The organism is Wujia chipingensis (assembly GCF_014337155.1).
GTDB classification, from domain to species: Bacteria; Bacillota; Clostridia; order Lachnospirales; family Lachnospiraceae; genus Coprococcus_C; species Coprococcus_C hominis.
In genome coordinates this window covers 230686-288356 of sequence record NZ_CP060632.1, presented here as the reverse complement: position 1 = coordinate 288356, position 57671 = coordinate 230686, and the positions used below count along the sequence as shown (strand labels likewise).

The window sequence follows — 57671 nt, the reverse complement described above, 5'->3', positions numbered from 1 at the left end:
GTCTCATCTTCCAGAAGCTCCGTCAGCACATCCAGCCGCCGAAGGCTGTTAAACAACTCCACCCGCAGACCGACCTTTTCCTTCAAAGGGACATATTGATCCTTTGTCTCTTCGAGGATGCACCGGTCGATCATCCGCGCAATCTCTGCATCCTCCACATCCCTTGTCAGATCCAGTTCTGCCGCCACACGCATTTTCAGTCGTTCCCGCAAAGATCGTAGTTCCATTCCATTACCTCACATACATGTCTGCTATCTGATCCACATCCTGTCCTTCTAACTGGACATATTGCAGATTCTCTGTTTTTTCATATTCCTGACGCAACATTTGCTCGAATACCTTCTGTTTTTTCTGAGAAACTGTATCTCGAAGCGTCGGTATCAAGATCCGGTCAAATGCGCCAAATACTGCATAACTTGCCAATGCCATACCTCCAATATCAAACACTACACCCGCATACTGTCCGCGTCTTTGAATCGCTTCCCGGAACCATCGAAGATCCTCAATCTCGATCTGCCGGATATCCCGGAAACATTCCGGTGGCGGCAGACTCGCAACCGCATTTGCCTGCAAATACTCCAGACATTCCTCATTTCTGCTTTTCATGCAATAGAGCATCCAGCTTCCAATCCCTTTTTCATCTAAGCATTCCGAAATGCCTTCCCAATTCACATATAGGCTGTTCCCAATCCGCTCACACAGTTTTTTGGCAAACGTCGTTTTTCCGCATCGCCCCAGCGGGGAATACACGGCATAAAACATGCCTGTTTCTGTCACACAGGGCTGATTCGCTCCAATCATCTGAAGCATCGTTTCAACCAGATGTTCCACACTCTGGTACCGAAAAAAATACTGCGTCCGCCCGATATATTCGCGGTTTATCGTGAGCACCAGAACCGGGCAGTCCTCCGCGTCCTTCCAGTCCGCATAGCAGTCTCCAACCAGTATCAGCTCCGGTTTCTCCCGCTCCCGAAAAGCGGCATACACCGCAGGATTCGAAAATACATAAAGCTGGATCGGAATTGTTGCCCGCAAATTCAGATATTCCATTAACGCCCTTTGATATGCTGGATCAGAATCCAGCAGACACACCTTATATGCCAATCGACACACCCCCTGTCACATACGCAATATAGCCAAGCAGAATTGGTACCGACATGTGCATCCGCACACCCTCCGTCCGTTCTGCTTCTGACAAAAACGGCATTTTTCTTCGTTTCGCCAGTATAACCGCCAGCTTTCCAACTGCCAGTCCACCTGCAAATATGCAGGTATATAGAAGCACATTCCACACTTCTTTTCCCATAAATGCGCCGATCGCGCAAAACAACTTTACGTCCCCGGCACCCAATACCCGAATCCAGAACAGCCCATACAGGGTTGCAAACCCAATCAGCATGCCTTGTCCACCTGCCAAAAGTCCTTCCACGCCATGTGCATACCCCTGCAGCAGGAAACCGCAGCCAATCATACATAGGCAAAACCGGTTCGGAATTTTATACGTTCTAAGGTCCACTACGACCGCACCCAATAACCATATACCAAGTATAACGTTCCAGATTGCGCACCTCCTTTTCTGTGCATAAACACGGTTCCAATCATGCAGTTTTCCAAATTATTCGTTCACATAGCTTATAAAATTCCTAAAAAAGGCAGAGCTTAACACACGCATAGTTATTCACAAACTCTGCAAATTCTTTGTTGGGTAATTCCATTGAAATTCGTAAAACAAATAATTGGAAAACGTTATGATTGTTACTTTTTCGACTGTGACCGAACTACGCCAGAACAACGATTCTCGACCACGAGCTGACTATACCACGGCTGGATAGATTTTGTAAAGCGTAAGTTTGGAACATTTGCGGGAGCCCGCATAAATACTAGAAAAATGGGCAAAACTTTTTTTATTTTGCCCATGTACCCTGTTCTCTTTTTTCGATTTTCATCTTCTGGTGAAGGGTGTTTAACACCTGTCGTTTGTTCCCCGACCAGAGCGGCGCGACTAAAATATTTTTCGGTCCATCGCCAGTGACACGATGAATCACAATATCCTCCGGAATCACTTCCAGACATTTGATAACAAGCTCAATATATTCATCCTGTGACAGCACTTCAAAGCTGCCTGCCTCATAATCCCCGCACAGATCCGTGCCTCGCAGCACATGCAGCAGCTGCAGCTTGATTCCAAAAGGTTTTGCCTGCTGTCCACACACATACCGCACCGTCGCAAGCATATCATCTTCCGTCTCGCCCGGCAGCCCTAAGATCACATGCGTGATATATGGGATATGGTTGTCTGCAAGTGCCTGAATCGCTGTTTCATAGGTAGAGAGCAGATATCCCCGGCGGATATATTCTGCTGTTGCTTCATGCATCGTCTGCAGTCCAAGTTCAATCCAGATGAATTTGCCACTCTCGGCATACTCCTTTTGCAATCTTCCGAGTATCGAAATAACTGTCTCTGCATTTCCGGACTGGTTCTCCACTGCAGCCATCTCCGCTTTTTTTACAGCTACCGATACTCCCGGAATCCCCAGACAATCCGGTCTTGTCGCAATACTGATTCCAACGACCGACTCCTCTTCTAATGCTTCCCGCCAGATGCGTTCCAAGTATGCCGGATCTCCATAGGTGTTCGTGTATGCCTGAAAATAAATGACGAACTTCTCTCCGACCTTCTTATGGAACTTCGCCATGCCACGTTCCATCTGCCGTTTGATATCAAGCGTTTTCCGCTCCACATCGACGCAGCTTCCCCGGCGCTCATATTCCTTATGATAAACCTCTGTCGATGCCCCGCGCGAATCCCGTTTCGACCGATGCTCGTACACACGGCCATTCGCCGAAGCACCAACCACGCTCTGTCCATCCTGCCTGCCACCACCTGCGATTGGCACTGCGAAATCGCCGCTTCCGCCGGCACTACAAAAAATACACCCACGTTCGCCAAGTGTACCATCACGGTTCGGGCAGGTAAGCCCTGCGTCGACCGCAATCTTGTACACCTTCTGTCCATAGGTGTATTTCATATATGCATCCAATGAATAATACGGCTTATCCAGCCATTTTTCCTGTCTCATAATCTCTACCACTGATAATGATGCAACTGTCCTTCTGTCTCTAATCCCGGGAAATCCAACTGTCTTAACGCCTCGTACAGTACGATACCAACCGAGTTCGATAAGTTCAGGGAACGTTCGCCCGGCATCATCGGAATTCGCACACAGGTTTCCTTATTCTGAAGCAGAATCTCCTCTGGAATCCCTCTGCTCTCGGCACCAAACATAATAAAGCAGTCATCCTCATATTTCACATCGGTGTATTTCTGCTTTGATTTTGTCGTTGCCATATAAACCTTCGCGCCCGGATTCTTCGCCAGAAAATCGTTGTAATCGTCATAGCGTGTCACATCCAGACGATCCCAGTAATCCAGTCCCGCGCGCTTCACCATCTTGTCATTTAATAAAAATCCAAGTGGCTCGATCAGATGCAGACGCACCCCCGTTGCCACGCAGGTACGTCCGATATTTCCTGTATTTGCCGGCATTTCCGGCTCATGTAATACGATGTTTAACATGTCTTTTGCTCTCTTAATCGTCCAATAAATCTCTCTAATCTTCCCATCGCCTCTTTGAGCTGCTCGATTGAGTATGCATACGAGATACGCAGGAATCCTTCGCCGCAGTCACCAAATGCCGTACCCGGCACAACTGCAAGTTCCTCTTCACGAAGCAGTCTCGTTGCGAATTCGTCACTCGTGATGCCAAACTCCTTGATGCATGGGAACACATAAAATGCGCCATGCGGCTCAAAGCACGGAAGTCCGATCTCCTCGAATTTCTTCAGCAGGAACCGGCGTCTTTGGTCATACGACTTGCACATCTTCTCGATATCTGCATCGCCATTTTTGATTGCTTCGATAGCTGCATACTGGCTCGTGGTCGGTGCACACATAATTGCAAACTGATGGATCTTCGTCATCTGATGTGCGATTACCTCCGGGGCAAGCGCATAACCAAGTCTCCATCCGGTCATCGCATATGCCTTGGAGAAACCGTTGATAACGATTGTCCGCTCCTTCATGCCCGGCAGGGATGAAATCGAACAATGCTTCTGACCGCCATATGTAAGTTCGGAATAAATCTCATCGGAGATCACGTAAATATCCTTCTCCTGACAGATCTTTGCGATTGGCTCCAAATCTTCCTTCGTCATAACCGCACCTGTCGGGTTGCTTGGAAATGCAAGAATCAGAATCTTCGTCTTATCCGTAATCGCTGCAAGCAGCTCCTCCGATGTCAGACGGAACTGGTTCTCATTTTTCAACTCGATTGTAACCGGCACAGCACCGATCAACTGTACACAAGGTACATACGATACATAGCAAGGCTCCGGGATAATAACCTCATCGCCCGGATCAAGCATGGCACGGAGTGCCACATCGATACCCTCACTGCCACCGACGGTCAGCAGTGCTTCGGTCTTATAATCATACAATACGTTATATTTTCTCTGATACCATTTACAGATTTCCTGACGCAGTTCAATCAATCCGGAATTCGATGTATAAAATGTCCGTCCTTTTTCCAGCGAACGGATACCCTCTGATCGAACATGCCATGGTGTATCAAAATCCGGCTCACCAACACCAAGTGAGATTGCATGTGGCATCTCACTTACAATGTCAAAGAACTTCCGGATTCCAGATGGCTTAATCTGTTCTATCGTTTTTGACAATGGATTTCTCACGGTGCGATTACCAACCTTTCGTCCTGACTTGGTGTCTGGAAAATAACACCATGGTCTTTATATTTTTTCAGTACAAAATTCGTGGATGTTGCAATGACATCCTCGATGATTGCCAGCTTCTCGGATACAAAATGAGAGATTTCCCGCAATGTCTTTCCCTGAATAACAACCATAAAGTCATACGCACCTGCGATCAGGTAGACGGAATGTACTTCATCGAAATTTCTGACACGATCCGCGATCTGGTCAAATCCCGCTTCTCTCTGTGGTGTAACCTTGACCTCGATCATGGCTGTTACCATCTCCTCGCCAACCTTATCCCAGTCGATCATAGTATGGTATCCACAGATGATGCTCTCGTCTTCCATTGCCTTGATATCCGCTTCCACCGCGGCTTCATCCGCGCCGATCATCGCGGCGATATCCTTCACTGTCAGTCTGCTGTCGGTTTCGAGCAGCTTCAAAATTTCATTTCTCATCACATCTACCTCCTAATATTTAGTCGCAACCTTGAATTTACATCCCGTCCATGATACATTGATGAAAAGATGCATTTAGATTGCAGAAACAAGCAATCCAACGACCATGGCAAATACCAGTACGCCGCAGATGATTGCTGCGATTCTCTTTGTCTTCTTTTTGTTACTGAAATCAAATAACATGAATTTTTACCTCCCGAAAGGATTATTTTTATGCATTATATTACGATTATCATTTGTTGTTCTTTTCTAGCTTTATGCTTTGTTGTCTCGCGAAATGTCTCCCGGTTTAAGAAAACACACGGGCAGAGCCGCGAGAGTCTTCTCGAACGCGAATCTGAAGCAAATTCCGTACGGAAGGCGGATATCTCCACCCTTCCCTATATCGAAATCCCTCTGGATACGCTTCCAGTTGATACACTCTCCGCATGCGGTCATTCCGGGCTTGCGGACGAACTGTATGCACTGGCGGGCAAAAAAATCTTAAATCTCTCTATGTATACGAATACGGATTTAAAGATGACGTATGGTCCTGCCAACTTAGATACGTTGTCTGCCTGCGATGACGCCTACGCCGATCTGATCCTGCTTCTGAACAAGATCGGCAAAACATTACTCGAAGCAAATGACGTTTCCAGCGCCGAGCAGTTTCTATCTTATGCAGTCTCTATCGGCTCTGACATTACCGCCAGCTACACGATGCTTGCAACCATCTATGCGGACAAACACGACACAGACCATCTGGATGAACTAATCCGTAAAGCAGAGTCCATCACCTCTCTGTCCGGCAAGACAATTCAAATTAAGCTTCATTCTATCAAATCCGGGCTAAAATAGCAATCATGCTTTTCCTAACAGATAATTCATGAACTGCTGTGCCGTACGACCGGATACACCGCCATGGGAAAGTTCCCATTTGTTTGCTTCTGCTAAGAGCTCCTGCTCGGTCAGTCTGATCTCCGGATGCTTCTTTGCCAGTCCAAGCACGATATCGTTAAACTCATTTCTCGATGGACGGGAGTAACTGATCGTCACGCCGAAACGATTGACGAGAGAAAGCTTCTCCTGCATCGTATCGGAACGATGCATACCGTTATCTGTCTCCACATCATCACGGTCATTCCATGTCTCTTTAATCAAATGTCTACGATTTGAGGTTGCATAGATCAGTACATTATCCGGCTTTGTCTCAAGTCCACCCTCAATGACCGCTTTCAGATATTTATACTCAATCTCAAATTCCTCAAAGGAAAGATCATCCATATAAATGATAAACTTATAATTCCGGTTCTTCACATGCGAGATCACAGCAGATAAGTCCTTAAACTGATGCTTGTAAATCTCAATCATACGCAGTCCCTGCTCATAATACTGGTTAATGATTGCCTTGATACTTGTGGATTTACCGGTACCACTGTCGCCAAACAACAGACAGTTATTCGCTTTCTTTCCAAGCACAAACGCCTCTGTATTATCTACAAGCTTTTTCTTCTGGATCTCATAACCAATCAGATCATCCAGCATTACCTTATCTGTATTCGTGATTGGGATAAATTCCAGTTCCTTACCCTCATCATGGCGGATACGAAATGCCTTGTTCAGACCAAACATGCCAACACCATACTGCTTGTAAAAAGCGGTCATGATAGCAAAGATCTCATCGACACTTTCCGCCTCGCTGACACGGTCGCTGATATCACGCACCTTCTCACTGACATTCTGGTTATACATCTGTTCCTTCTTCGGCAGTGACTTGTAATTCGTGATTGTTGTGAAACAGTCAATGCCAAGATCCTTCTCGATCGGTGCAAAATCAAAATGGAACAACCGCTTGAAGATTGCATAATCATTTTTTGCAAATGCATTGACTGAGCCATCTCCTGCGCCAACCTTCTCGCAGGTAAGCGTAAATGAATTCTCATTTGTGATCAGCAAAAACGCCAGATAATCCTGCCACAGATTCCGGTTGAAGCCATAGCTTGTTGCCACATCCAGAATCCGCTTGATCTGCTGGTAAATCCGTGTGACCAATTCCTCCTTGGTACTCGTCTTCTTCTCCCATGCCTCAAAAATATCCGCCATGCAATATAAGATACTGTCTTGCCCTAAATCACGATATAAAACGAGTCCCGGTACTTCTTTGTACATGTTGTTACATCTCCTTGTTTTGTTTTTTACTGTCCGTTTTTTCGACTTTTGATTTCATTGCAAACAGCCGCCTGCCTGCCGATTCAAGTGGGACTACATCGTCCGGCACCTGTTTGTCATCAACATTAATCTCCCGTTTTTTTATTCTCCGGTACACGATTGACCGGAAATATGCATAAAGCACAGACACAAGCGGAATGAAGATAAACATTCCGACCACACCCATCAGGTCTCCGCCGGCAATCACAGCCAGAAGCACCCAGATCGCGGGCAGATTAATGTCTCCGCCGACAAGCTTCGGATAGATAAAATAATTCTCTATAAACTGTAAAATAAAGAACAATAACACAAACCACAGCACCTGCTTCGGGTCAACAACCAGAAGCAGAAAGCATCCGATAAAAAGTCCGATAAATGCACCAAACACCGGTATCAATGCCGTAAATGCAATCAGAACGCCAATCGTAAGCGGATATTGTATGCCCGCGATTGCCATCGCAATCATGAACATGATTCCGAGGATGATACCCTCCCGGAACTGTCCGGTAAAAAACTTGGAGAATGTCGTACTTGCTATCTTACCGAACACCATCAGCTCATCTGCCGTCTTTTCCTTGAACAACGCATAGATGACAAGCTTCGTCTGCCTGCCGAGCTTCTCTTTCTGTGCCAGAATATATGCGGAAAAAATAATCCCGATAAATATATTTATGACGGTTCCAATGATAGATGAGAAGATAGAAACCGTCGCCGACATGATCTCTCCGCCGTTATCATTGAAGAACGAGAATATCTGGTCAAAATCCGGTTCAATGCCGGCAATCTTCTCCGATATTGCCGGAACATTCTTCGTATATGCAAGTGCAAGCTCCTTCGCCCGGTTTACAAATCCGGGCAGAAGCTCTTTCACCTTTCCAACCGTATCCGCAACCTCCGGTACAACTACAAACAGCACAAGCGCTATAAAAAGCAGTGCCGCGATATACGTAAGCACCATGCTGATCGGGCGCCGGAACCGGTACAGGCGTTTTTTTTCATTCTTGAAGATTCCCTGTTCGATTCCGCGCATCGGAATATTCAACACAAACGCAATCCCGCATCCGATCAAAAATGGAAGCAGCACAGAAAAAACCATACCGAAAAATCCACTTATAATATGCAGATGATTGACTACAAATATCAGAAGTACCGTAAAAGTAATAATCGCAAGTATCAATTGTACCAGATGTTTTTTGTCTTTCATTCTAATCTGCTGTATCAGTCATACAGCAAGCCTCCTTCTATTCTACCGGTTGATGCAGGCTCTCGCTGTCTTTCCCGGTGCCGCAGCTCCCTTCGGTACGAGCACAATCTGGATTCCCTCCAGACGTTTCGCCAGACCGCTTGTACCACTCATCTGACCATTCTTTGCCCAATCCAACCAACCGTATGACTGCACATGTACACGATAGTAAATATCATACTGCTGTGCTGCCTGTCCAGTCAGTTCAATCTGAATTGCCTCGAGACGCTTGCCAAGCCCGCTCGTTCCACTCGTTGTTCCATTGGATACCCAATTCTGCCAGCCAAATGTCTGTACGTGTGTCTTGTAACGGACACCACCGTTTATATTTCTTCCAAGGCGAATCTGGATTGCCTCCAGACGCTTTGCCTTTCCACTTGTTCCACTCATCGTGCCATCAGCGCGCCAGTTATTCTCCCAGCCAAACGTCTGCACATGCGTTTTGTAATTGATGCTACCCGGATACGCGGATACAAACGTCTTCGACGTTGCAACGCCCGGATTTGCACCCTTTGGTACGATCACGATATTGATTGCCTCCAGACGTTTTGCCAGACCTTCGGTTCCTGCCATCTCTCCATTCTTGGACCAATCTAACCAACCATACGTCTGCGCATGCACACGATAATATACATCGTATTTATCCTTGTTGGCGCCGGTCAATTCAATGCAGATGGCTTCCAGACGTTTTGCCTCTCCCGTCGTTCCACTCATCACACCATTTTCTTTCCAGTCCTGCCAGCCATAGCTTTGCACATGCGTCTTATAACGGATACCCAGATTACTGTCCCCGGATACGCGGATTGTGATACCCTCCAGACGCTTTGCACTTCCGACAGTTCCTGCCATTTTACCATTGGATACTTCATTTTCCCAACCAAATGTCTGCACATGTGTCTTGTAAGATACCGTGATGTTCGGTGCCAGATTCTTTACCTCCGGATTGTTCTCTGCCGTATTTTCCATCCGGCTTCTGTAATGATTTCGGATAAACTGTCCCGCCTTCGTCAGATCATCAATGTTCCAGCCGCTTGTCTTTCCACAACTGCTCCTAATCAGGGCAGAACTTTCATTCTTATTACACAAACTCCAGACGCAATAGCTGACGTTGCGGTCATCACACCGCTTCATCCACTCTGCCGCCTTGTTCAGATCGACATTTCCATTTCCACTCGCCTCGGACAGTCCAAACTCGGATACAAATACCGGAAGTCCCTTGTCGATCGCAGTACCGATCTTCGCCGTCAGCCACTGATTATGGCTGGACTCAGAAGCATAGAAATGAAATGCATACATTAAATTGCTGTAGCCTCGGATTGGATCATCCGCCGGCTCATACGTATGTCCCTGATTTCCAAGCTGTGACCATGTCGGTGTTCCTACGATAATGATTGCGTCCTTGTCATATGCACGGATTGTCTGAATGACTTCTGTCGCATAGCTCTTGATATCAGACCAAGGACAGTTGCTCGGCTCGTTGCAGATCTCATAGATGACATTGTCGTAATTTTTATACTTCTGTGCCATCTCCTTGAAGAAGCTCTTCGCCTCGCTCGTATAATTCTTCGGATTCACGTTTAACAGATGCCAGTCAATAATCGCATACATGCCAAGCTCTGTTGCATACTGCACGCCATCTGTTACTTTTTTCTTCATACCGTTCCGGTCGCTGTAATAACCGCCCTCATCGACATACATCGCAAGACGGATCGCATTTGCGCCCCAGTCATCGCGCAGCGTCTGATAGGCTGCCTTGTTATTGTACTGACCAAACCACTGCAGTCCATGTGTACTCACACCATGAATCTGGAATGGCTGTCCATTCTTATCTACCAGCTGTGTACCCTTGACTGCCAGCTTTCCATGTGTCGAAACTGCGGTTGCCGCAGCCGCCTCTGCCTCCTTCGCCGGCGTAAGCACTGTCACCACACTGAGCACCAGTACGACTGTCATCAACCATGCGAGAATCCTTCTCTTCGTTTGTTTCATTGCATTTCCTCCCTTTTCCCTTCTCTTTGTAACCCTCATTTATCTTCATCCGTCGTCCGGATTATATACTTGCCGCATACACATCCCGCTTGGAAATGCCACGATCTTTCGCGACCAGCTTCATCGCTTCTTTTTTGTCGATTCCCTGATCGAGATATATCTGCAGATGTTCCTCAATGCTCATCGCTTCCCATTTTTGCTGTGCTTCCTTCTCGATTGCTTCCCGCGACAAGCCTTCAATCACCAAAATACATTCGCCCTTCGGCTCTTCCTCCGCATAGAAATCGCTCGCTTCCTGCAACGTCGTTTTCCAGAATGTCTCATGCTTCTTTGTGATTTCCCGGCAGACCGTAACCGAACGGTTTCCAAGCACGCCAAGCAGCTCCTGCAATGTCTTCTTCAAACGATGTGGTGCTTCATAGACCACCATCGTACGCGTCTCCCGCGCCAGCTCCGCAAGTACCGCCTGCCGTTCTTTTTTATCCATCGGCAAAAACGCTTCAAATGCAAATCGTCTGGTTGCCTGCCCGGACGCGATCAGTGCATTGACCGCCGCACACGCCCCCGGCACCGGAACCACTTTGATTCCTGCCTCATAGCACTGCTTCGTGATTTCCTCTCCCGGATCGGAAATTCCCGGCGTTCCGGCATCCGTAATCACTGCAATATTCATGCCTTCCAGAAGCTTGCCTACAAGCACCTGTGCTTTTTCATATTTATTATGTTCATGATAGCTAGTCATCGGCGTCTTGATGTCGAAATGATTGAGCAGCTTGATACTGTTTCTCGTGTCCTCCGCCGCGATCAGATCTACCTCTCCAAGCAGCCGCACCGCCCGGTAGGTCATATCCTCCAGATTGCCGATTGGCGTTGCAATCAAATACAATGTTCCTGCCATTTATCTGTCTCCATATCGTGTCAGCAGATCCTCGGTGTACGAACCGTCCCTGTTATATACAACAAGTGCCGGCTCTACCTTGAGCATCGTCCGACCGCCTTTATTTCCCTCAATCAAAACCATATTCGGCTCCTTGTCTGCATACGGCTGCACCATACACATACGCTTCGGTTCGATCCGGCACTCTGACATCAGACGTATGATCTCTGCCAGTCGGAATGGTTTATGTACCATCGCAAATGTACCGCCCTCACAAAGCAGATACGCCGCTGCCTTTATCACGTCCAAAAGCTCCATCAATATCTCATGCCGCGCAATGTTCTTTGGGGAATTCTCATTTTCCAGCCCATGATTACCCTTGATATAGGGCGGATTACTTGTAACCGCAGAAAAACTTCCCGGTTTGAAAAGCTCCCGCACCTGCCGCATATCGCCTTCCACAACAGAGATCTCTGTCTCCAATCCATTCATCTGCACACTACGCCTCGCCATATCCGCGCTGTACGCCTGCACCTCAAGTCCGGTAAAATGTCTGCCCTTGCCGCGCGCCTGCATCAGCATCGGGATCACGCCTGTCCCGGTCCCAAGATCGATCACGGAACCATTCGGCGCACCTGTCGCAAAATCTGCAAGCAGCACTGCATCCATGCCAAAGCAGAATACGTCCTTGTTCTGAATGATATCGTAGCCACGGCATTGCAGATCATCGATCCGCTCACCCGGTTTCAGCCACTTCTCTTTCTCATCCTTAGTCCTCATCGAGCTTTGACTTTCCTTCCTTGCGCTCCAGATTCTCCAGTTCCTTCAACTCTTTGTCGGACGAGCCATCATTGCCGCCCTTCTTACCATGGCCGCCACCTTTTTGACCGCCTTTTTTCTTCGGCCTGAAACGAAGCTCATCGACCTTGTACTCTTCTATTTCAAATGTATCATCTTCCTGTGCCACCTTCAGTTTTACCTTCTGGCGCAGGACACTAACTGCCGTTACCTCGCCGGTTTTGCCATCAAATGTCTTCACGACATCTCCAACATTTGGAAGTTTTTTATTCAAATATTCATAAGTCTCCTGCTCATGAGCCAGGCAACACATCAATCTGCCACACACACCGGAAATCTTCCCCGGATTCAACGACAGATTCTGCTCTTTTGCCATCTTGATGGAAACTGGTCCAAACTCCGACAGATGTGCATTACAGCAAAGCCGTCTGCCACAGATGCCAATGCCGCCGAGAATCTTTGTCTCATCCCGCACACCTACCTGACGCAGCTCAATACGTGTCTTGAATACCGCTGCCAGATCTTTGACCAGCTCACGAAAATCCACTCTGCCATCCGCCGTGAAATAAAACAATACCTTGCTGTTATCAAATGAATACTCCGCTCCGATCAGCTTCATTTCCAGACCGCGCTTTTCGATCTTCTCCTTGCAGATGACCATTGCTTTTTTATTTTTCTCTAAATTCTCCGCATGCTTCTTCTCATCCGCCTCGGTTGCGATCCGGATGATCGGCTTTAACTCGCCCTGCAGCTTCGTCTCATCCACTTCTCTGCGTCCGAGCACAACCTTTCCAAACTCTACGCCATGCTGTGTCTCCACAATGACATATCTGCCCGGATCAATCTTATAATTGAGCGGATTGAAAAAATATATCTTTCCATTCTCACGGAAACGAACTCCGATTACTTCTTTCATTCTTCAGCCGATGCCTCCTCTTTTAAAGTCAGAAGCAACAGTTCGATTGTCACTTCAAAATTCGCATTGGCAAGCAGTCGCTGCTCTGCCTTTGCGATCGCATCAATCTTGTCCTCGATGCTCTTAAATGTTAGCTTTCCAGCCTGTTTCTTCAAGATAGAAAACTCGTTTTTAAACAGGATTTTATCGACATTTCCGGTTACCTTCAGCATCATGGCATCCCGGTACCACATCATCATCAAATCCATGTAATCATTCATAGACATCTTAAACTGCTCGATATCCTTGACCGCTTTTCCAAGCGTCTCCACATCCATCTCGTCGATATGCGCCAGCACGCCAACAACCGAATCCACGATCGCCGCATACTCGTCATTGCCTGCGAGCTTGATTGCCTTTCCAAGATTACCCTGTGCAAAATCGAGACAGAAATATGCCTTTTCCTTTGTCAGTCCCATTACATTCGTCAGATATGCCAGCACATCGCGCTCACGGATTGGCTTCGTCTGCAGCTTCAGGCAACGGGATTTCACTGTTTCCAACAGCTTATCAAGATTTGTCGTAAGCAACAGGATCACCGCATACGCCGGTGGCTCCTCAATCGTCTTCAACATGGCATTTTGTGCCTGTACATTCAAAAGCTCCGCATCCGGGATAATGTAAATCTTATACTTTCCTTTATACGGTTTGATGTCAATTGTATTTATGAGCTGGTCACGAACCTCATCCACTGAAATCAGATTCGGCTTCTCATGCGTTACCGTGATGATATCCGGATAGTTTCCGGTTGAAACCTGTAAGCAGGACTGACAGGTTCCACAGGCTTCTGTACCGCCTGCCTCACACTCCAGTGTCTCCGCAAATGCATAGGCAAGCGCTTTTTTTCCGCTGCCGGCATCTCCGCTTATAATATACGCATGCGCAACATTTCCCGTTTCGATGCTGCTCTTAAAATGTGCAATTATGTCCTCGTGGCCCACTATTCCTTTAAATCCCATAGCGTTCCCTCACTTTCTTTTTATTCGTTTATGTTGATATATCGATCAGCAATCCGCGGATATCATCGATCTTGCCGAGGATCGCGAGATGATCTTTCTCTTCCTTCATCAGTTCCTGTGCCAGATCGTCAAGGTTTTTATCCACCTGCCGGATGATACCGTACACCCGGTGTCTGCCGCGGCGATCTAAGAAATTTTCTCTTGAAAATTCATGTGCATTTGCCGCAACCTCATTCATAAATTCTTTGATAGAGGTGCGGTATTTCTTCATATCCTTGATATCCATGTGCTTGGCAATCTTCTCGCCCTGCTCCTCAATATCCTTCATCAGTCCGGTCAGTTTTTCCTTCAGATCGGCTTTATCTATGTTGCGGATGAGAGTAAACTTGAACTCTTCGTCCGTCGCCTTCTGGCTCTTGGGGGCTTCCATCTGCGTCAATTGCTGTAATTGACTGATCTTCACATTGTTGTCCACGTACTCTCCTCCTTTCGGTATCTTTGTTGCAACTTACCTTGCGGCAAGCAGTTTCTCAACTTTGTCCACGATTGCCGCATGTATCGCGTCGATGTCCTGTGTCGCGTCAATCGTCACGATTCGCTCCGGGGCAAGTGCCGCCAGATCACGGTAGCCCTGCGCCACCTTCTCATGAAAAGCGGTGGACTGTGCCTCCATCCGGTCTAACTCTGCGCGGGATTTTGCACGGGCAAGTCCAACTTCCGCCGGCAGATCCAGATGAATCGTCAGATCCGGCCAGATTCCCTGCATCGCGAATCCATTTAGCTCATAAATCTTCTCGACGCCAAGTCCGCGTGCCATCCCCTGATAGACGGCAGAGGAATCCACGAAACGGTCACTAATCACCGCTTTTCCTGCGTCCAGTGCCGGTTTGATCACCTGCGCCACAAGCTGTGCACGTGCCGCTGCATAAAGCAATGCCTCCGTATGGTCATCCATCTCCGCATATTCCCGGTTCAGAAGAATCCCGCGAACTGCTTCACTGATCACCGTTCCACCCGGCTCTCTCGTCACAACAACTTCGTCATAGCCGTGCTGCATCAAATGCTCTTTCAATTTCAAAATCTGCGTTGTCTTGCCGGAACCATCCGGTCCCTCCATCGTCAGAAAAATTCCCTTCATTTGTCCTACCTTTTCCTTCGCATAGCTATTTATACTATACCATTATTAGAAGGATTTTACCATAGATTTTTTCTTTATTATATGTTATACTTAGTTGTGTTTTGCGAAAAGAGCGAAACAGAAGAATAAGGAGGTCTTATATTATGGCAAAACAGATTGATAAATCAATGTTAATTCACGAGATTATCGAGGTTGATCCAGGCAATGCCGCTATCCTTATGGCAGCCGGCATGCACTGTGTCGGATGTCCTTCCGCAGCTATGGAAAGCCTTGAAGAAGCATGCATGGTTCATGGCATGAATTGTGATGAAGTCATCGCTGACATCAACGCATACCTTGCTAAGAAAGAGGCAAATGCATAAATAACATGCGCGGCAAGTGGGAAACCGCCTGCCGCAGCATATTTTAAAGGAGGTAATCTTATGTCCTACAACAATGATTATAACAACGGCTATAACAATGGTTATAATAATGGCTCCAACAACGGTTATAATAATTACAATAACCAGTACAATTATCAGGACAACAACCAGTATAACTATCAATACAATAACCAGTATCAGTACAACAATGCAGGATATGATTACAACAATGGCTACAATGCCGGCTATGGCTCATCCGCAAAGATCATTTCCAGCGAGATGTACAATCTGATCATCGGCGGTGTACTGCTGTACGGCTTCATTATCAATGCGATCATGACTGCCGTCTTCGGCGATTCCATCGTCAGCTTTGTATTAACGAATCCGATTGCTTTTTATATCGGTTACTTCATTCTCGCCATCGCTGGTACATTTATGGTTCGTAAATCCGACAATCCGGTTGTCAGCTTCATCGGATACAATCTGATGGTTGTTCCAATCGGTATGGTTATTGCCGTATCCGTAACCTTGTATAGTGCGATCGGATACAACATGATAGTCGCAACCGCATTCGGTATTACAGCTGCCGTAACACTTGTGATGATGATTATTTCTTCCATCTACCCGAATTTCTTTTTAAGCATGGGAAGAACACTTGGTATCACGTTGCTTATCACCGTTGTGGTTGAAGCAATCATGCTGATCGCAGGTGCAAGCCTTGGTATCATCGACTATGTCGTTGTCGCAATCTTCTGCCTGTATGTCGGCTACGACTGGGCAAAGGCGAACGCAATTGAAAAGACCGTAGATAACGCGATTGATTCCGCTTCTGAGTTGTATTTGGATATTGTAAACCTGTTCCTGCGTATCATGAAGATCTTAGCACGTGCGAACAGAAATTAATCATACAAGAAACTTATTTAGAGGAGAGCATTGAACATGAGTAGTGCAATTGACACAAAATCCGTAAATTCCATTCGTGTGCTTGCCGCAGACGCCATCCAGAAGGCAAACTCCGGTCATCCGGGACTTCCACTTGGTTCTGCTCCTATGGCATATGAGCTGTGGGCAAACCACATGAACCACAATCCGAAAGATCCAAAATGGGAAAACCGCGACCGTTTCATTCTGTCCGGTGGACATGGCTCCGCCCTGTTATATTCCCTGCTTCACTTCTTCGGTTACGGTATCACAATTGAGGATATGAAAAACTTCCGTCAGCTTGGTTCCAAGACACCGGGACATCCGGAATATGGTCACACGGTTGGCGTAGAAGCCACCACTGGTCCACTTGGCGCCGGTATGGCAATGGCAGTTGGTATGGCAATGGCAGAAAAGCATCTTGCCGCAACTTTCAACAAAGAAAACTTCCCAGTTGTTGACCACTATACTTATGTACTTGGTGGCGATGGCTGTATGATGGAAGGTATCAGCTACGAAGCATTCTCACTCGCAGGCACACTTGGTCTGGAGAAGCTGATCGTATTATATGATTCCAACAATATTTCAATCGAAGGTGACACGAACATCGCATTCCGCGAGAATGTAAGACAGCGTTTCGAGTCCTTCGGTTTCCACACACAGCTTGTTGAGGACGGAAATGACTTAGATGCCATCGGCAAGGCAATTGAAGCAGCCAAGGCAGAAAAAGGCAGACCTTCCATGATTGAGATCAAGACGAAGATCGGTGCAGGCTGTCCTGCCAAGGAAGGCAAGGCAAGTGCACACGGCGAGCCACTCGGTGTTGAAAACGTTGCAGCCCTTCGTGCAAACCTTGGTATCGCAGACAACGGACCTTTCGTATTAGATCAGGATGTCTACGATCATTTCGCCAAGCTTGCTGAGGAGAAGGCAACGGTCGAGGATGCATGGAATGCATTATTCGCAGACTACTGCAAGACATATCCGGAGATGAAAGAGCTGTGGGACAACTACCACAACACCGACAACGCAAAATGTCTCTATGACTTGGACGAGTTCTGGAATTCTTTCGACAAGCCGGAAGCAACCAGAAATGTATCCGGAAAGCTTTTGAATATTATCAACAATGTTGTTCCTAATATGTTTGGTGGTGCAGCAGACCTTGCTCCATCAACCAAGACAAACATGAAGGATGCCGGGGACTTCTCCAAGGAGAATCCGCTTGGCAAGAACATTCACTTTGGTATCCGTGAAATCGCAATGGCAGCCATCGGAAATGGTATTGCCCTGCACGGAGGTTTACGTCCATTCGTCTCTACATTCTTCGTATTCAGCGATTATGTAAAGCCAATGGCAAGACTTTCCGCTCTGATGGGTGTTCCTCTTACTTATGTACTGACACACGACAGTATCGGCGTCGGTGAAGATGGTCCAACTCACGAGCCAATTGAGCAGCTCGCTATGCTCCGCGCTATGCCGAACTTCTATGTATACCGTCCAGCAGATGCAACGGAATGTGCAGCCGCATGGTACTTCGCAACAAATAAGAAGGATGCGCCTACTGCGCTGGTTCTCTCCAGACAGAATCTGCCACAGTTAGATGGCAGCAGCCAGGAAGCATTAAAGGGCGGTTACATCTTAGAGGATTCCACGAAGGATACACCAGATGCCATCATCATCGCAACCGGTTCGGAAGTTTCCCTTGCTGTCGAGGCAAAGAAAGAGCTTGCAGCCGAGAATATTGATGTCCGCGTTGTCAGCATGCCATGTATGGATCTGTTTGAGGATCAGCCCGATGAGTACAAGGATGCAATACTTCCAAAGAACGTCACAGCCAGAGTTGGTGTCGAAGCACTCTCCGAGTTTGGATGGGGCAAATACATCGGTATCAACGGCGAGTTCGTCGGAATGAAGTCCTTCGGTGCTTCTGCGCCAGGCAATCAGCTCTTTGAGCACTTCGGCATCACAAAGGATGCAGTTGTTGCAGCTGTGAAGAAAACTTTGAACTAACCTATTATAAATTCCATACATCATGCAGATAGAAATATCTGCATAATACACAAAAAAGATCATCGACGTCAACAATAACGTCGATGATCTTTTTTATTTCACTGTTCTTTACAGCTTCGCAAGTGTCTGCAATGCATTCGCATCAATAATCAGTTTATAATGCTCACGCATGTGACTTGGTGTAGCATACGTTGCACGTACCCGGTTACTATATTCACCCAACAGGTTACAGGTCTTCACAAACTCATTGTCTGTGTTTTTATCCTTCGTCATATACAGATAAAAACGACTGTCTCGCGGATTCTTATACAAAGAATTCTCGCTGTCATAGATACCCTTTACAAGTTTTGCAGACAAGATAACCTGATCCAGATTCTTAAATGCATAGATACGGAAGATTTCCGGCTGTTCCACCGCCTGCGGAATCTCTGTTCTGCGATCCGATGCAGATGGATTCGTCTGTGCCGGCTTTACGCCCTTACCACTCATCAGACCACTTAAGTCTTCCGCCAATCCGCCGATTGCCTTCAGCAGTCCATTCACCGGATTGTCCTCGACAATGGATTCGCCATCGGCTTCATCTGCCAATCCAAGACCACCATCCGAATCTTCATCCTCCTCATCGTCCTCATAGGAATCATCCACATCCGATGGACGTGTAAATCTGGAGAATCTTGTATCCAGTTCCTCCGGGTCATCTACTTTTGTAATAACCAGAATCAAACACTCTGGCGATACAGGTATTGCTTCTATCATAAGCGGAACATTATCCACTTCAAATCCTAATTCACTGGATGCCTGCTGCATCAGTTCCCGGAACAGTTCTTTGGCTTTGTCTGTTCCATATGCTAATTCCGTTAAATGAAGTTCCTTATCTGCCAAGTCTGACTTATAAAGTGTGCAACGTATCTGATTCTCGCTTAATCGTTCTAGCTTCATACTCGTCAACTCCTTCGCAAGTGTTTACAAAAACATTATTTTTTGTATTACTTAGTTTATCACAAAACTCCCACATGTAAAGCGATTTCTCAATATTTTCACAAAATATTACTGGAAATTCGATTCCAGAGACTTGCTTTTTTCCCAATAATATAGTATGGTAAATCTTGCATAGTTATTTACAATTCTTATTTCTTTACAGGTATTTCCTGTAGCTTTATTCCAATTATATTTACAGATGTGTCATATCATACGAAGGAATATAAAACTATCACAGAAGCTTCTTATATCTATACGGATATGATATGCGCGCAGCGAAGGAAGGTGATATCGGTCACATAAAATAATTTCCATATTGTAATATCAAGACATAAGAAAAAGAGCCTTGATTGACAATCAAGACTCTTTTTCTATATGTAATCATTTGACCGATTACTCCTCAGAGATAACACCTGTTGGGCAAGTTCCTGCACATGCTCCACATGAGATACATGCAGAAGCGTCGATTTCGTACTTGCCATCGCCTTCTGAGATTGCGCCTACAGGACAAGCGCCTGCACATGCTCCACACATAACGCATCCATCGTTGATCTGAAATGCCATGGTAATATCCTCCTTACTCTTCATTCAGTATTGATAATATCATTCTTTATTGATAATTATTATCACTGTTGACATTGTACCCCTTTTTGTCCCAGATAGCAAGTAATTTTTACAATTTCCTATAACTGGTTACTATCCTGTCCCTTTTGATAGAAATGCATCAGCAATTTCGCCATCCATTCCGGCCAGAATTTCCGATACATAGCATAATCTTCTGGACTTCGTCCATTGTTTTCTCCAATCACATGCGAGGTTTCTGATTCCTCATGTACACGATGCCCCATAATCGGCTTCTTCACATAGCAGAAAGCTCCTGGCAGCTTAGAATATCTTTCCCACGCTTCCCAATCCAAATCTGCCTTACAGCCAACTGTAAATGGTTCTTCTGGCAACCTTGCCTTCACATACGTAACGGACGGACAACATATTCCACATCCAAACGACAGAGATCGTCGACGCAGGAATATACTATTCCACGTTTTCCTTGTTGTAAATGGAAGCAACAACAGCTTCTTAATCGTCAACAACCGGTTCTTATACACCGGTTTTCCATCCCGGATCTCATAATATGCCGAATGTGCAAGAATCGGATCGTTTGCACGATTCAATGCGTCTAACATCTCTTCCAGATAATTTGGATTATAAATATCATCCTGATGTGCAATCGTTACTAATTTTGTATGTGCCTGCCGATACGCAAAATTCCAATCCGTTGCAATCCCGGATGGGGCATCATTTTCATATAAAGAAATATGATATTGTTCTGCCAAACCACGAATATACGCATTTCCTGTTGATGTTGCAATCAGAATGTGGCTTTTCACTGTCTGGTTCTCCAAGGACCGGATACAGTTTTTCAGATATTTACTTTCTTTGTATGCACAGATCACAAATGTATGATCCCTTGCCGTAAAATTATTTTTCTGTTTCATGCTCCATCTGCTCCATCTTCTTTTCCAATTCGCGCACGCGTTTTTCCAGAATTGCCTGTGTCTGCACTAATGTCCGGATTCGCTCTGATTGTCCGGACGCAATCGACGTCAATGACAGCCCAATCAGAATCAGGAAGCAAACCCCAATAAAGAATACTGCATTTGCTTCAGAATACACACCCATCAACTGTGTAAAGAACCGAATGACCTGTGGAAATATCGCGCAAATCAGCAAAATCACACCGGACAGGAACCAGATCAATGAATATTTTAAACTCATCCGTCCCTTCCGCATCAATACCAGTATAATCGCGAGGTATAACAGCACGCCGATCAACAAAATTATACGAAATATAGTTGTCATCATCTGTTTACCTCCATTTTTTTCCTGCAATCCGGTAAATCACAATTGCCAGAGTTACCTTTATCATATAATATACCGACTTCCACGGGCTAATCGAAGACACACCTGCGGTTCGTTCATTCATGATTACGGGAACCTCCTTTACCTTAAATCCACTTGCATTCACTGCAATGATTGACTCCGGTTCTGGATAATCCTGTGCATAATTATGAGCAAAAAACGTAATGACTCCCCTGGACGCTGCGCGAAATCCACTTGTCGCATCTGTTACCCGGACATGTCCGCACAACCGGAGAACTGTATTCAGAATATTGATACCTGCACGGCGCATACCCGATGTCTGAAATCCTTCTTTATTGATAAAACGTGATCCAATAACCAGATCCGCCTCTCCTTTTTCAATCGGGGCAATCAAATCAGGAATATATTCCGCATTGTGCTGTCCATCTCCATCCATCTGAATTGCAATATCATATCCATTTTCTGCTGCATACCGATATCCAGTCTGCATACCTCCGCCAATTCCCAGATTGATCGGAAGATTCAGATATGTATATCCATGCTCCTCACAGATTTTTGCTGTATCATCGCCAGAACAATCATTTACAACTACGTAATCCACGTCCGGGCATGCTGCTTTTAAGCTTTCTACCGTATGCACAATATTCGGTGCCTCATTGTAGGCTGGAATTATCACCAGTGTTTTCATAAACCCTCTCTTACTCTACGACCTGAACCTTCAACATATTTGTATTTCCGGAAATACCAAGTGGTACACCTGCGCCGATAACAACCTTATCGCCCGGCTGTAACAAGCCCTGCTTCTTACCTGCTGCCACTGCATGATCAAACAGTGTGAATACCTCATTCTGCTCTTCGAGATGTACCGGAGTTACGCCCCATGACATATTGAGCTGACGATATGCCTTGTCACTTGTCGTACCGGCAATGATGTTGCAGCTTGGTCTGTACTTCGAAATATTTCTTGCAGATACACCAGACTTTGTCACGATGATAACCGCTGCCGCATTTAAGTCAATGGCTGTTGTACAAGCTGCATGGCAGACCGCATCTGTCACGTTCTGGTTTGCTGCACGCTCATAGTGGAAGAAATTCTTCTTATAATCAATGGCTGCCTCTGCACGCTCTGCAATCTTTGCCATCATCTCAACTGCCTCTACCGGATATTTACCGGCAGCACTCTCGCCAGACAGCATAACCGCACTTGTACCATCATAGATTGCATTGGCTACATCCGTTGTCTCCGCACGTGTCGGACGTGGATTCTTGATCATGGAATCCAGCATCTGTGTGGCTGTGATAACCTGCTTACCAGCCATATATACCTTATTGATAATCATCTTCTGGATAACCGGAACTTCCTCACAAGGAATCTCGACGCCCATATCTCCACGGGCAACCATGATACCATCTGATACATAGATAATGTCATCAATGTGGTTAACACCTTCAGAATTCTCGATCTTGGAAATGATGTTGATATTATTTCCACCATTTGCATTTAACAGCTCACGAATCTCCAATACATCCTTAGCGGAACGAACGAAAGAAGCCGCTACAAAATCTACATCCTGCTCAATACCAAACAGGATATCGCTCTGATCTACTTCGCTTAAGTACGGCATATTCAGATGCACATCCGGCACATTGATGCCCTTGTGGTTAGAAACCGGGCCTCCGGTAATAACGGTACATAAGATATCCTCTCCACTGATCGATGTTACCTGAAGCTCGATCAGACCATCGTCGATCAGAATATGAGTACCAATCTGTACATCCTTATACAAATCCTTATATGTGATAGAGGTAATGGTGCTGTCACCAACAAGATCTCTCGTTGTCAGTGTGAAGAAATCACCCGCCTTAAGCTCTGCCTTTCCACCCTCAAAATCGCGGGTACGAATCTCAGGTCCTTTTGTGTCGAGCAAAATTGCGATTGGAAGTCCAAGCTCCGCACGCAGCTTCTTGACCATGTCCATACGTTTCTTCTGTTCTTCGTGTGTACCGTGCGAAAAATTCAGTCTTGCCACATTCATTCCAGCAAGCATAAGCTTCCGCAGTACATCCTCGTTATCCGTTGCGGGTCCCAGCGTACAAACAATCTTTGTCTTTCTCATCACTTATTACCTCGTTTTATATTTATTTGCCAAATCTTCTCCCATTTTGACATACACTCCTAGTGTACTGTATCATTGATATTTAATTAATTTTATGGTCTGACAAACCGTTTCATGATATACTAAAAAGAAACGGCGGTGATTTTAGATGGCAAGACCAAAAAAATATAATATTTCATTAACGGATGACGAACTCAAGGAACTAAAATCTGTTATGCGTAAAAAGCAAACAACCAAAACTGTTCGAAACAGATGCCAGATTATCATTGATCTAGATGAGGCACACGGTAAAGTTCTTACCCATGCACAGTCTGCCAAAACAAATTGCGTATGTATGGCTACTATCATGAATACTGTAAAGCTTTATTCCGAAAAAGGCATCCAGGGTATCCGTACAATGAACCGGAATGTCAATTCTGATAATGCACGCAGAAAATTTGATGGGCGTGCTGAGGCTCGTATTATTGAAATTGCGTGCAGTCCTGCACCGGAAGGACATTCCCGCTGGACACTCCGTCTGCTGGAAGAACAGGCAAAAATTGTACTTGATGTTCCAGTCAGTAAAGATACCATCGGCAGGGCTTTAAAAAAAATAAACTTCGACCTCACATGAATGACTACTGGTGTATTCCGTCAAAAGAAGATGCTGATTTTGTAGCCTGCATGGAAGATGTCCTTGATGTTTATGAACTCCCATATGACCCGATGTACCCTGTTGTCTGTATGGATGAAAAGCCATACCAGCTTTTGGATGATGTAAGGCAGCCACTGCCTGTTCGTCCGGGTGACAACCAGAAAACGGATTCCGAATATAAGAGGAATGGCACCTGCAGCATATTTGCTTTTGTTGAACCACTTGGCGGCAGACACCATGTGAGTGTCCATGAACACCGTACTGCAATTGACTGGGCAATGGAAATCAAATATCTGTCAGATGAAATGTTTCCAGATGCAAAGAAAATCATACTGGTAATGGACAATTTAAACACCCATAAAGCTGCTTCACTTTATAAAGCATTTCCACCATCAGAAGCAAGAAGGATCATAAAACGACTGGAAATCCACTATACGCCTAAACATGGAAGTTGGCTTGACATGGCTGAAATTGAGCTTAATGTAATGACACGCCAATGTCTTTCGCGTCGAATATCCACCCTTGACAAACTTAAATGTGAGTTATCAGCATGGGAAATGGAACGTAATTGGGATACAGCTAAGATACAGTGGCATTTCCAAACAGGGGATGCACGGGAAAAACTGATATCACTGTATCCGACACTATCATCTGTCACTTTTTAATTAAAGTGGCAGATATACTAAATATCAATGATACAGTACACTAGTATAATCGCTTATGTCAAGATTTACAACCATATTTCAAAAGTATTTTTCTCATAAAAAACTAACAAATTTTTAACTTTTATTCCAGATAAAATCATGCTATTATAGTGATAGCATTATACATTTATACACAAAATATATAGGAGGCTTACATGTACGATAACTTTCTATTCCGGGCAAAACGAACCGTCTACAAATGGTGGTGTATCGTATATAAGCCGGTCTATAAACTCATCCATAGCGGCGAGTGGCCAGAAGAAAAAGAGCCGGACGTCAAATATGCGGCACCAACGAAACCATCGCAGTCAGAAACGCTCGATGCTCAGGCGCTTGCAGATGCCGTGCTTGACACGAACCGTCAGAGCCAGCATAATATCGACGATCTGGTTTCGGAGGCAGCACATATGTCTGCCGAACCAACGGCATTCGCACCGGCTGTCAATGCAGAACCAGACATAAGCAGCACCAATTCTGCATTAGATCCGGAAGAGATTCCGGCAGGTGTCGACGACGATGTGTTAGCCCGTGCCAACGAGATCATGGCCCGGCTCAACCGGGAAGCTGCAGAGGATGAAGAAAAAAAGCAACGCGAAATCGAAGCTGCAAAAGAAAAAGCCGCCGAACAGGAACGGCTGGCAGCCATTTTAAAATCAACCGAACGTAACATCGATGCATTTATACAGGAAGGACTCTCCAAACAGCATCAGCAAGACGACGGCAACTAGGAAAGGAGTTTAACTATGCGTTCGAAATCAAAAAAAATAACTTTAGGGCTGTGCCTGATCGTGCTTACCACTTGTCTCCTATGTGGATGCAGCGGCAATCCCAAAAACTTCACCGTTGGTACGATGACCATTACCCTGACCGATACTTTCAAAGAAAGTAAGATGTCCGGTTTTGACGCCTACTTCGTCAGCGACGATGTATCATTTTCCGTAAAAACCGAAAATGCGTCCGACCTTGAATATCAGGGCTACGAAATTGCAGGACTGAAGGATTACGCAAAGGAAATCTGCAGCCTGAACGGCATTTCCACTGATAAGCTGGTACAGCGGAACAACTACTATTATTTCAGCAACACGCAGACCGTATCCGGTGCCAAATACACCTATCTGCACTGCATGCTGAAGGAAGGGAACAATTACTGGATCTGTGAATTCGTGTGCAAGCACCGTTCGTACGACTCTTTAGAAAAGTCCATGTTGCAATGGGCAGACAGCATTACATTCGATCAGCAATAAAAAATGCACCGCAGTTATTATGATTGCGGTGCATTTTTATTTTCATCCTGTTCTTCTGTTTCATCGTGCTCATCTTCCCACGCATCCTCCGGGCGCATCTTCTCGTATTTCTGCATACCGAAATTCAAGAAGCTTACAAAAAAGAGCGTCGGAATCGCAGCGATAATTGCGATCTGCGCTACATGAATCCAGTTCCCCTGCAATTTCCCCGTGAGTAACAAATAGCTGGCAGTCACAATGACTGCCAGCATACTTATATCTACACAGATTGTCAGAATCGTCTGTGTCTTCTTACTCATAGAGATACCAGTTTCCCTTGTACTTGATACATGTGATCGGATATGTGCTTGACTGATCGTAAGTCTCGCCACTCATTGTCACTGCTACGTTGAAAGAGAACTCCAGATCACAAGCGTCCTGCAGCTTGATTGTTTTGTCTGCATAATCACTGATATCCTCTTCAAGATCATCCAGATCATCGCTGTCATACATCTCTTTGCTCTCAACGCCCTCATACTTGAAAGTTACATCATATCCAGAATAAGAATCAAGCATATCCTCAATATCTTCCTGTCCTGGATCAAGGAATGGTGGACAAAGTGCAGACATCTTATCTACATCCTGATCATTCATCGCCTCGATAAACTGCTGTGCAACTGCTTCTGGGGAAGATGCTCCTCCCTTTGCTCCGAATCCGCCCTTGAAGATCAGAACAAATGCAACTGCCAATACAACAACGGCTGCTGCAATAATACCAATGATCAGACCTTTCTTTGGCTTTGCCGGCTGCGCTGGTGTCGGACCACCAAATCCTGGCTGTCCATATGGTGCCTGTCCCGGCATACCCTGCTGTGGCATTCCGTTCATGCCCGGCTGTCCCATGCCGTTCATCTGTGGCTGTCCCATACCATTCATCTGTGGCTGTCCCATGCCATTCATCTGTGGCTGTCCCATGCCGCCAAACTGTGGTGCTGCTGGCTGTGGATTTGTCTGTCCTGCATCTGCCTGTCCATACGTACTTGTATCTGTCTTTAATGACAGACCTGACGGCTGTGCTGGTGCCTGATCCGGATCGATCAGAACGGTCTTCTCATCATCGCCATCCTGGCTGTTCATAGATGGCAGATCTGCGCCACAAACTGAGCATTTTGTGAAGACATCATCATTCTGTGCTCCACACATTTCACATACTTTCATGCTGTTCCTCCTAATATAAATCCTCTCTTATAGGTCGTAATTTTAATAAAAAACTACTAAAATATATAATGTCATAAATGCCGCATGAAGTCAATTGGCATTGCATATAAATTTCGTAAATTTGTTGTAATGTCAATCAATCGTGCTATAATATGGAATAAATATGGCTTCGCATGCCCCGCATGCGATCCAAATACATCACAAACAGAGATTAAGGAAGGCAGATTATTACCATGTATAAAGTAGATTTTGAAAAACCGATCCATGTGTATTTCATGGGTATCGGCGGTATCAGCATGAGCGGACTTGCCGAGATTTTATTGCAGGAGGGCTTTACCGTATCCGGTTCCGATATGAAGGAATCCGAGATCACAGAGATTCTGAAGAATCTGGGCGCCCGCATTTTCATCGGACAGAAAGCAGAAAATATCTCCGATGATATTGATCTCGTCGTATATACCGCAGCCATTCATGCGGACAATCCGGAATTTGTAGAAGTGAAACGCAGAAATATTCCGATGCTGACACGGGCACAGCTCCTCGGTCAGATCATGCTGAACTACAAATACGGCGTCGCAGTCAGCGGAACGCACGGCAAGACAACAACAACCTCCATGCTCTCCTATGTATTGCTGGAGGCGCAGACCGATCCAACCATCTCCATCGGTGGTATGTTGGATGCGATCGGCGGCAATATCCGCGTGGGACACTCCGATTATTTCGTTACAGAAGCCTGTGAATACACAAACAGCTATCATGCGTTCCATCCATATATCAGTATCATCCTGAATGTGGACGCGGATCATCTCGATTTCTTCAGCGGCATTGAGGAAATCGCAGATTCTTTCAAGACATTCGCAGAGATCCTGCCAGACGACGGTCTGCTCGTTGTAAATGGCGATATGAAATATTACGAACATGTGACAAAAGATCTGCACTGCAATATCATTACCTTCGGTATGAATGCAGGAAATGATTACAGTGCCACAGATATTACTTTCGACGAAGAAGGGCACCCAACTTACACACTCGTTGTCAAAGGCGAGAAGCAGGATCAGATCAAGCTGCATGCAACGGGTATCCACAATGTCATGAATTCCCTGTCGGTTATCGCAGTCGCAGATTTCCTCGGCATCGACCGCAAATACACGATTGCCGGTCTGGCACGCTGTTCCAGCGCCCACCGCCGGTTCGAGCACAAGGGAATCACGGAAAATGGTGTCAAAATTGTCGACGATTATGCACATCACCCAACCGAGATTGCTGCAACCTTGGCGGCTGCCAAGAACACACCACACAACGAACTGTGGTGCATCTTCCAGCCTCATACATACTCCCGTACCAAGGCGCTTCTGGACGAATTTGGACAGGCACTTGCAACCTGCGATCACGTGCTTCTGGCAGATATTTACGCCGCAAGAGAGCAGGATACCGGACTTGTTTCCTCGAAGGATGTCTGTGACAAGATCAACGCCAACGGTGGTCATGCCATCTACCTTGGCGACTTCGACAGCATCACCGAGTATGTGAAAAAAAATTGCAAAAAAAATGACCTGTTGATAACTATGGGCGCCGGAAATGTTGATTCTATCGGAAATACACTGTTAAAAAAATAGTTATCCACATTATCCACAGACCTGTTTGGGGAAAATTACCAAACAGGTCTTTTCATTTTTAGTTAACATAATTGTAACATAAATCGTCTGCAAACGGCTTGATTCCACACCCTTATTTTTTATGGTAACTGATTGTCCACATTATCCACATTTTCCACAATTTTCGTAAACGCTCCGACCGAAAAGATGTTCGCTTGAATTTAATTTTCTTCATGCTATAATTTGAAATGCTTCTAAGCGAAGCGATGAAGGGAAGGTTCAAAAAACTATGAAGACAATTACGATTTCAACTGAAAATAGCGAGACTTATTCTTCCATCTCGAACTTTTTTATCGACTATTATATGACAGATGCAAACGGGGAATTTGTAAAGGTGTATCTGTATCTGATCCGGCTGCTGAACAGCAAACAGCAGATCTCGGTTGCCGAGATTGCGGATCATTTTAATCTCACAGAAAAAGATATCTGCCGTGCTATCAAGTATTGGGTGACCAAGGATGCACTGCGTCTGACCTTTGACGGAAAGGGACAGCCAACCGGGATTGTGGTTCTGCCACTGAAGGCACCGGAAATGGAGTTATCCACAGAATCGGATGCATTTTCCCTGCTTCGTTCCGATGATACATCTGCACATGTGGAAAAAGCAGACACAGCGGAGCGCTCAGAGAAGCCTTCCAACAAGATTGTACCGATTACAACACCTGCGATGGAACTTTCCGCACCACAAAAGCCGAAATTTACGCAGAAAGATATCGATAAACTCTTGCGCGATCAGGACTGGGAAGATATATTATATCAAGTAGAGACTTTATTTGAGAAGCCGATCTCACAGTCGGATACGCAGTCATTGATGTACATATATGATACACTTGGATTCAGTGTTGATTTATTCGAATATCTGATTGAATACTGTACCACAATGAAGAAGAAAAACTGCCGTTACTTAGAGGCTACTGCCATCGGCTGGTATCAGGACGGTATTCAGACAAAGGCACAGGCCAAGGAACAATACGCTCTTATGAGCGGTGTCTGCCGTGTCTTCTACAAGACGCTTGGCATTAAGCGCGGGGCACCGACAACGATCGAGCAGGAATTCTTTAAGACATGGACAAAGGACTACGGCTTCGGTGAGGATATCGTAGAGGAAGCCTGCAAGCGTGCAGTTTTACATACACAGAATCCTACGATCAAATATGTAAATGGGATTCTGACCGCATGGCATAACGCAGGGGTGACAGATTTTTCCGGCATCAAGCAGGAAGATCTCGCCCACGCCGAGACAGCCAGGAACCAGAAAGCCTCTGCTACCACGAAGAAAAGCGGAAATGCATTTACAAACTTTACACAGAGCAGCATGAGCTCCGAGCTTGATGAGATGGAGCAGCTGTTCCACAAAGAGGTAAACGGTCAATGAATTTTGAGTTGCTGAAAAAAGAAAATATCCTGCATGATTACGAACAGGTTCGCCTGCGCAACAAACGGCGCCTGCAGGAACGGCAGGAAGAAATCTATGCGAAGATTCCAGAGATCAAACAGTTGCAATCCGAAAACAAGCTTTCCTATATCGCGCTCGCGAAGAAAAAAGCACTCGGACAGGCAGCTGACACACAGGAGATCTCCAATCAGAACCGCAGCAATTCTGCGCGGATACAGGAACTGCTCCTGACACACGGCTACCCTGCTACATATCTGGAACCAATCTATGATTGTCCGGTCTGCAAGGATCTCGCCTATGTGGACGGCAAGGTCTGCGCATGCTTTGAACGCCGGATTGTGGATGCCTTATATCGCCAGTCCAACATGACACAGGTTCTGGATTCCGAGAACTTCGATACATTTGATCTGGATTATTACAGTCACACGATTCCGGAGAACCGGAACTGGTCTGTCAGTCCATATGACAATGCCAAAAATGTGCTGCATCTTGTCCACCGTTTCGTGAATACATTTGCGACACAGGATACCGAACGCGGAAACCTGTTATTATATGGAGAAACCGGTCTCGGAAAGACTTTTCTCACGAACTGTATCGCGAAAGCGTTACTGGACGAAGGGCACACCGTTCTCTATCTGTCCGCAAACGATCTGTTTGAACAGGTTTTCGGACAATATCTGATGAATAAAAAATTAGAACTTGAAGAATTATACAAATATATTTATAATAGCGAATTGTTGGTAATCGATGATCTGGGCACAGAGACAACCAATGCCTTTGTCTGCTCCAAGCTTTTTGAAGTTATCAACCAGAGGGGACTTACCGGAAAATCGACGGTCATCTCGACCAATCTTTCCATGAAGGAATTACAGGAGCGGTATTCCGAACGTATCATGTCCCGCATCATTGAACGTTACACTGTACTTCAACTGTACGGTGAAAACATAAGGTATCAAAAAAGAAAAAAAGAAATGATACAGGGTTCTAAGCTGTAATCACACAATGGAGGAAAAAATCATGCCAGATTCAAGTCATCTTATTACAGTTCCAGTTGGAAAGCTCGGAATCATCCCTTTGGAGAGCTGCAAAGCCCTCGGTGAAAAAGTGGATAGCTACCTTGCACGCTGGAGAGCAGAACGTCACAACGAGCACAAGGACAACATCACATTTGCAGGCTATGAGAGAGATTCCTATATCCTGAAATCCTCTTGTCCACGTTTTGGTTCCGGTGAAGCAAAGGGTACATTACAGGATTCCGTACGTGGTACTGATGTTTACATCATGGTTGATGTTGTAAACCATAGCATCGAGTACAAGATCTGTGGTAAGACAAATATGATGTCCCCAGACGATCACTATTCCGATATGAAGCGTGTTATCGCTGCCATGGCAGGCAAGGCAAACCGTATCACCGTTATCATGCCTTTCATGTACGAGAGCCGTCAGCATAAGCGCAGCAGCCGTGAGTCTCTGGACTGTGCAATCGCATTGCAGGAGTTAGTCGGACTTGGCGTTGACAATATCATTACATTTGATGCTCACGATCCTCGTGTCCAGAACGCGATTCCTTACAGCGGTTTTGAAAATATCATGCCAACCTATCAGTTCATCAAGACACTGCTCCGCACAACACCGGATCTGACTTTGGACAGCGATCACATGATGGTAATCAGCCCGGATGAAGGTGCCATGAACCGTGCGATCTACTTCGCAAACCACTTGGGTGTTGATGTTGGTATGTTCTATAAGAGACGTGATTACACAACGATCGTAAATGGCAAGAACCCAATCGTTGCACATGAGTTCCTTGGTGACAGTGTCGAGGGCAAGGATGTTATCATCATCGACGATATGATTGCTTCCGGTGAGAGTATGTTGGATGTTGCCCGTCAGTTAAAGGCTCGTAAGGCAAGACGTGTGTACTGTCTTGCAACGTTCGGTCTGTTTACTGCTGGTCTGGATATCTTCGACCAGGCAAAGGCAGAGGGTACCATCGAGAAAGTTATCACAACAAACCTGACTTATCAGGATCCAGAGCTCTTCAACCATGACTGGTATGAGTCTGCTGACTTGAGCAAGTATATCGCAACTCTGATTGATCACCTGAACCACAACGCTTCTATCAGCAGCCTGTTGGATCAGTCTGAGCGTATTCAGTCAAGAATTCAGGAGTACAAAGAGTTCGGAACAATCTCCGACAACTACAAGGCTCCAACAGTATAATTGGCAAGCAAGAATCGAACAAATAAGAAAAGCACAGTTCAAAGTTGAACTGTGCTTTTCTTATTTATTCTATAATTCCTATATGGATGTTTGTTACTGTACGTAGACGTAAACCTTAATCTGCTCGTCATTTAAGTTGTTTGTGAATGTCAAGATTGCCGTTCCCTTCTTGCCCGGGATCACACGTAATCTCGCTACCGAAGGTCCGACTGGGGAAGTATCCCATGTGAAGCTCGCAACATCCTCATCCGAGGACTCTACGCTTACCTCAATATCACCGGAGATACATACACGTAACACAGCTTCCTGCGTCGTCTGTGCCTCAGTTGTCTCTGCGCCTTCCTCTGATGTATCAGCCTCATTTGTCATGAACTTCAGGAATGTATCACTGACAAACATATCCTCATAGCCTTGGGATGGCACCGCATCCGTGAAGCTTGCCAGACCATCCATCGCCTCTTCCTTATCCTCAAGCGCGGTAATCTGCTTCTTATAGTCTTCTTCCTTATTCTGATAATCTGTGATTGATGCTTTCAGAAGATCAATCTGGGACTGCAGCTCTGTGATTGCATCCTCCTGCTCCCGGATCTGTGACCGGAAATAATTGGCTGCCACATCGCTTTCTGAGGCAATTGTATTTCGCTCATCGTTGGCTTTCTGTACTTTGTTACTGAAATAGAAGAATCCAAACACCAGACCACTTGCCAGAAATATCATAAGCGCGATAGATATTCCGATATACAGCTTCGTATTCCCCCGCATTTTCTCGCGGTCATATTCTTCATCTTCTAACGGTTTTCCACAGTTGCTGCAAAACAATGCACCATCTTCATTTTCCGCTTTACAATGTTTACATATCATAATCTATACAACTCCTGTTTTCAAATTTGAATCGTACGACATATTTCCCTTATGATACCCTTTTTTTCTCTATTTGTCCAGTATCAGCATGATATCCATCCAACTATCCTGTTATCCGGTCTGCTTAACCGCGCAGGACCTCGAAAGCACGTGATATATCCAGCACACCCCATCCCCACGCAGGGTTTGGATATGCAATATCGACAACTGTCCGCGCACCGCGAATCAGAATCTGCCGGATCACTTCGGTATTCATCCCATAATAATTGCCACGCACGATGCCCCATTCGAAGAAAAGTGCCGCCGCCCCGGCGGTCAATGCAGCCCCGACACTCGTACCGCTCCGGCGCACGAACAACGGTCGCGTCCCGCTGCCTCCCGCAAGCAGCCCCGCCACACGCACGGCTGGCGCCGCAAAATCCGGCTGAATCCGTCCTTTTCTGGTATAGCCACGGCTGGATTCCACATACAACGAATTATCCAGATGATTGTACCCGGCTACAGTTATCGTCCCACGCGCATTCGCAGGCGCACACAGGATCACCTCTGGATCTGGTCGCGAAAACCGCGTATTGCCGCCCAAAAATTGTCGGATCGGCAGCCATGCATCGTACCCTACTGGAAAGCTGCTGTAATTTTCTGTCACTTCAATTCGCCAGATACCGGTCGCAGGCTTCTCAAACCGCAGCAGGATAAACGGATCACCCGAATTGTTCTCGACCACTACACTTTCCGCATACAACGTCGTTCCCTCATACAAATATGTAATCATTCCAGAACTGTCACGGTTCGGAAAAAGCTGATCAAACCGCTGCCCGGTCGGGGAATATACCGCTATCTGGTACAGACTTGGCGCACGCCCCCAGATCTCCGTGCAAAAACCCGGATTCTCATCTTCCACATAGATCTCCATCTCATTTCTTACCGTCCGTGTCCGCGGCTGTGAGATCCCGTTCTGATTGCCCAGATTGATCGTAGACAGGCTTGCAAAATGCCCGCCTGTACCAAGCTCATTTCCAGCACTTCCGACCACGCAGATTCCCGGCAGTGTCACAACCGTATCCAGATAAAGCTCCAGATTCAGGTTCCCATTGTGATCCCCCTGACTCGTCCCCAGTCCCAGACAGATCACAAGCGGTCTTCCCAGCTCCATCGCCTTGTTAATCAGGTATTTCACGCCAAGTATGATGTCTGCCTCCGAATAACATGGAACGCCATCGGGAATCAGGAAGAAATCTCGCAGACGCTGCTTTGCCTGCTTTAATTTCACCATGATAATATCCGACTCCGGTGCCACACCGGAAAATATATCATCCCCATCCAGATAGGTGTTCCCGGCAGCCACCGATGCCAGAAACGTACCGTGCCCGTCCGTATCCCGGCTTGGTACAATCTGATACGGCTGTTCCGTCTGTATCGCCAGATTCAACAACTCCTGCGGATACTCCCTGCCATATCCAAAGATTGGGCGCGTATCAATTTCCTCGCTCTGCATAGACATATTTTGTCCACCCGCTTCATATGCCGCCTGTGTCTGATCCCAGATCGCCGTTACCCTGCATGTACCATCTGCTCTGCGGAACAACGGATTCGCAAAGTCGATACCTGTATCAATAAACCCGACCAGCACATCTTTTCCCGAAAGCGACAACCCCGGCACCGTCTGGACTGCCCCAATTCCAATCCCGTGCAACGCAGATGTATCCATCAAACCAAAGCATTTCGGTATCCGATCATACCCCAACCCAAATAATATATCTGTCGAAAGCGGAGCCCCAGATGTGTCCAAGGCACTGCGATACGCTACAAGAAACTGACTGTTAATAATCGTTCTGCAGTCTGGCTGTAAGATCTGCATCTCCCCCGCCAGATTGTTATCATATTTTACAAGGAAATCAAGCACATCCTCATCATATATGTAGGCGCCACACGCCGAATCATACAGACTATCCATCGCTCCCCCAACGCAAAAATCCCCTCAGCAAAATATATGCTGAGGGGCCTTTCTGTATGTTTATTTTGCAATATAGGACGCGCGAACCGAAGTAATACCGCCGTAATTTTTCGCTGGTGCCGCCTGTCCCTTTGGAACTAAAATGATCTGAATGCCTTCCAGACGCTTTGCATAACCGGCTGTACCGGATGGTGCACCATTCTTCGCCCAATCAAGCCAGCCAAATGACTGTGCATGCACACGATAGTAAATGTCATAATGCTTTGCCATTTCACCGGTCAAATTGATTCGGATTGCTTCGAGACGTTTTGCCTCGCCACTCGTACCACTCATCACGCCATTCTTCCGCCATGTCGACTGGTTGTTCTCATTTCCCTGCCAGCCATAGCTCTGTACATGTGTTGTATACACGATGTCTCCGCTGTACTGCTGGTTAGAAAGACGGATATTGATACCCTCCAGCCGCTTTGCCTGACCACTTGTACCACTCATCTGACCATTGTACTTCCATGCCTGCCAGCCGTAGCTCTGCACATGGGTACGGTAGGTCACGTTTGTCTGTACTCCACCTGCAATCTGCGGATCAGCATTGGATGTATTCTTTGCATTTACAACCGGAGACGTACCCGCCTTCGCATAATAGCCAAGCGCATATGCGGAATTGATATTTCCCATTCTCGTATTGAAGGAAGCACCTTTCTTTACAACCACAATCTGGATTCCCTCCAGACGTTTTGCATAACCGGCTGTTCCTGATGGTGCGCCATTCTTCACCCAGCCGAGCCAACCGTAGCTTTGCGCATGCACGCGATAATATACATCGTATTTGCCTGCATCCGAACCTGTCAGCTGAATCTTGATTGCTTCGAGACGTTTTGCCTCGCCCTCTGTTCCGTTCATCTCGCCATTGGCAGACCACGGCAGCCAGCCATAGCTCTGACAATGTGTTGTATACTGGATTCCCAGATTATCATTGCCCGTCACACGAATCTTGATACCTTCCAGGCGCTTCGCTTTTCCGCTCGTTCCTGCCATCGCACCATTTGTAAACCATGTCTTTGCATCATTCTCATTTCCCTGCCAGCCAAACGTCTGCACATGGGTTGTATACCGCACGGTTACAGCTGGTGTAACCGGCTGACTTGGTGTTGGATCTGGTGTTGGTGTTGGATCTGGTGTTGGTGTTGGGTTCGGCGTTGGCGTTGGATCCGGGTTTGGTGTCGGATCTGGATTCGGATCTGGATTCGGATTTGGATCCGGATCCGGTGTTTCTGAAGAATCGGCCTTCTTCACTGTCACGGCAAAAGAATCCTTGGCCCCCTGCCCATCCTTTGCTGTTACTGTGATCGTCGCTGTACCTGCCGCCTTTGCTGTCACGGTTCCGTTCTCATCTACGGATGCAACACTTGGATTGGATGAAGTCCAGGCTACCGCCTTGTTGGCAGCGTTATCCGGTACCACTCGCAAATCCTCAACCGTATATGACTCTCCCACCGTCATGGTTTTCTTGCCACCTACAATCGTAATTGTCGACACCTTAACCAGTTTCGGGAGATTTTCTATGTCTTCACTATATCCACATGTTTTACAAACATGATATTTCTTTCCCGCCTGCTCATACGTTGGATTGATTGTCTGCACCGCTCCATATACATGAGAAGTGCAAAGGTTTATCTTATTGTAAGTTTCCTGCCCCTTATAATTCGCAGTATCCGAAGTAACATAACATAGATCACCATCTATAAATCCAAGTCCATATATATAGGTTCCCTTTGCAGTGTCTGATGGCAATGTGAATATCGTTTTCGTCGTTCCAGTTGAGATGCTATACTGTTCAATCGTTGTCGGTGTTGAGAAATAAATCACACCATTTCGTGCCGCCATACGTCCGAAATAAGCCGTCCACACGCCATTGTCTGCAGTTGTCCATTTCGCGTATGCCGGTCCATATAAACAGGTAGTTGTCTGGCTTGCATAATTATACTTGGAAATCTGATATTTCGCGCTACGATCAGCTGCCACATATGCGCCATCCAGATAATACCAGTTTCCATTGTATGGATACATATATGTCTGCACACCACTCCAGAATCCACTCTCATAGCGGCTGTCAGTTGCTTTGGTATAGGTATAGCCATACGGAACACTCGTTACATAATCCGTCCGATCGCTATCCAAAGACAACAAGGTTGCATCCGAAATCATAAAATACGTATGCTTCACCCTTCCGAGATTGTCCCATGTCGGATCATCCCATGTGGCATCCATGTGATACCACTGATTGTTCAGATATACGGCATTCCACGCATGATTTGCAGCCTCACTTGAAACATAACCGCAGACAATATTCTGGCGTTTCATCAGATACATGAACGTCAGTGCATATCCCTGACAAACCGCCTTCTTCTTAACAAGTGTGCCATAGATATTATAATCATCGCTCGACAAAGAATTTGATAAATAATTCTCATAATCATACGTTACATCTGTCACAAGGTAATCATGATATGCAAGCGCAATCTCCACATCATTCAACCCGGTTGTATCAATCGCAGCTTCCATCTTCGCAACTTCTGCATCAATCTCCGCTTTCATAGAAGTAATCTGTGCCTTCGTATAATTATATGTAATGATCAATTTTGTAACATTACTTTGGTTATCCAGATAATAACGAAATCCACCCGATACATAAAACAACTGTGGATTCATGTTCAAAATACCGTGTATAACATCTCCCACATTGGTTGTTGTCAATCCATAGCCTGTCACATCTATGGTATCCTGCATGTTCTCCATTGCAGCCACAATCGCTGCGTCATGCGAATGGTCATAACTGCTGTCCGCAACCGCATCGCCTGCTTCCAGCAAACCACCCTCCGACAGCAGTCCGCTTCCGTCCTCATGAACAACTTGTGTCGCCTCCTGCAACGGCTCGTCCAGCTCCGCGGCAACTCCTGTTACAGTATTTGCCAGCAGCATCACGAGCACAAGCAAATACATAAATAGTTTCTTTCCTCTTTTCATGTAACCCTCTCCTTTACTTATGCGCTACACCCCGTTTTCAATACTCATATTTATCTCAACGCATCCAGATATTTTCCATCCAAAACATCCTTCAAGTACTGTCCATACTGATTCTTCTTCAAAAGCTCGTACACTTCCAGTACCTCTTCCTTGCTGATCCAACCATTCAGATATGCGATCTCTTCCAGACACGCAATCTTACGATGCTGATGCGTCTCCATCGTCTTTACGAAGTTCGTTGCATCAACCAGGCTCTCATGTGTACCTGTATCCAGCCATGTGAAGCCCTGTCCAAGCAATTCTACATTCAGATTTCCCTTCTCCAGATAGATCCGGTTCAAATCGGTAATCTCCAGCTCTCCACGTGCAGACGGTTTCAGATTCTTCGCATACTCTACAACATGATTATCATAGAAATAAAGACCAGTTACACAGTAATTGCTCTTCGGCTGTGCAGGCTTTTCTTCGATTGAAATTGCTTTTCCATCCTGATCAAACTCTACAATTCCAAAGCGCTCCGGATCATCTACATAATAGCCAAATACGGTAGCACCCTTTCCACTCTCTGCATTCTTCACAGCCGCCTTCAAGCGCTTCTTCAAGCCATGTCCAGCGAAAATATTATCACCCAATACCATTGCCACAGAATCGTCACCAATGAAATCCGCACCAATGATAAACGCCTGTGCCAATCCATCCGGTGATGGCTGCACTGCATAAGTCAGATTCACGCCAAACTGATGTCCATCTCCCAGCAGCTCCTCAAAACGCGGTGTATCTGCCGGTGTTGAGATAATCAGAATATCCCGAATGCCTGCATTCATAAGTACAGACATCGGATAATAAATCATCGGCTTGTCATAAATCGGGAGCAACTGCTTCGATGTTACTCTGGTCAATGGATATAAACGTGTACCGGAACCTCCGGCTAAAATAATTCCCTTCATAAATTAATTCTCCTTTTTATTAATTTGACTTATATCATTAACAAATTGTTTAATCTCTCATGGATAATATTCATATAATCCCTCTGCAAAAATAGGTGTCTTCCAAGAAATACAGAAGACACCTATAAGCATATCATATATAAACTATCAAACATCTGTCAAATTTTAGTAACTAGACTGCAATACACTTTAAGTGTAACGCAGGCGATTACTAGAGTCAATAGTATTTTTCGTTTCTTATTTCAACTCCACCGAATTCGGTGCGGTTCCATAATCATAATATTGTTTTCCCTCATCAACCAAATGCTGGTGAAGTTCTCCAATCGGGTGAGACTCATAAAATTCCGGAGTGATATCTGCGAAGTAAGCTTTTGCATTCATTCTGTCATAATCTTCCGTCCCAAATCCCCAATTTCCATGATGGCTCAACTGAACATAATCGCCCGTCAGCTCGTCTCCATATGTCTCAAACAAATATTTATTCATGTCGGCCTTGACATCACCTGTATACAAAAAACTTTCATCCTGATTCGTAATTTTCATGCACAAAGAACCATCATTCTGATAATCCAAATCCGGACCAACATTCTGCTTCACAATATCATCAAACGCATTATACACATGGATCCGCAGACCGCACACTTCAAGCTCCTCATCTCTTCTCAAATGAATAATATTATCTGCATCCTTTGTTAGATTATGAAATGTCTCCAGAGGTTCCAATCCCATACTGTCATACGGTTCCCCCGCTTCCTTAATAAATTCGTAATCGTAGCCATTATCATATATCTTATCTATAGTCACTCCCTGTGGATCCGCATAAATCACATTAAATGCACCAACGTGATCACTATGTGTATGAGAGATAAACCATGCATCAACATGATTCCCATTCTGGGCAATAACCTTTCTTAATGCCGGGGCATTCTCAGCCCATCCACCATCTATAATAATCAAATGTCCACTGTTCGTAATTGTATAACAATTCGCCTGTCTTCCCGTCGCATCTGAATATTGTGTGATTATGCATCCATCGGTATTCATTTTCTCTTGATTTCCTGTTTTATTATGCATATGAACCGCTGCGGAAATACCTCCCAGCGCTAATACACATAGCAAAGCAAAAATTACGATTCTTCTATTCATAGTTCACAATATCCTTAGATTAATATTTCTTCCTTCACACCCTTAAATTCCACTTTATCATCTTGGCATTATAATTGCAAGGTTCATTGTGACATGGTACAATATTATTGATATTATACGATAGAGGTAACAACATGAATAAATTAAAACACTTCCTATTAAATAGTAAAAATATTAACAAATCCAGTTTCATCTGGAATATGGCAGGAAGCATGCTCATGGCGTTTCAGTCTGTTATCATGCTGATGATTATTACCCGTACATTAAATCTATATGAGGCAGGGGTATTTACACTCGCCTATGCAAGTGCTAATCTCTTCCTGAATATTGGTAAATACGGCATGCGTAATTTCCAAGTGTCCGACGTCAAGCGCCAGTTTAACTTCAAAGAATATAATACCTCCCGTATTATTACAACTCTATTAATGTTGATTGTTTCACTCATTTACGTCGTAATCGCCACAAGCAAAAATGATTATAGTATGAACAAAACATGGATCATCATATGGATGTGTCTGTTTAAGATTGTTGATTCTATCGAAGACGCCTATCTGGGGTATTACCAGCAAGAAAACCGGCTTGATGTAGCCGGAAAAATGTTAACTCTACGTATGATATTAACCATACTGGTATTTGGGTTGGGACTGATATTCCTACGTGATCAGCTAATGTCTCTGATGATCGCAACTGTATTTACCACATTACTTTTAATAATGTTTGTGACACTTACTTACCCAGCTTTCCGAAAAGAAGAATCTGTCCACAAAGGAAAAGTCTGGGAATTGTTACGCGTTTGTTTTCCCCTGTTTTTAGGCTGTTTCCTCGCCTTTTATATTGGAAATGCACCCAAATATGCGATTGACAGTTTACTCAGCGACGAAATGCAGGCATGCTATGGTTTTATAGCCATGCCGGTATTTGTGATTGGATTGCTGAACAACTTTATATTCAGTCCGATGATTGCAAGAATGTCTATGATGTGGAAAGAACGACAAAATAAAGATTTCTTTCGATTATTTTGGATACAGATTTTAATCATTGGAATTATTACTATTGTCTGCGAGGCAGGAGCTTTCGTTCTTGGAGTACCGGTATTATCCATGCTATATAACACAGATCTTGCACCATACAAAACAGAGTTGCTTGTGTTATTATTGGGCGGTGGCTTCCTTGCTTTATCCGGGTTATTCGTCACAATCATGACTATCATTCGGATTCAGAACAGTCAGGCAATTGGATATGGTATCGTAGCAGTTTGTGCATATATTCTATCCCCAATCTTTGTGCGGAAATATGCTGTTATGGGAGCCTCTGTTCTCTATCTTCTGCTTATGATCCTTTTATGTATTATCTTCGCAATCATGATGATGATTGGATTCAAAAAGAAAAGATCCGACGCATAAAGCACCAGATCTTTTCTTTTTATAATTCATCAACTTATCTCAACGCATCCAGATATTTTCCATCCAAAACATCTTTCAAGTACTGTCCATACTGATTCTTCTTCAGAAGCTCGTACACTTCCAGTACCTCTTCCTTGCTGATCCAGCCATTCAGATATGCGATTTCTTCCAGACACGCAATCTTGCGATGCTGATGCGTCTCCATCGTCTTCACAAAGTTCGTTGCATCAACCAGGCTCTCATGTGTACCTGTATCCAGCCATGTGAAGCCCTGTCCAAGCAATTCTACATTCAGATTTCCCTTCTCCAGATAAATCCGGTTCAAATCGGTAATCTCCAGCTCTCCACGTGCAGACGGCTTCAGCTTCTTCGCATACTCTACAACATGATTATCATAGAAGTAAAGACCGGTTACACAATAATTACTCTTCGGCTGTGCAGGCTTCTCTTCAATCGAAATTGCCTTTCCATCCTGATCAAACTCTACAATACCAAAACGCTCCGGATCATCTACATAATAACCAAATACGGTAGCTCCTTTTCCGCTCTCTGCATTCTCCACAGCCGCTTTCAGGCGCTTCTTCAAACCATGTCCAGCAAAAATATTATCGCCCAATACCATTGCCACAGAATCATCACCAATGAAATCCGCACCAATGATAAACGCCTGCGCCAGTCCATCTGGTGATGGCTGCACTGCATAAGTCAGATTCACACCAAACTGGTGTCCATCTCCCAGCAGTTCCTCAAAACGTGGTGTATCTGCCGGCGTTGAAATAATCAGAATATCCCGAATCCCAGCATTCATAAGTACAGACATCGGATAATAAATCATAGGCTTGTCATAAATCGGGAGCAACTGCTTTGATGTTACTCTGGTCAATGGATATAAACGTGTACCGGAACCTCCGGCTAAAATAATTCCCTTCATAAGCTTTTTCTCCTTTACGATACAATTTATTATAATTAAACCTGTCTATTTAAGCTCTATTCAAAATTAAGTTATATTCAATCCATGTTATTTCTTCACTATAACCTTCTATACTTTTTAAGCCATGTTTGCATACTCTAAAATCGCTTCTTCTATCAAAATCTCCGGTTCATATCCAATATCTTCTTTTATATGTTCTAAAGATACATCCCAAATATAATCATCCATAAAATCTTCTTTTCCACTAAATATTATCCTGGAATCAGACTCTAACAACTTTACACACAATTCAGCCAATTGCTTATTTGATACCGCATTATAACTTGAAAGATTGTATATTCCATGCGCCTTCCCACTATATAACGCAAGATATAAAGCCTTTGCAATATCCCGAACATGTACATACGTCTGAACCCGACTTCCCTTTCCCGACAGTATCAAGTCTTCTCCGTTCTTTGCTTTTGTTACAAATGTCGGGAATATTGTCTTCGGATTCACACCCGGTCCTACTGGAGCAGATATTCGAAAACTAGCTGTTCTCACCCCATGCATATAATCTGCATAATTTGCAAGTAATTCTTCTGCAATTTTCGTTGCATGATACACTGTAGGCGGTTTCAAAGAATGTTTCTCTGTAATCGGATGCTCCTCTGGTTTTCCAATGACCGGTAAACTTGACAATTGTAAAAATACTCCGATATGTTCTCGTTCCGCAAATTCAAGCAGTCTCTGAGTTCCTACACAATTATGTGCAACAACTTCCACATTATAAGGTTCTTTACGCATATCCGCTGCCAAATGGATAATAGCATCAATCTTATCCACTTTAACAGATGCCATAATTCCATCTATCGCTTCTGAATCCATATCACAACAAATGTACTCATCAACTTCTGGTACAGACTTTTCTCTACGCCCTAAACCAATGACATATTCACCTTTTTCTTTCAGATATTTACAAACATGTCCGCCTATAAATCCGTTTGATCCTGTGATTAAAACTTTCATCTACATTTCCTCTTACATTTAGATAATATGATAACAATTTTTATATGCTTGTTCCCATTGTCCTCTTTGCCTTAGGATATATTGCATAACATCACGAAATGCGCCTTCCCCACCTTTTTTCGTTGAAATATAGTCTACTATTTCTTTTATTTCATCAGCAGCGTCACTTGGACATGCTTTAAATCCAGCTAGTTCCATCCCCATATAATCATTAAGATCATCCCCCATATACGCCAATTCATTAAAATTAATCTTTCTATCGCCAATAAATTTTTTCAAATAGCCTACCTTATCAACAATCCCCTGTTCTAATAAATCTACTTGCATTTCCTTCATTCGACGTTCCGTAGCTTGGCACCTTCGTCCCGTAATTACAACTGTAAAAATCCCACATGCTTTTGCTGTAAAAAAACCAGCAGCATCCTTTGTATTAAACTTTTTAAATTCATTCCCCTGTTCATCATAATAAATCCCTCCATCCGTTAACGTTCCATCTATATCAATAACCATATACTTAATAGTAGATAACGCATTTGACTGAATATTGGGAATTTTTAAATTACCATTCATATAATAAGATGTATACATTATTTTCTCCTAAGGTTATCAAAAAGATATGTTATTGCCGTTTTTATTTCTGATGTTTTTACATCATGTACAACCAACAAGCTCATATCTGGTTTCATTAATACTGCTGTAAGATCTGTACTTGTTTGTTTTTTATCCTTTCTTATTGCCGCCATTATTACATCCATATTCATAGGTATACTCTGGATATCTACATGTATAATTTTCCATATTACATTTTCTATTCTATTTACTATTGACTCCTTTAACCATCCACGCTTTAACGATATCCGGTTTGCCACAATCATTCCCATGGCAACTGCTGTTCCATGTGGAATTACATAATTACTCATTGTTTCAAATGCATGTCCAAATGTATGGGCATAATTCAAATGTATTCGAATTCCTCTGTCAAACTCATCTTGCTCTATAAACGCTTTCTTAAAGGCTAATGAATTATACACAAACTCTTCTAATGTTTTTTCATCTCTTGCCAAAAGCAAATTGATATTTTCTTCAACCTTTTTTATTCCCTTTTCACCATACATAACATTAAATTTTACAACTTCTCCTAAACCACTCTCAAAATCCTTTTCCGACAAACTTTTAAAGAATGGTGTACATATTTGAATCTGATCCGGCGGATAAAAAGTTCCCAAAAGATTTTTAAATTTTTTATAATTTAATGATGTTTTTCCCCCTATACAACTATCACACGCCGCAAGAAGCGTTGTTGGATAAAAAGTCCAATGTATTCCTCTATATAATACATTCGCTACAAAACCTGTAACATCTTGCACAATTCCCCCACCAAAAGAAATTAACTTTGCATTTCTCTTAGCTGGAATATTCGTCATAATTTCACATATTTGTAATGCAGACTCAATTGTCTTATTTTCCTCAATTGATTCAAAAATATAAAATTGATCTTTTGGAATTTTATTAAATAATCTTTCGACATATATATTATATAGCTTTTTATCAATTACCACATATGTATCTTTATCAATTTGAAGCTTCTCTATAACATCAAAATTATTATTTACTGTTACTTCATAATCTTTCGAACTTGCCTTAATAATCATTTTTCTGAATATCCTCCATCTATAGTTATTTTTTGTCCCGTCAAATATGTGTTTTTATCACTACATAAAAAATAAACTACCTCCGCCATTTCTCTAGGTTCTGCCATTCGACCCATTGGAATATCCTTATTGATACTTTCAATCTGCTCTAATGTATTATTTTTATATGTTAATTCTGTCAATGTAAACCCCGGGCATACTGTGTTAACAAGAATATTGTATGGTGCCAATTCTACTGCCAATGTATTTGTAACTCCATGTACTCCATTCTTTGTTGCACTATATACACATCGCCCTCCCTTAGAAACAGTTGCCCATATTGAACCAATATTTACAATACGTCCATATCTTTTTTCTTTCATCTTACCTACAAAACCCCTAAGCAATCTAATAGGTGAAATTAAGTTAATCTGCATCATCTGTGTTAATTCGTCATCTTTTATCTGTGTTATTTCATTAATCTCATTAACACCTGCATTGTTAACGATTACATCAAAATATTCATCTTTATGGTTAGCTATATACACCTCAACTGATCTAGGATCACTTAAATCCATCTCCTTCCTTGTTGGGCACACCAATATATAGCCTTCTTCCTTGAATTTCTCGGCAATTGCTTTGCCTATTCCTCGAGATGCACCAGTTATTAATACTTTTCTCATTATTATCTCTCCATTTAACTACTCATCTGCAAATATAACCTTAATGTTATTATTATAATTTTTTACCGCATTTATCATTTCTTCTTTATTTTCATATTGATAATAAATATATGCAATTCGTTCGTTGAGGTAATCATTTATTGCCCCATTCTCACCCAACATATCTATTTTCTTAAAAATATGGGGACTTATACTATTATCGATTTCATATCTCCTTATCTTTCCATTATGAGGAGCCATTATACCATGATGTCCGCAATACTTATACTCTATATCTGTAAATTCCAGTCTATCACAGGATTCACCCAACGCAGCCTTTATATACGCCTCTTCCCATGGAAACCCTGTCGTTTTATCCGCCAACATTAAAAACTGATTTCCAAAAGCCCGCCGCATTGTTTCAATAATGTATGGTTTTCCGTCTTTCATGATATATTGTAACGCTATGATTCCATCTACCAAATTTAAATCTTCAGCCATATTTTCTATAATCATCTTTAATTCAGGCTCCACCCTCTCTATACAATCCGCTGGTAGTGTCTCAGACTGAATTAAATATGGGTTTATAGGGGAATAACAATTACAACTTGTTGAAACATATACTTTTTTATTAATAAGAAATGTTACATATGTATGCTGTGTTCCTATCACAAACGGTTCAATAACAATATGCTTATCTCTCGATTTTTCATATGAATAATCTACAGCTTCTACAGCTTCTTCATATGTATTGGCACGTCTGATTCCCTTTCCTCCCGTCAAGTCATTCGCTTTGACAATAATTGGATATTCTATTTGCTTAATATAATTTAAAGCATCCGCCTTATCTTCTGGACAATATGAATGCGGAGCCGGTATATTATGTTTGTACACATATTGTTTGAACAGATTTTTGTGATGTAACAATTTTGCAATCTCATATTTATCATGTCCTGGCCAACCCATCTGTTCTGCAACATACGCTGCTGTAAGAACACCAAAATCATTCGCGCAACTAATAACACCCTCTATATCATTGTCTTTTACAATCTGCAACACCTTTTCTTTATCTGAATAATCCGCTGGAATATATTCATCTGCATACTGATGTCCTATCAAATTTGGAGCATTTCCAGTCGTAATAACATACATTCCCATTTCTTTTGCTTTCTTTATAATTGGAGCTTCGCAGAAACTTCCATTTAAGACCAATACCCTTTTCTTTGCCATGTCAACCTATTCCTCCTCTTTATTTTCTATATTTATTTTTTCTTTAATTACGTATTGCGGTGCATTATTTATACATATATACATTCTCCCTATATACTCACCCAAAAGCCCAACAAAAAACATAAGCTCTCCCGTGAGGAATAATACCACGTTTATCGCAATAAATAACGAATAGTTCAACAAAATGCCCATTGCAAATTGTATAATCAAGATAATACTACACAACAACGCAATGAAAATATTTACTACACCTACATAAGTAGCTAATCGCAAAGGCTTTTCAGAGAAAGCTGTAAATCCATTCATCCATAAACCTAATAGCTTTTTTAATGTATAACCTGACTGTCCATAACTTCTATCCTGATGATCAATGTATACATTTGCTACATTCCTCGTAGCCCTTAACATTAATCCATGCACAAATGGATATGCATTCTTATATTTTACAACCTCATCAATCACAAACCGCTGACATACACAATAACTGTTTAATTCAATTCCCTTTGGCATACCAACCAAATGTGTAGACATAAAAAAACTAACTTTACTTCCAATCTTACGAAACAATGTGCTTTTTTTTTCTTTATACCTTGCAGATACTAAATCATATCCCTCTTCCAGTTTGTCTATCAATCGAAACATTTCAGATGGAGGATTCTGTCCATCATCATCCAAACACACAACAATATCCCCTGTTACTTCATTAAATCCTGCCATCAGTGCGCTATGTTGTCCAAAATTTTTCGCCATATTCAACACTTTTACTTTAGAATTATGTGCAAGATCAACTAACACACTATATGTATCATCCTTGGAACAATCATTTACACAAATTATCTCATAAGTGTATCTACCATCATTCTCTACTGTTTTAATAATATCATCAACAACTTTTTTTATACTTTTTTCTGAACAATAACACGGTATTACAAATGATAACTTCTTCATGATAATTCCTCTATCCTTTTATTTATTTTTTCCTTAACCATGGTATAAATACAACCTCCAATTAAAGCCATTAACCAAAAAATCAAAAAATTAAACGGCATAGGGATTCCAATACATAAGGGTTTAAATGTTACCTGCATTAAATATATTGATAATGTACTATCTCCAATAAGCTGGACACATCGCCATAGTTTATTTTCATTTCTTATTTTAATATCAGAAATGCTCAACATATAAAGTAAAACATTAATCCCAAAAATATATATACCTAAATGAATCAAAAACTGATATTTGTAAGCACTATTATATATCAAAATTTCAATATATTCCATAGCCCATACCAGAATACCACAAATACCACCGACAAAATAAAATTTGGAATACTTTCTCACTTTTTGCATATTTTTATTATTTATAATCTTTCGAATAATTCCTCCTGAAAAGAATGGTCCAAAATAAAATAAAACTTTAAACAATGAAAAACCTTCTAATTCAACACAAAATGTTGATAAATCCATTCCAAAAACATATGATACTATATATATTAACGCATATGCACACAGCACCCCTATGTATTTTTTTATACTCTGTCCCTTTATTGCAAAATAAAAAATAACATAATACAACAATATTGCAAAAACAAACCAATATAAATCGACATATCTTTTAATTAATACACTAAAATCAGTATTTGCAAATTCGGATTTTCCGTCTATAAGTATAATTCGTAACAAAAGAAAAATTATTGTTGCTGGTAAAATTCTATTAGCTCTCTTTTTTATCCATTCTCTAAACCCAATATTTATATTAGCTAAACAATATCCTGACAAAACAAAAAAAATAACGTTTCCTTGTCCTCCACCAATCGCCAACAATGAAATTGGATATAAATCACCACAATGACTATTTGTAATTAAAAGGCACGCCAAAAAGCGTAATACAACTATTCGATTATCTTTATATTTTTTATTTTCCATTACCAATTTCTCATTTTTCAAAATAATAAACGTCTATTTCACCATACATATTGACTATTTTCCCTAATTCCTCAACTTTATATCCTAATTCCGATATTTTATCTATAACTTCTCTATTGCTTGCACGCGCAGGAACAATAAAATAAAATCGGTTATCTGCATCCAAGTATTTGTCTCCCCTCGACAGTATAAAATCAGAATATAATGTTTTTACCTTTAACATCTCGGTATCTTTACTATTGAATATTCTTTTTTTATTTTTATCGTCCCAATATATCTTATAGCAGTTTGCACCACCGTAATTTCTTCCCGATATATTTATTTCATAATCTATAATATCTAATATAAATACATTTTTTGTTTTTGAAAAATCCATTTTTTTAAATGCACAATCCAACAAATCATCATAAAAAGAATATTCCAAATTATATGCATATAAATCACCCAATATCGGATATTTCCCATCTACACCCGAAACAATATTCATGCCTTCCCGCTTATCAGATTTATATGCCAATTTATATATTTCTTTTTGCCCAGTATTTATTGAATCCGCATATAATATAATAGACGGATCAGTTGTCCAAAACGTCTGAAATATCATCAATATATCAAGACAAATAATTGATAGATTTTTAAGCTTTCTGCTTGTAAATGATTCAATAAACAAAGGAATCAGTAGTGCAAATATCAAAGAAAACAGTGTCGTATATCTTGGGCAATTTGCATCAGAATTATATAACATTAATAACAATAAAACCAACAAAGAACTAAGATACAACGAATAAACGATAATCATATTATTAGATGAATCACTTTTTCGTTTATTTGTCCACACTATCCCTACTATTATCAATAACACCAATAACCAACGAAATCCAAAAACAAAAGTCTGCAAGAATGTATTCATAATTTGATTCTTATCTAACAAATTAATCATCGATGTACTTACAAATGTTCCATAAAAAGATTGCGATGTAAAATAGTCTCCATATTTAAACAAAACCATAAAACATAAAACTGGAAACAGCCATAAAAAAACTTTTTTCCATGACCACCAATTCATAAACTGTTTAAAAAAGGATTTTTTATTTTTATTGATATATACATCTATTATCATATAAGCAAATAGAAAAAACACATAAAAAGCAAAGCCCGTTATCTTGGTAAACGACATCAAAAATCCAGTAAACGAAATCAATAAATCATTTCCTTTTATTACCGCAGCTAAGAACCAAACCGCAAAAAATGTAACATTCCAATCCATATCGATATATGAAAATAGACCAACAATATATGGAGAGAACGCAAATAACAAACTAATCATGGAGGCCTGTAAGTTTGTAATATCTAGATATATCTTCTTTATTAGCCAATGAAGTATACATAAAGTAATAACCGTGATAACAAGATTAGCTATATATACTCCAATTATCCTACCTGGTAAAACAGCTTCTAAAGGAGCCGCAAACAGTGCCAATCCCTGTGCCCATTTCCAACAATTAAATGCACCTAAAAAGGATAAAAAATCCAAATTAAATAATTTTGTTGCCCTTACTAAACTGCCATAATAAATATTTGCATCATACCTTGGGACATTATTAAATTGCAGCAATTCAACAACAATTACAACACCTATAACCAATAATAAACTAAATGGAATTTTAATTTTTGAAGAAGATTTATTTTGAAAAATAATCTTGCCAAATAATATTGAACATAGATTAACTAATATTACAAATAAAATATTTCCAAAATGTAAAACAGTTGTCCCCTTTGCAAATATAAATACATCACAAAAATAAGAAACTATAATTGAAATAATAAATATTGCATTTATAAAATATTTATTATTCTGATAAATATTTTTTCTGTCTTTTCTATATTTATGTACTAACATCAGAAAAACACAGCATAATAAAAGCGGCAAAAGCATGAAATTAATCATATATGTCAAAAATGTAATAACACCTGTTCGCTTATATGTTAAATTTCCATTATTCTCCCACTCCAATAACTCAACGTCATCTGTACCCAGGAACAACCATTTTGCAATCGCAGCAGTAATAGAATTCTTGACCGCAAATTTTTCTGTTGATAAATATTGTGTTGTAACAACCGCGCTTTTTGCAGCAACAATACCTTTAGGCGCTAGTTCATAGTTCACGGAATAAGAACTGTATACTTTCACATCGTTATCTATTGCCACAATACCATACGAAGTATCTCCGCTGATAGTTCCTTTATTTATACAATTCGCAATCGTGCCTTGATAAAACTCTCCCGCAATACCTGCCGCACTATTTCCACATATATTTGCATAGTTTATACAATTAGCAATTACGGCATTCTCCCCTACTGCTTGCCCCGCAATCGCACCCGCAACCCTACCTTCTATATGCCCACTAATTATCTTGAGATTGACTACTTTTCCTCCCAAGCTTCCAAAAAGACCAGCATGCTCTTGCTCTGCAATATATAATTTACTAATACCATATCCATTTCCATCATAAATGCCCCAGAACGATTTTCCGCCTGAGGTATTTCCTATTGGTTCCCATTTTTCACTTTTTAAATCAATATCACATGTCTGTCGAAAATATATTCCTTGAAATGTTTCCCCTTCATTCACCAAATCTCTTAAATGATATAAATCTTCACAATTTTGAATTAAATATGGTTCTTTACCTGTCCCTTTTCCTGTAAAATCTTCACTTTTAGCATGCACATTCAAACACATCAACATACATACACTGATAACAGTGAGCAAAAAAAAGATTTTTTTTGTATAGAATCTCATAAATAATCCTTACTCCATTTACTATTCAAAATATTTGTATACTTTTGATATAACTTCATCCACAGTTTCTCCCATGTTATAATACAATGGAAGCCGAACAATTCGTTCACTTTCCTTTGTTGTGTATTTGTCCTCACCTGCAAATACACCATACTCTCTTCCTGCCGGAGCCGAATGAAGTGGGATATAATGAAATACCGTTAATATATCATTTTCTTTCATATAATTAATAAATTTCGTTCTTTCCTCTATATTATCAAGCTTAATATAATACATATGTGCATTATGCTCGCACTCTTCTGGAACAAACGGTGTCTCAATAACTCCCTTATCTTTTAGATACTTAAACGCCTCATTATACTTGTTCCAACTATTCATACGATCGTCAAAAACCTGCTGTGCAACTTCCAACTGTGCATATAAATATGCTGCATTCAAATCACTTGGAAGATAGGAAGAGCCCGCCGCAACCCACGTATATTTGTCAACTTGTCCTCGAAGAAATCTACTCCGATCTGTTCCCTTTTCACGTACAATCTCCGCTCGATCAGAATCTTTTGCATCTCTGATAAGAATTGCACCACCCTCACCCATACTATAATTCTTTGTCTCATGGAAACTATAGCATCCATAATCACCGATTGTTCCTAGACTTTTTCCCTTATACTTTGACATAACACCCTGCGCAGCATCTTCAACAACCTTCAAATTATATTTTCCAGCTATTTCCATAATTGTATCCATTTCGCAAGATACCCCTGCATAATGTACAGGTACTATCGCAACCGTTTTATCAGTAATCGCATTTTCGATCAGTTTTTCATCAATATTCATTGTATCTGGACGAATGTCAACAAATACAACTTTTGCGCCACGCAACACAAAGGCATCTGCAGTTGATACAAAAGTATAAGATGGCATAATAACTTCATCACCAGGCTTTATATCACATAAAATCGCAGCAAGCTCCGTCGCATGTGTACATGAAGTCGTAAGCAAAGCTTTAGCAATTCCCGTTGTGTCTTCAATCCATTTATTACATAATTTTGTATAATATCCATCACCACATATCTTGTTTCTGGATATCGCATCCTGCATATATATTATTTCTTTACCCGTTACTGGTGGTACATTAAAACTAATCATAATCCCTTATCTCCATTATCATGTTTTTACAATGTGTATATACTTTTTGTTAACAGATTCATCTTGATTGTCTTATTCATTCTCTGCATCATCTGATTTACATATTCATTCAACTCATCTGTATGCTTTATTCCATAATCACAGCGTTCTTCATCATCTAAATATATGCCATTATGTGTTTCATTAAATCCGTCAATTCCGGCCAAATACACTTCCTTGACGCCTACTTTTTCCATTGTCTTTAACAATACCGCAAATGCGACATCGGGAATTGCATTTTCCTCAGTATCCAAAACATCTTTATAACGCACAGTATAATCAAATGCACCGCTTGTTTTTGTAACATTCGATGTTGCTATAATCTTATATTCCCCTTGATGTCTTGAAAGTTTACTAGCAATCTGCACATATTTCTTCGAATTACTCAGGAATATCATATCAGGCGAAATGTTATCTGGTATATAATTCATAGAAATAACTATTGGATTATTCTCGTTAATAAAGTTCTTTAAGAGTTCTTCCTGTTCCGTCACACTATCCCCAGTTCCCAAAAGAAGAAGCTTTCTGCTACCAAACAATTCCTTTAGTGCCTGTACATCTAATGTATCATCTATATCATTTTCCTGATACTCCAAGTACAACTGTTCCATATATTTTTTATCATATAACAGTTTTTTATCTCCCTGAAGTCGTCCTAACAATTCATTAATCTGTTTAACTGAAAGTGTTTTCTTCTTCATTAAATCCGATACATATGTTGGATGGCAATCATTAGATGCTGCCAAATAGAAGAACATATTATACCCCCATGTTGCCGGAGTATAAAAACTTGTTATATTGGCATCAATCGCCTCTAAGAATTGGCTAATATCATAATTTTTACCTAAGTTACTGTTCATGTACATGGCAATCAATTCGATAGGAGCATTACCGGCGCTTTTGCCCATGCCATAGATGGTTCCGTCTACAAGCAAAAGTCTGTCTGTAACCTGACTCATCATGGTAATGCAATTTGCATAACCCATCTGGAAATTATTATGTGCGTGATATCCTAACCCAATTTCTGGCAACAAATATTGATCTAGCAGATCAAAATAATGTTTCAAATTATTTTGATGCATCAATCCATAAGTATCCACCATGGAAACTGCATATGGTTTCACTTCATTTGCGAGTCGGATCAAGTCCATCATTTCGTCATCTGTATAGCTTGTAACCGATACCAACTGAGCAAAAACTTTATATCCAAGTTTCTTAAGCTCAGCGCAAAAACTCATAGCTTCATTCCGGAGATGTTTTTTAAAAATCACTCGAATCGCATCTAAATATGATTCCTCACATGGTTTGATATGCGCCAACGAACATGTACCATAATCAATCATCCCTACAATCAAAGAATTTTTTCGGTCAAGATTTCCAAATATCTTCTGAACACAATCCGTATCTGGCATAATACTTCTATTAATATCAAATGGTCTTCTTTCATCTAAAAATCCAATCTCGATATAATCTACATTTGCATCTACCAACCGTTCAAAGATACTAACCATATTATTATGTCCAAACTTCCAGTCGTTAACGTATCCTCCATCTCTCAGTGTACAATCTAACAGCTTTATTTCTCCCATGTATGAAATCTCCATTTATCAATATTCGTGCCATAATGACGCCTTTTTTAATTTTATAGCATCACATACTTTATGTCAATTTTTATTTAACTCAAGTTTACAGGCACCGCGCATCTGTGGTAAAATTTGCATTATAGGTCTTCTTTTTATCAATGATTCATGGTACAATAATAGTTAAAATTATCAATGAAAGGTTTTAAAATGTTTAAAGATAAATTAACCAACAATAAATTTATTGTATCTTTACTTATAAATCTTACTTTCCTGTTTCTTGCTCTATTATTCTGTGACATGAAATACGAAGTATCTGATGACTTTATTATGGATGCGATATTATCCGGTGCTCTTGGACATAATTACAACGAACACTTACTTTTCTCTAACATCCTATATGGTTATCTTCTTAAGTTTTTATATTCCATTACCAAAAAAATAAGTTGGTACTTCGTTTTTCAAGTCGTAATTTGCTTCGTTTCCTTAACATCTCTCTGTTATATAGTTTTGAAGCGAAACAACTCACTCATAGGATTAATCTTTTGTCTTATTTTTGTTTCTTTTTTCTCTGACGACTTGTATATTTTAGTACAATTTACTAAGACCGCTACGGTTGCAACATGCGCAGGGGGAAGTATGTTTTTATATGCTATTTTTTATTCAGAAAAAAAACGAAAGCATATGATAATCGGTGCGCTGCTAACACTTCTTGGGTCAATGGTTCGTTTTCAATGTATCTTTATTGTACTTATTTTTCTTTTTATAGTATTTATAAAGTATGCTTTTACTATCAAGGAATTCAATACTCATTTTTTTATTAAAAATTTATTGTATTGTATAATTCTCTTTATATCAGTTTTATGCGTTATGGGAGTAGATAAAATTATTTGGAATAATTCACCGTCCTACAAACAATACCGAGAATTAAATGAATTACGTGCATCCATTACAGACATTAAAACATATGATTATTCGTCCTATGCTTCTTTTTTTGAATCAAAGGGATTAGATGAAATTGACTTTCATATGATTGAATCATGGAATTTACTAGATCAGAACATTTATACCCCTGAAATTCTAACAAACTACTCCACTGTCAAAAAGGAGGTTCATAAAAACTATATACTCTCTGTAAAGCACTTGATAAACTCTTTTCGTGACAGGAAATATCAATCATATACTGTTGTTTGGGGATTACTATTAATGATGTTTATTCTATTATTTATTGATCCTCATAAATTTATTTGTATGATTCCTGATTTTATTATAGCCGGATTACTTCTTGTATACTTTTTTATACGCGGTCGAGTTGTATATCGAGTGGAATACTGCATTTTTTTATGTCTTGCAATTGGTCTGATTACTTCGTTAAATGTGACCACACTAAATAATACATATAAATTATCATTAAATATTTTAGGTGCTTTCATTCTATTATTGAAGGTTCCTTTATACATTCCAGATACAAATTATAAGACAATGTCGGATGAGATATATTCACAATATATTTCTGATACCATGTTTCGTTCATATGATTTCAATATAAAAAAATACCGATGTGATATCTCGCACAGACGACCGCATGCGGATTTAATAGACCACATTGAATCAGATAACGAACATTATTATTTAATGGATTTTTCCTCAACCATTCAGTTAATATATTATAATTACAAGCCATGGAAGCGGCTTCCAGTCGGATACTATAATAATTATTATTTTTATTTGGGCGGAGTTACTTATGGTTATCCTTCAAATAATACATGCTGGACAGAAAACAATATTAATTTTAAATCTCCACTAAAAAGCCTTGTAAATGACAAAATTATCCTGGTGGACAACCGCCAATACACTACGAAATTTGAATATCTGAAAAAATACTATTATAAAGATATATCTGCGGAGCTTATCACCACAATCAATGGATTTAAATTATGGAATTTCCACGAATAAAGAGGACTATCTATAACTGCCTTTTTCCTAAGATGTAATTTAGAATCTGCTTCAAAAATATAACTTATATGTTTACCAAAAGAATGATTGTGCCTCTTAGACACAATCATTCTTTTTTATCTTTCTAATCAACTGTTTTTCCAACTCAATTACCAAAGAATCTTTCAATACCGTCATCACAATTCCATACACGCCGAAAAAGCAAACTGCAGATATCACAAGCGTTGGAAATACACTGATTCCTAGTAATTTTACCCAGAAAGATGCAGCACTTCCAAGTCCGACTGCGATAAGAATCTTTCCATATGGAAGCTTCTGAAATATTCCCATTTTCAGGTCTCGAATCGCTACACATTGCCAGCCTAACACAACGGCCTCCGCAACCAATGTACCAAGCGCTGCACCTGCTGCGCCATAGATTGGAATAAAAATCGTATTTAACACCAAATCTACAATCGCTCCTGCAATCTCAGAATATAATACCTGTTTTTCTCTTCCTAATGGTACCATCATCTGAATGCCAGTCACATTGCTGATGCCAATCAGCGTAAGCGTCGGCATGATTATCTGCATTGGTATAATAGCTCCGGCATACGCTTTACCAGATAAGAAGAAAATTCCTTCTTTCGCATAGATCATAAAATAAATGGAAAAAGGAATCGCCACAAGGAAGATAAAGCGCATTGTCTTCTTCAATATTCTTGAGAACTCGTCCATCATACCTTTATCTAC

The 57671-nt window shown here is 42.1% G+C and carries 55 protein-coding genes (2 of these 55 only partly in view); 14 read left to right on the top strand and 41 right to left on the bottom strand.

All coding sequences use genetic code 11. The features are described from left to right. The 7 genes from H9Q76_RS01365 to H9Q76_RS01335 form a co-directional block, all read right to left on the bottom strand. Positions 1-227, bottom strand: the 5' end (the start) of a protein-coding gene (locus H9Q76_RS01365; RefSeq protein WP_117780463.1) for a CpaF family protein. 1027 nt of this gene lie to the left of the window's left edge; the window shows 227 of its 1254 coding nt (coding positions 1-227); its start codon is at positions 225-227; its stop codon lies beyond the left edge, outside the window. 4 nt (positions 228-231) lie between these two features. Then, entirely contained in the window at positions 232-1104 is an 873-nt protein-coding gene (locus H9Q76_RS01360) for a P-loop NTPase family protein (protein WP_021984758.1), read from the bottom strand. Beyond that, positions 1094-1516: an A24 family peptidase gene (locus H9Q76_RS01355; protein WP_181985525.1), complete on the bottom strand. Its 423-nt coding sequence runs from the start codon at positions 1514-1516 to the stop codon at positions 1094-1096. Before H9Q76_RS01355 ends, H9Q76_RS01360 begins: the two co-directional genes overlap by 11 nt. A 388-nt stretch (positions 1517-1904) precedes the next feature. Next, positions 1905-3080, bottom strand: coding sequence for a TIGR01212 family radical SAM protein (locus tag H9Q76_RS01350; RefSeq protein ID WP_227573199.1), 1176 nt, complete (start codon positions 3078-3080; stop codon positions 1905-1907). 5 nt (positions 3081-3085) lie between these two features. Beyond that, positions 3086-3577, bottom strand: a complete 492-nt coding sequence (locus H9Q76_RS01345) for a tRNA (cytidine(34)-2'-O)-methyltransferase (RefSeq protein WP_021984761.1) — start codon at positions 3575-3577, stop codon at positions 3086-3088. After that, positions 3571-4749 carry a pyridoxal phosphate-dependent aminotransferase gene (locus H9Q76_RS01340; RefSeq protein WP_118671294.1) on the bottom strand — a complete coding sequence of 393 codons (1179 nt, stop codon included), beginning with the start codon at positions 4747-4749 and terminating at the stop codon, positions 3571-3573. The genes H9Q76_RS01345 and H9Q76_RS01340 overlap by 7 nt, the downstream gene beginning before the upstream one ends. Beyond that, entirely contained in the window at positions 4746-5228 is a 483-nt protein-coding gene (locus tag H9Q76_RS01335) for an Lrp/AsnC family transcriptional regulator (RefSeq protein WP_117780459.1), read from the bottom strand. Before H9Q76_RS01335 ends, H9Q76_RS01340 begins: the two co-directional genes overlap by 4 nt. 213 nt (positions 5229-5441) lie before the next feature. On the opposite strand from H9Q76_RS01335, the gene H9Q76_RS01330 reads away from it, so the two are divergent. After that, the gene (locus tag H9Q76_RS01330; RefSeq protein ID WP_117780458.1) at positions 5442-6065 is read left to right on the top strand and encodes a hypothetical protein; all 624 of its coding nucleotides are present in this window, start codon (positions 5442-5444) and stop codon (positions 6063-6065) included. Positions 6066-6068: 3 nt separating this feature from the next. On the opposite strand, the gene H9Q76_RS01325 is transcribed toward H9Q76_RS01330, so the two are convergent. The 9 genes from H9Q76_RS01325 to tmk form a co-directional block, all read right to left on the bottom strand. After that, entirely contained in the window at positions 6069-7376 is a 1308-nt protein-coding gene (locus H9Q76_RS01325; RefSeq protein WP_249321411.1) for an ATP-binding protein, read from the bottom strand. 4 nt (positions 7377-7380) lie between these two features. Further along, positions 7381-8619: an AI-2E family transporter gene (locus tag H9Q76_RS01320; protein WP_249321409.1), complete on the bottom strand. Its 1239-nt coding sequence runs from the start codon at positions 8617-8619 to the stop codon at positions 7381-7383. Positions 8620-8661: 42 nt separating this feature from the next. Next, positions 8662-10647 (bottom strand): cellulase family glycosylhydrolase, encoded by a 1986-nt coding sequence (locus H9Q76_RS01315; RefSeq protein ID WP_249321408.1) that lies wholly within the window; start codon positions 10645-10647, stop codon positions 8662-8664. Positions 10648-10708: 61 nt separating this feature from the next. Further along, on the bottom strand, positions 10709-11545 hold the full coding sequence (rsmI, locus tag H9Q76_RS01310) for a 16S rRNA (cytidine(1402)-2'-O)-methyltransferase (protein ID WP_195541603.1): 837 nt from the start codon (positions 11543-11545) through the stop codon (positions 10709-10711). Continuing rightward, positions 11546-12304 carry a tRNA1(Val) (adenine(37)-N6)-methyltransferase gene (locus H9Q76_RS01305; protein ID WP_021984770.1) on the bottom strand — a complete coding sequence of 253 codons (759 nt, stop codon included), beginning with the start codon at positions 12302-12304 and terminating at the stop codon, positions 11546-11548. It abuts the gene before it with no gap. Continuing rightward, positions 12294-13238 carry a PSP1 domain-containing protein gene (locus H9Q76_RS01300; RefSeq protein WP_021984771.1) on the bottom strand — a complete coding sequence of 315 codons (945 nt, stop codon included), beginning with the start codon at positions 13236-13238 and terminating at the stop codon, positions 12294-12296. Before H9Q76_RS01300 ends, H9Q76_RS01305 begins: the two co-directional genes overlap by 11 nt. Further along, the gene (holB, locus tag H9Q76_RS01295; RefSeq protein WP_021984772.1) at positions 13235-14236 is read right to left on the bottom strand and encodes a DNA polymerase III subunit delta'; all 1002 of its coding nucleotides are present in this window, start codon (positions 14234-14236) and stop codon (positions 13235-13237) included. The genes H9Q76_RS01300 and holB overlap by 4 nt, the downstream gene beginning before the upstream one ends. A 28-nt stretch (positions 14237-14264) precedes the next feature. After that, positions 14265-14666, bottom strand: a complete 402-nt coding sequence (locus H9Q76_RS01290) for a YaaR family protein (RefSeq protein ID WP_117780515.1) — start codon at positions 14664-14666, stop codon at positions 14265-14267. A 78-nt stretch (positions 14667-14744) separates the two neighbouring features. Further along, positions 14745-15374, bottom strand: coding sequence for a dTMP kinase (gene tmk, locus H9Q76_RS01285; protein WP_249321407.1), 630 nt, complete (start codon positions 15372-15374; stop codon positions 14745-14747). 143 nt (positions 15375-15517) lie between these two features. Between tmk and H9Q76_RS01280 the strand changes: the two genes are divergently transcribed. The 3 genes from H9Q76_RS01280 to tkt are packed head-to-tail and all read left to right on the top strand — an operon-like array spanning position 15518 to position 18667. Beyond that, positions 15518-15736, top strand: a complete 219-nt coding sequence (locus H9Q76_RS01280) for a DUF1858 domain-containing protein (RefSeq protein WP_021984775.1) — start codon at positions 15518-15520, stop codon at positions 15734-15736. Between the two features lie 60 nt (positions 15737-15796). Next, complete coding sequence (locus tag H9Q76_RS01275) at positions 15797-16639, top strand: Bax inhibitor-1 family protein (protein ID WP_021984776.1); 843 nt, start codon at positions 15797-15799, stop codon at positions 16637-16639. 36 nt (positions 16640-16675) lie between these two features. Then, the gene (gene tkt, locus H9Q76_RS01270; protein ID WP_021984777.1) at positions 16676-18667 is read left to right on the top strand and encodes a transketolase; all 1992 of its coding nucleotides are present in this window, start codon (positions 16676-16678) and stop codon (positions 18665-18667) included. Positions 18668-18775: 108 nt separating this feature from the next. Here tkt and H9Q76_RS01265 read toward each other — a convergent pair whose 3' ends face one another. The 6 genes from H9Q76_RS01265 to pyk all read right to left on the bottom strand — a co-directional run bounded on the left by H9Q76_RS01265 (position 18776) and on the right by pyk (position 23643). Then, positions 18776-19606 (bottom strand): adaptor protein MecA, encoded by an 831-nt coding sequence (locus tag H9Q76_RS01265; RefSeq protein ID WP_118374468.1) that lies wholly within the window; start codon positions 19604-19606, stop codon positions 18776-18778. A gap of 432 nt (positions 19607-20038) precedes the next feature. Next, on the bottom strand, positions 20039-20209 hold the full coding sequence (locus H9Q76_RS01260; protein WP_021984779.1) for a DUF362 domain-containing protein: 171 nt from the start codon (positions 20207-20209) through the stop codon (positions 20039-20041). A 119-nt stretch (positions 20210-20328) separates the two neighbouring features. Beyond that, positions 20329-21141: a glycosyltransferase family 2 protein gene (locus H9Q76_RS01255; RefSeq protein WP_118374467.1), complete on the bottom strand. Its 813-nt coding sequence runs from the start codon at positions 21139-21141 to the stop codon at positions 20329-20331. Continuing rightward, on the bottom strand, positions 21125-21508 hold the full coding sequence (locus tag H9Q76_RS01250; protein WP_117780448.1) for a DUF2304 domain-containing protein: 384 nt from the start codon (positions 21506-21508) through the stop codon (positions 21125-21127). Before H9Q76_RS01250 ends, H9Q76_RS01255 begins: the two co-directional genes overlap by 17 nt. A gap of 4 nt (positions 21509-21512) precedes the next feature. Beyond that, positions 21513-22214 carry a glycosyltransferase family 2 protein gene (locus tag H9Q76_RS01245; RefSeq protein WP_021984782.1) on the bottom strand — a complete coding sequence of 234 codons (702 nt, stop codon included), beginning with the start codon at positions 22212-22214 and terminating at the stop codon, positions 21513-21515. Positions 22215-22224: 10 nt separating this feature from the next. After that, positions 22225-23643: a pyruvate kinase gene (pyk, locus tag H9Q76_RS01240; RefSeq protein WP_249321406.1), complete on the bottom strand. Its 1419-nt coding sequence runs from the start codon at positions 23641-23643 to the stop codon at positions 22225-22227. Between the two features lie 148 nt (positions 23644-23791). On the opposite strand from pyk, the gene H9Q76_RS01235 reads away from it, so the two are divergent. From H9Q76_RS01235 to H9Q76_RS01220, 4 genes are all read left to right on the top strand, one after another. Beyond that, a complete protein-coding gene (locus H9Q76_RS01235) occupies positions 23792-24256 on the top strand; it encodes a helix-turn-helix domain-containing protein (protein WP_006855331.1) in 465 nt (154 codons plus the stop codon). Beyond that, positions 24253-24942, top strand: a complete 690-nt coding sequence (locus tag H9Q76_RS01230; RefSeq protein ID WP_249321123.1) for an IS630 family transposase — start codon at positions 24253-24255, stop codon at positions 24940-24942. Before H9Q76_RS01235 ends, H9Q76_RS01230 begins: the two co-directional genes overlap by 4 nt. A 194-nt stretch (positions 24943-25136) precedes the next feature. After that, positions 25137-25709, top strand: coding sequence for a hypothetical protein (locus H9Q76_RS01225; protein ID WP_249321405.1), 573 nt, complete (start codon positions 25137-25139; stop codon positions 25707-25709). A 15-nt stretch (positions 25710-25724) separates the two neighbouring features. Continuing rightward, complete coding sequence (locus H9Q76_RS01220) at positions 25725-26225, top strand: hypothetical protein (protein ID WP_249321404.1); 501 nt, start codon at positions 25725-25727, stop codon at positions 26223-26225. 17 nt (positions 26226-26242) lie between these two features. Here H9Q76_RS01220 and H9Q76_RS01215 read toward each other — a convergent pair whose 3' ends face one another. Together H9Q76_RS01215 and H9Q76_RS01210 are read right to left on the bottom strand one after the other, a co-directional pair. Beyond that, complete coding sequence (locus H9Q76_RS01215; protein ID WP_118374465.1) at positions 26243-26524, bottom strand: hypothetical protein; 282 nt, start codon at positions 26522-26524, stop codon at positions 26243-26245. After that, positions 26517-27422, bottom strand: a complete 906-nt coding sequence (locus H9Q76_RS01210; protein WP_249321403.1) for a hypothetical protein — start codon at positions 27420-27422, stop codon at positions 26517-26519. Before H9Q76_RS01210 ends, H9Q76_RS01215 begins: the two co-directional genes overlap by 8 nt. A gap of 233 nt (positions 27423-27655) precedes the next feature. Here H9Q76_RS01210 and murC point away from each other — a divergent pair, with 233 nt between their 5' ends. The 4 genes from murC to H9Q76_RS01190 all read left to right on the top strand — a co-directional run bounded on the left by murC (position 27656) and on the right by H9Q76_RS01190 (position 32696). After that, positions 27656-29038: a UDP-N-acetylmuramate--L-alanine ligase gene (murC, locus tag H9Q76_RS01205; RefSeq protein WP_227573206.1), complete on the top strand. Its 1383-nt coding sequence runs from the start codon at positions 27656-27658 to the stop codon at positions 29036-29038. 268 nt (positions 29039-29306) lie between these two features. Beyond that, positions 29307-30452, top strand: coding sequence for a DnaD domain protein (locus H9Q76_RS01200; RefSeq protein WP_227573207.1), 1146 nt, complete (start codon positions 29307-29309; stop codon positions 30450-30452). Then, positions 30449-31468: an ATP-binding protein gene (locus H9Q76_RS01195; RefSeq protein WP_021984790.1), complete on the top strand. Its 1020-nt coding sequence runs from the start codon at positions 30449-30451 to the stop codon at positions 31466-31468. The genes H9Q76_RS01200 and H9Q76_RS01195 overlap by 4 nt, the downstream gene beginning before the upstream one ends. A gap of 22 nt (positions 31469-31490) precedes the next feature. Further along, positions 31491-32696 carry a ribose-phosphate pyrophosphokinase gene (locus tag H9Q76_RS01190; protein WP_021984791.1) on the top strand — a complete coding sequence of 402 codons (1206 nt, stop codon included), beginning with the start codon at positions 31491-31493 and terminating at the stop codon, positions 32694-32696. A 93-nt stretch (positions 32697-32789) separates the two neighbouring features. Here the strand turns inward: H9Q76_RS01190 and H9Q76_RS01185 are convergent, their stop codons facing one another. The 5 genes from H9Q76_RS01185 to H9Q76_RS01165 form a co-directional block, all read right to left on the bottom strand. Beyond that, on the bottom strand, positions 32790-33557 hold the full coding sequence (locus H9Q76_RS01185) for a zinc ribbon domain-containing protein (protein ID WP_118671301.1): 768 nt from the start codon (positions 33555-33557) through the stop codon (positions 32790-32792). A 124-nt stretch (positions 33558-33681) separates the two neighbouring features. After that, positions 33682-35511: a S8 family peptidase gene (locus H9Q76_RS01180; RefSeq protein WP_249321402.1), complete on the bottom strand. Its 1830-nt coding sequence runs from the start codon at positions 35509-35511 to the stop codon at positions 33682-33684. 60 nt (positions 35512-35571) lie between these two features. Then, positions 35572-38535, bottom strand: coding sequence for an Ig-like domain-containing protein (locus H9Q76_RS01175; protein WP_249321401.1), 2964 nt, complete (start codon positions 38533-38535; stop codon positions 35572-35574). 50 nt (positions 38536-38585) lie between these two features. Next, positions 38586-39482, bottom strand: a complete 897-nt coding sequence (rfbA, locus tag H9Q76_RS01170) for a glucose-1-phosphate thymidylyltransferase RfbA (protein ID WP_249321400.1) — start codon at positions 39480-39482, stop codon at positions 38586-38588. 237 nt (positions 39483-39719) lie between these two features. Continuing rightward, positions 39720-40628 (bottom strand): MBL fold metallo-hydrolase, encoded by a 909-nt coding sequence (locus H9Q76_RS01165; RefSeq protein WP_021984798.1) that lies wholly within the window; start codon positions 40626-40628, stop codon positions 39720-39722. Positions 40629-40762: 134 nt separating this feature from the next. Between H9Q76_RS01165 and H9Q76_RS01160 the strand changes: the two genes are divergently transcribed. Beyond that, positions 40763-42031, top strand: coding sequence for a lipopolysaccharide biosynthesis protein (locus H9Q76_RS01160; RefSeq protein ID WP_117781728.1), 1269 nt, complete (start codon positions 40763-40765; stop codon positions 42029-42031). A gap of 34 nt (positions 42032-42065) precedes the next feature. Here the strand turns inward: H9Q76_RS01160 and rfbA (H9Q76_RS01155) are convergent, their stop codons facing one another. The 11 genes from rfbA (H9Q76_RS01155) to H9Q76_RS01105 all read right to left on the bottom strand — a co-directional run bounded on the left by rfbA (H9Q76_RS01155) (position 42066) and on the right by H9Q76_RS01105 (position 54992). Further along, entirely contained in the window at positions 42066-42962 is an 897-nt protein-coding gene (rfbA, locus tag H9Q76_RS01155) for a glucose-1-phosphate thymidylyltransferase RfbA (protein ID WP_117781727.1), read from the bottom strand. A gap of 117 nt (positions 42963-43079) precedes the next feature. Then, complete coding sequence (locus tag H9Q76_RS01150) at positions 43080-43970, bottom strand: NAD-dependent epimerase/dehydratase family protein (RefSeq protein ID WP_117781726.1); 891 nt, start codon at positions 43968-43970, stop codon at positions 43080-43082. An 18-nt stretch (positions 43971-43988) separates the two neighbouring features. After that, positions 43989-44558 carry a KdsC family phosphatase gene (locus H9Q76_RS01145; protein WP_242995554.1) on the bottom strand — a complete coding sequence of 190 codons (570 nt, stop codon included), beginning with the start codon at positions 44556-44558 and terminating at the stop codon, positions 43989-43991. Further along, on the bottom strand, positions 44558-45622 hold the full coding sequence (locus tag H9Q76_RS01140) for an AroB-related putative sugar phosphate phospholyase (cyclizing) (RefSeq protein WP_249321399.1): 1065 nt from the start codon (positions 45620-45622) through the stop codon (positions 44558-44560). Before H9Q76_RS01140 ends, H9Q76_RS01145 begins: the two co-directional genes overlap by 1 nt. Then, positions 45619-46284, bottom strand: a complete 666-nt coding sequence (locus H9Q76_RS01135; RefSeq protein ID WP_117781747.1) for an SDR family NAD(P)-dependent oxidoreductase — start codon at positions 46282-46284, stop codon at positions 45619-45621. The genes H9Q76_RS01140 and H9Q76_RS01135 overlap by 4 nt, the downstream gene beginning before the upstream one ends. 18 nt (positions 46285-46302) lie before the next feature. Then, positions 46303-47493, bottom strand: a complete 1191-nt coding sequence (locus tag H9Q76_RS01130; RefSeq protein ID WP_117781748.1) for an ATP-grasp domain-containing protein — start codon at positions 47491-47493, stop codon at positions 46303-46305. A 6-nt stretch (positions 47494-47499) separates the two neighbouring features. Beyond that, positions 47500-48441 carry a glycosyltransferase family 2 protein gene (locus H9Q76_RS01125; protein ID WP_117781749.1) on the bottom strand — a complete coding sequence of 314 codons (942 nt, stop codon included), beginning with the start codon at positions 48439-48441 and terminating at the stop codon, positions 47500-47502. After that, a complete protein-coding gene (locus H9Q76_RS01120) occupies positions 48438-49418 on the bottom strand; it encodes an acyltransferase family protein (protein ID WP_118545693.1) in 981 nt (326 codons plus the stop codon). The genes H9Q76_RS01125 and H9Q76_RS01120 overlap by 4 nt, the downstream gene beginning before the upstream one ends. A gap of 10 nt (positions 49419-49428) precedes the next feature. Then, a complete protein-coding gene (locus tag H9Q76_RS01115) occupies positions 49429-52218 on the bottom strand; it encodes a hypothetical protein (RefSeq protein ID WP_249321398.1) in 2790 nt (929 codons plus the stop codon). 21 nt (positions 52219-52239) lie between these two features. Beyond that, positions 52240-53364 carry a dTDP-4-amino-4,6-dideoxygalactose transaminase gene (gene rffA / locus H9Q76_RS01110; RefSeq protein ID WP_117781741.1) on the bottom strand — a complete coding sequence of 375 codons (1125 nt, stop codon included), beginning with the start codon at positions 53362-53364 and terminating at the stop codon, positions 52240-52242. Positions 53365-53390: 26 nt separating this feature from the next. Then, a complete protein-coding gene (locus H9Q76_RS01105; protein WP_117781740.1) occupies positions 53391-54992 on the bottom strand; it encodes an aldolase catalytic domain-containing protein in 1602 nt (533 codons plus the stop codon). Positions 54993-55853: 861 nt separating this feature from the next. Between H9Q76_RS01105 and H9Q76_RS01100 the strand changes: the two genes are divergently transcribed. Further along, complete coding sequence (locus tag H9Q76_RS01100) at positions 55854-56939, top strand: hypothetical protein (protein ID WP_249321397.1); 1086 nt, start codon at positions 55854-55856, stop codon at positions 56937-56939. 96 nt (positions 56940-57035) lie between these two features. Here H9Q76_RS01100 and H9Q76_RS01095 read toward each other — a convergent pair whose 3' ends face one another. After that, positions 57036-57671, bottom strand: the end of a protein-coding gene (locus H9Q76_RS01095; protein ID WP_249321396.1) for a flippase. 831 nt of this gene lie beyond the right edge of the window; only the last 636 of its 1467 coding nucleotides appear in the window; the start codon falls outside the window, past its right edge; its stop codon occupies positions 57036-57038.

Bases quoted from the DNA above. Each gene is read 5' to 3' on its own strand.
- H9Q76_RS01225 (WP_249321405.1), top strand. From the start codon at position 25,137: ATGTACGATAACTTTCTATTCCGGGCAAAACGAACCGTCTACAAATGG.
- H9Q76_RS01245 (WP_021984782.1), bottom strand. From the start codon at position 22,214: ATGAAAACACTGGTGATAATTCCAGCCTACAATGAGGCACCGAATATT.
- rffA (WP_117781741.1), bottom strand. From the start codon at position 53,364: ATGATTAGTTTTAATGTACCACCAGTAACGGGTAAAGAAATAATATAT.
- H9Q76_RS01315 (WP_249321408.1), bottom strand. From the start codon at position 10,647: ATGAAACAAACGAAGAGAAGGATTCTCGCATGGTTGATGACAGTCGTA.
- H9Q76_RS01290 (WP_117780515.1), bottom strand. From the start codon at position 14,666: ATGGAAGCCCCCAAGAGCCAGAAGGCGACGGACGAAGAGTTCAAGTTT.
- pyk (WP_249321406.1), bottom strand. From the start codon at position 23,643: ATGAGAAAGACAAAGATTGTTTGTACGCTGGGACCCGCAACGGATAAC.
- H9Q76_RS01345 (WP_021984761.1), bottom strand. From the start codon at position 3,577: ATGTTAAACATCGTATTACATGAGCCGGAAATGCCGGCAAATACAGGA.
- H9Q76_RS01275 (WP_021984776.1), top strand. From the start codon at position 15,797: ATGTCCTACAACAATGATTATAACAACGGCTATAACAATGGTTATAAT.
- H9Q76_RS01350 (WP_227573199.1), bottom strand. From the start codon at position 3,080: ATGAGACAGGAAAAATGGCTGGATAAGCCGTATTATTCATTGGATGCA.
- H9Q76_RS01220 (WP_249321404.1), top strand. From the start codon at position 25,725: ATGCGTTCGAAATCAAAAAAAATAACTTTAGGGCTGTGCCTGATCGTG.
- rfbA (WP_117781727.1), bottom strand. From the start codon at position 42,962: ATGAAGGGAATTATTTTAGCCGGAGGTTCCGGTACACGTTTATATCCA.
- H9Q76_RS01300 (WP_021984771.1), bottom strand. From the start codon at position 13,238: ATGAAAGAAGTAATCGGAGTTCGTTTCCGTGAGAATGGAAAGATATAT.
- H9Q76_RS01105 (WP_117781740.1), bottom strand. From the start codon at position 54,992: ATGGGAGAAATAAAGCTGTTAGATTGTACACTGAGAGATGGAGGATAC.
- H9Q76_RS01330 (WP_117780458.1), top strand. From the start codon at position 5,442: ATGCATTATATTACGATTATCATTTGTTGTTCTTTTCTAGCTTTATGC.
- rfbA (WP_249321400.1), bottom strand. From the start codon at position 39,482: ATGAAGGGAATTATTTTAGCCGGAGGTTCCGGTACACGTTTATATCCA.
- H9Q76_RS01190 (WP_021984791.1), top strand. From the start codon at position 31,491: ATGCCAGATTCAAGTCATCTTATTACAGTTCCAGTTGGAAAGCTCGGA.
- murC (WP_227573206.1), top strand. From the start codon at position 27,656: ATGTATAAAGTAGATTTTGAAAAACCGATCCATGTGTATTTCATGGGT.
- H9Q76_RS01145 (WP_242995554.1), bottom strand. From the start codon at position 44,558: ATGTATACATCTTATTATATGAATGGTAATTTAAAAATTCCCAATATT.
- holB (WP_021984772.1), bottom strand. From the start codon at position 14,236: ATGGGATTTAAAGGAATAGTGGGCCACGAGGACATAATTGCACATTTT.
- H9Q76_RS01195 (WP_021984790.1), top strand. From the start codon at position 30,449: ATGAATTTTGAGTTGCTGAAAAAAGAAAATATCCTGCATGATTACGAA.
- H9Q76_RS01265 (WP_118374468.1), bottom strand. From the start codon at position 19,606: ATGAAGCTAGAACGATTAAGCGAGAATCAGATACGTTGCACACTTTAT.
- H9Q76_RS01185 (WP_118671301.1), bottom strand. From the start codon at position 33,557: ATGATATGTAAACATTGTAAAGCGGAAAATGAAGATGGTGCATTGTTT.
- H9Q76_RS01215 (WP_118374465.1), bottom strand. From the start codon at position 26,524: ATGAGTAAGAAGACACAGACGATTCTGACAATCTGTGTAGATATAAGT.
- H9Q76_RS01325 (WP_249321411.1), bottom strand. From the start codon at position 7,376: ATGTACAAAGAAGTACCGGGACTCGTTTTATATCGTGATTTAGGGCAA.
- H9Q76_RS01210 (WP_249321403.1), bottom strand. From the start codon at position 27,422: ATGAAAGTATGTGAAATGTGTGGAGCACAGAATGATGATGTCTTCACA.
- H9Q76_RS01255 (WP_118374467.1), bottom strand. From the start codon at position 21,141: ATGAAACAGAAAAATAATTTTACGGCAAGGGATCATACATTTGTGATC.
- H9Q76_RS01135 (WP_117781747.1), bottom strand. From the start codon at position 46,284: ATGAGAAAAGTATTAATAACTGGTGCATCTCGAGGAATAGGCAAAGCA.
- rsmI (WP_195541603.1), bottom strand. From the start codon at position 11,545: ATGGCAGGAACATTGTATTTGATTGCAACGCCAATCGGCAATCTGGAG.
- H9Q76_RS01125 (WP_117781749.1), bottom strand. From the start codon at position 48,441: ATGAAGAAGTTATCATTTGTAATACCGTGTTATTGTTCAGAAAAAAGT.
- H9Q76_RS01150 (WP_117781726.1), bottom strand. From the start codon at position 43,970: ATGAAAGTTTTAATCACAGGATCAAACGGATTTATAGGCGGACATGTT.
- H9Q76_RS01175 (WP_249321401.1), bottom strand. From the start codon at position 38,535: ATGAAAAGAGGAAAGAAACTATTTATGTATTTGCTTGTGCTCGTGATG.
- H9Q76_RS01230 (WP_249321123.1), top strand. From the start codon at position 24,253: ATGAATGACTACTGGTGTATTCCGTCAAAAGAAGATGCTGATTTTGTA.
- H9Q76_RS01120 (WP_118545693.1), bottom strand. From the start codon at position 49,418: ATGGAAAATAAAAAATATAAAGATAATCGAATAGTTGTATTACGCTTT.
- H9Q76_RS01280 (WP_021984775.1), top strand. From the start codon at position 15,518: ATGGCAAAACAGATTGATAAATCAATGTTAATTCACGAGATTATCGAG.
- H9Q76_RS01320 (WP_249321409.1), bottom strand. From the start codon at position 8,619: ATGAAAGACAAAAAACATCTGGTACAATTGATACTTGCGATTATTACT.
- H9Q76_RS01180 (WP_249321402.1), bottom strand. From the start codon at position 35,511: ATGGATAGTCTGTATGATTCGGCGTGTGGCGCCTACATATATGATGAG.
- H9Q76_RS01305 (WP_021984770.1), bottom strand. From the start codon at position 12,304: ATGAGGACTAAGGATGAGAAAGAGAAGTGGCTGAAACCGGGTGAGCGG.
- H9Q76_RS01335 (WP_117780459.1), bottom strand. From the start codon at position 5,228: ATGAGAAATGAAATTTTGAAGCTGCTCGAAACCGACAGCAGACTGACA.
- tkt (WP_021984777.1), top strand. From the start codon at position 16,676: ATGAGTAGTGCAATTGACACAAAATCCGTAAATTCCATTCGTGTGCTT.
- H9Q76_RS01130 (WP_117781748.1), bottom strand. From the start codon at position 47,493: ATGGCAAAGAAAAGGGTATTGGTCTTAAATGGAAGTTTCTGCGAAGCT.
- H9Q76_RS01140 (WP_249321399.1), bottom strand. From the start codon at position 45,622: ATGATTATTAAGGCAAGTTCGAAAGATTATGAAGTAACAGTAAATAAT.
- H9Q76_RS01235 (WP_006855331.1), top strand. From the start codon at position 23,792: ATGGCAAGACCAAAAAAATATAATATTTCATTAACGGATGACGAACTC.
- tmk (WP_249321407.1), bottom strand. From the start codon at position 15,374: ATGAAGGGAATTTTTCTGACGATGGAGGGACCGGATGGTTCCGGCAAG.
- H9Q76_RS01250 (WP_117780448.1), bottom strand. From the start codon at position 21,508: ATGATGACAACTATATTTCGTATAATTTTGTTGATCGGCGTGCTGTTA.
- H9Q76_RS01115 (WP_249321398.1), bottom strand. From the start codon at position 52,218: ATGAGATTCTATACAAAAAAAATCTTTTTTTTGCTCACTGTTATCAGT.
- H9Q76_RS01100 (WP_249321397.1), top strand. From the start codon at position 55,854: ATGGGAGTAGATAAAATTATTTGGAATAATTCACCGTCCTACAAACAA.
- H9Q76_RS01160 (WP_117781728.1), top strand. From the start codon at position 40,763: ATGAATAAATTAAAACACTTCCTATTAAATAGTAAAAATATTAACAAA.
- H9Q76_RS01165 (WP_021984798.1), bottom strand. From the start codon at position 40,628: ATGAATAGAAGAATCGTAATTTTTGCTTTGCTATGTGTATTAGCGCTG.
- H9Q76_RS01200 (WP_227573207.1), top strand. From the start codon at position 29,307: ATGAAGACAATTACGATTTCAACTGAAAATAGCGAGACTTATTCTTCC.
- H9Q76_RS01260 (WP_021984779.1), bottom strand. From the start codon at position 20,209: ATGGCATTTCAGATCAACGATGGATGCGTTATGTGTGGAGCATGTGCA.